57 protein-coding genes (1 of these 57 running past the window's edge) are annotated in these 57,152 nt (G+C 54.5%); 15 read left to right on the top strand and 42 right to left on the bottom strand.

Features of this window, described 5'->3' with window-relative positions; translation table 11 throughout:
• From AC07ED_RS02255 to AC07ED_RS02215, 9 genes are all read right to left on the bottom strand, one after another.
• Window positions 1-77, bottom strand: the 5' portion of a protein-coding gene (locus AC07ED_RS02255) for a multicopper oxidase family protein (RefSeq protein ID WP_105235903.1). Its footprint begins 1,219 nt before the window's first position; only the first 77 of its 1,296 coding nucleotides appear in the window; its start codon is at window positions 75-77; its stop codon lies off the left edge, out of view.
• An 8-nt stretch (window positions 78-85) separates the two neighbouring features.
• Complete coding sequence (locus AC07ED_RS02250) at window positions 86-523, bottom strand: c-type cytochrome (RefSeq protein ID WP_105235904.1); 438 nt, start codon at window positions 521-523, stop codon at window positions 86-88.
• Window positions 524-603: 80 nt separating this feature from the next.
• Entirely contained in the window at window positions 604-930 is a 327-nt protein-coding gene (locus tag AC07ED_RS02245) for a hypothetical protein (RefSeq protein ID WP_105235905.1), read from the bottom strand.
• Window positions 931-1,082: 152 nt separating this feature from the next.
• Window positions 1,083-1,715 carry a tyrosine-type recombinase/integrase gene (locus tag AC07ED_RS02240; RefSeq protein ID WP_105235906.1) on the bottom strand — a complete coding sequence of 211 codons (633 nt, stop codon included), beginning with the start codon at window positions 1,713-1,715 and terminating at the stop codon, window positions 1,083-1,085.
• Window positions 1,716-1,995: 280 nt separating this feature from the next.
• Window positions 1,996-3,501, bottom strand: coding sequence for a tripartite tricarboxylate transporter permease (locus tag AC07ED_RS02235; RefSeq protein ID WP_105235907.1), 1,506 nt, complete (start codon window positions 3,499-3,501; stop codon window positions 1,996-1,998).
• Window positions 3,502-3,504: 3 nt separating this feature from the next.
• Window positions 3,505-3,966 (bottom strand): tripartite tricarboxylate transporter TctB family protein, encoded by a 462-nt coding sequence (locus tag AC07ED_RS02230; protein WP_105235908.1) that lies wholly within the window; start codon window positions 3,964-3,966, stop codon window positions 3,505-3,507.
• Between the two features lie 59 nt (window positions 3,967-4,025).
• Window positions 4,026-4,979: a Bug family tripartite tricarboxylate transporter substrate binding protein gene (locus AC07ED_RS02225; RefSeq protein WP_105235909.1), complete on the bottom strand. Its 954-nt coding sequence runs from the start codon at window positions 4,977-4,979 to the stop codon at window positions 4,026-4,028.
• Window positions 4,980-5,007: 28 nt separating this feature from the next.
• A complete protein-coding gene (locus tag AC07ED_RS02220) occupies window positions 5,008-5,688 on the bottom strand; it encodes an RraA family protein (protein ID WP_105235910.1) in 681 nt (226 codons plus the stop codon).
• A gap of 1 nt (window position 5,689) precedes the next feature.
• Window positions 5,690-6,700, bottom strand: coding sequence for a hydroxyacid dehydrogenase (locus tag AC07ED_RS02215; protein WP_105235911.1), 1,011 nt, complete (start codon window positions 6,698-6,700; stop codon window positions 5,690-5,692).
• A 188-nt stretch (window positions 6,701-6,888) separates the two neighbouring features.
• Here AC07ED_RS02215 and AC07ED_RS02210 point away from each other — a divergent pair, with 188 nt between their 5' ends.
• Window positions 6,889-7,776, top strand: coding sequence for a LysR family transcriptional regulator (locus AC07ED_RS02210; protein ID WP_105235912.1), 888 nt, complete (start codon window positions 6,889-6,891; stop codon window positions 7,774-7,776).
• A 212-nt stretch (window positions 7,777-7,988) separates the two neighbouring features.
• Here AC07ED_RS02210 and pta read toward each other — a convergent pair whose 3' ends face one another.
• The 9 genes from pta to AC07ED_RS02165 form a co-directional block, all read right to left on the bottom strand.
• On the bottom strand, window positions 7,989-9,032 hold the full coding sequence (gene pta, locus AC07ED_RS02205; protein WP_067550850.1) for a phosphate acetyltransferase: 1,044 nt from the start codon (window positions 9,030-9,032) through the stop codon (window positions 7,989-7,991).
• Window positions 9,033-9,034: 2 nt separating this feature from the next.
• A complete protein-coding gene (locus AC07ED_RS02200) occupies window positions 9,035-10,045 on the bottom strand; it encodes a YeiH family protein (RefSeq protein WP_478241768.1) in 1,011 nt (336 codons plus the stop codon).
• An 83-nt stretch (window positions 10,046-10,128) separates the two neighbouring features.
• The gene (gene xsc / locus AC07ED_RS02195) at window positions 10,129-11,910 is read right to left on the bottom strand and encodes a sulfoacetaldehyde acetyltransferase (protein ID WP_067550852.1); all 1,782 of its coding nucleotides are present in this window, start codon (window positions 11,908-11,910) and stop codon (window positions 10,129-10,131) included.
• A 23-nt stretch (window positions 11,911-11,933) separates the two neighbouring features.
• Window positions 11,934-13,331: an NAD(P)/FAD-dependent oxidoreductase gene (locus AC07ED_RS02190; RefSeq protein ID WP_105235914.1), complete on the bottom strand. Its 1,398-nt coding sequence runs from the start codon at window positions 13,329-13,331 to the stop codon at window positions 11,934-11,936.
• Between the two features lie 26 nt (window positions 13,332-13,357).
• Complete coding sequence (locus tag AC07ED_RS02185) at window positions 13,358-13,747, bottom strand: nuclear transport factor 2 family protein (protein ID WP_105235915.1); 390 nt, start codon at window positions 13,745-13,747, stop codon at window positions 13,358-13,360.
• Window positions 13,748-13,765: 18 nt separating this feature from the next.
• A complete protein-coding gene (locus AC07ED_RS02180; protein WP_105235916.1) occupies window positions 13,766-14,257 on the bottom strand; it encodes a universal stress protein in 492 nt (163 codons plus the stop codon).
• A gap of 11 nt (window positions 14,258-14,268) precedes the next feature.
• Window positions 14,269-15,609, bottom strand: a complete 1,341-nt coding sequence (locus AC07ED_RS02175; RefSeq protein ID WP_067550856.1) for a TRAP transporter large permease — start codon at window positions 15,607-15,609, stop codon at window positions 14,269-14,271.
• Entirely contained in the window at window positions 15,609-16,145 is a 537-nt protein-coding gene (locus AC07ED_RS02170) for a TRAP transporter small permease (RefSeq protein WP_067550857.1), read from the bottom strand. Before AC07ED_RS02170 ends, AC07ED_RS02175 begins: the two co-directional genes overlap by 1 nt.
• Before the next feature lie 52 nt (window positions 16,146-16,197).
• Complete coding sequence (locus tag AC07ED_RS02165) at window positions 16,198-17,181, bottom strand: TRAP transporter substrate-binding protein (protein ID WP_245918174.1); 984 nt, start codon at window positions 17,179-17,181, stop codon at window positions 16,198-16,200.
• Between the two features lie 186 nt (window positions 17,182-17,367).
• Between AC07ED_RS02165 and AC07ED_RS02160 the strand changes: the two genes are divergently transcribed.
• From AC07ED_RS02160 to AC07ED_RS02150, 3 genes are all read left to right on the top strand, one after another.
• A complete protein-coding gene (locus AC07ED_RS02160; protein WP_105235918.1) occupies window positions 17,368-18,873 on the top strand; it encodes an aminotransferase-like domain-containing protein in 1,506 nt (501 codons plus the stop codon).
• Between the two features lie 327 nt (window positions 18,874-19,200).
• Complete coding sequence (locus AC07ED_RS02155; protein ID WP_158664553.1) at window positions 19,201-19,659, top strand: hypothetical protein; 459 nt, start codon at window positions 19,201-19,203, stop codon at window positions 19,657-19,659.
• A gap of 10 nt (window positions 19,660-19,669) precedes the next feature.
• On the top strand, window positions 19,670-20,662 hold the full coding sequence (locus AC07ED_RS02150) for a hypothetical protein (RefSeq protein WP_105235920.1): 993 nt from the start codon (window positions 19,670-19,672) through the stop codon (window positions 20,660-20,662).
• Here the strand turns inward: AC07ED_RS02150 and AC07ED_RS02145 are convergent.
• The 7 genes from AC07ED_RS02145 to AC07ED_RS02115 form a co-directional block, all read right to left on the bottom strand.
• A complete protein-coding gene (locus tag AC07ED_RS02145) occupies window positions 20,637-21,044 on the bottom strand; it encodes a hypothetical protein (RefSeq protein WP_105235921.1) in 408 nt (135 codons plus the stop codon). The genes AC07ED_RS02150 and AC07ED_RS02145 overlap by 26 nt on opposite strands.
• 169 nt (window positions 21,045-21,213) lie before the next feature.
• The gene (locus AC07ED_RS02140; protein WP_435404533.1) at window positions 21,214-21,378 is read right to left on the bottom strand and encodes a DUF2805 domain-containing protein; all 165 of its coding nucleotides are present in this window, start codon (window positions 21,376-21,378) and stop codon (window positions 21,214-21,216) included.
• A gap of 162 nt (window positions 21,379-21,540) precedes the next feature.
• Complete coding sequence (locus AC07ED_RS02135) at window positions 21,541-22,539, bottom strand: endonuclease/exonuclease/phosphatase family protein (protein ID WP_211096406.1); 999 nt, start codon at window positions 22,537-22,539, stop codon at window positions 21,541-21,543.
• Entirely contained in the window at window positions 22,536-23,573 is a 1,038-nt protein-coding gene (ugpC, locus tag AC07ED_RS02130; RefSeq protein ID WP_105235922.1) for a sn-glycerol-3-phosphate ABC transporter ATP-binding protein UgpC, read from the bottom strand. The genes AC07ED_RS02135 and ugpC overlap by 4 nt, the downstream gene beginning before the upstream one ends.
• 10 nt (window positions 23,574-23,583) lie before the next feature.
• A complete protein-coding gene (locus AC07ED_RS02125; RefSeq protein ID WP_105235923.1) occupies window positions 23,584-24,435 on the bottom strand; it encodes an ABC transporter permease subunit in 852 nt (283 codons plus the stop codon).
• Between the two features lie 8 nt (window positions 24,436-24,443).
• Window positions 24,444-25,325 (bottom strand): ABC transporter permease subunit, encoded by an 882-nt coding sequence (locus tag AC07ED_RS02120; protein ID WP_105235924.1) that lies wholly within the window; start codon window positions 25,323-25,325, stop codon window positions 24,444-24,446.
• A gap of 67 nt (window positions 25,326-25,392) precedes the next feature.
• Window positions 25,393-26,694 carry an extracellular solute-binding protein gene (locus AC07ED_RS02115; RefSeq protein WP_105235925.1) on the bottom strand — a complete coding sequence of 434 codons (1,302 nt, stop codon included), beginning with the start codon at window positions 26,692-26,694 and terminating at the stop codon, window positions 25,393-25,395.
• Between the two features lie 200 nt (window positions 26,695-26,894).
• Between AC07ED_RS02115 and AC07ED_RS02110 the strand changes: the two genes are divergently transcribed.
• Entirely contained in the window at window positions 26,895-27,887 is a 993-nt protein-coding gene (locus AC07ED_RS02110) for a LacI family DNA-binding transcriptional regulator (protein WP_105235926.1), read from the top strand.
• Between the two features lie 158 nt (window positions 27,888-28,045).
• Here the strand turns inward: AC07ED_RS02110 and glpK are convergent, their stop codons facing one another.
• From glpK to AC07ED_RS02060, 10 genes are all read right to left on the bottom strand, one after another.
• Window positions 28,046-29,557: a glycerol kinase GlpK gene (glpK, locus tag AC07ED_RS02105; RefSeq protein ID WP_105235927.1), complete on the bottom strand. Its 1,512-nt coding sequence runs from the start codon at window positions 29,555-29,557 to the stop codon at window positions 28,046-28,048.
• Between the two features lie 2 nt (window positions 29,558-29,559).
• The gene (gene glpD, locus AC07ED_RS02100; protein WP_105235928.1) at window positions 29,560-31,128 is read right to left on the bottom strand and encodes a glycerol-3-phosphate dehydrogenase; all 1,569 of its coding nucleotides are present in this window, start codon (window positions 31,126-31,128) and stop codon (window positions 29,560-29,562) included.
• A 15-nt stretch (window positions 31,129-31,143) separates the two neighbouring features.
• Entirely contained in the window at window positions 31,144-32,133 is a 990-nt protein-coding gene (locus AC07ED_RS02095; protein WP_105235929.1) for a YeiH family protein, read from the bottom strand.
• Entirely contained in the window at window positions 32,124-33,188 is a 1,065-nt protein-coding gene (locus AC07ED_RS02090; RefSeq protein WP_105235930.1) for an ABC transporter ATP-binding protein, read from the bottom strand. Before AC07ED_RS02090 ends, AC07ED_RS02095 begins: the two co-directional genes overlap by 10 nt.
• Complete coding sequence (locus tag AC07ED_RS02085) at window positions 33,188-34,624, bottom strand: carbohydrate ABC transporter permease (RefSeq protein WP_105235931.1); 1,437 nt, start codon at window positions 34,622-34,624, stop codon at window positions 33,188-33,190. Before AC07ED_RS02085 ends, AC07ED_RS02090 begins: the two co-directional genes overlap by 1 nt.
• The gene (locus AC07ED_RS02080; protein WP_105235932.1) at window positions 34,621-35,685 is read right to left on the bottom strand and encodes a carbohydrate ABC transporter permease; all 1,065 of its coding nucleotides are present in this window, start codon (window positions 35,683-35,685) and stop codon (window positions 34,621-34,623) included. Before AC07ED_RS02080 ends, AC07ED_RS02085 begins: the two co-directional genes overlap by 4 nt.
• An 18-nt stretch (window positions 35,686-35,703) precedes the next feature.
• Window positions 35,704-36,969, bottom strand: coding sequence for an ABC transporter substrate-binding protein (locus tag AC07ED_RS02075; RefSeq protein WP_211096407.1), 1,266 nt, complete (start codon window positions 36,967-36,969; stop codon window positions 35,704-35,706).
• A gap of 75 nt (window positions 36,970-37,044) precedes the next feature.
• Entirely contained in the window at window positions 37,045-37,566 is a 522-nt protein-coding gene (locus tag AC07ED_RS02070) for a flavin reductase family protein (RefSeq protein WP_105235933.1), read from the bottom strand.
• Entirely contained in the window at window positions 37,563-38,453 is an 891-nt protein-coding gene (locus tag AC07ED_RS02065) for an aldo/keto reductase (protein ID WP_105235934.1), read from the bottom strand. The genes AC07ED_RS02070 and AC07ED_RS02065 overlap by 4 nt, the downstream gene beginning before the upstream one ends.
• Before the next feature lie 2 nt (window positions 38,454-38,455).
• Window positions 38,456-39,610: an LLM class flavin-dependent oxidoreductase gene (locus AC07ED_RS02060; protein ID WP_105235935.1), complete on the bottom strand. Its 1,155-nt coding sequence runs from the start codon at window positions 39,608-39,610 to the stop codon at window positions 38,456-38,458.
• Between the two features lie 125 nt (window positions 39,611-39,735).
• Here AC07ED_RS02060 and AC07ED_RS02055 point away from each other — a divergent pair, with 125 nt between their 5' ends.
• Together AC07ED_RS02055 and AC07ED_RS02050 are read left to right on the top strand one after the other, a co-directional pair.
• On the top strand, window positions 39,736-40,458 hold the full coding sequence (locus AC07ED_RS02055; RefSeq protein ID WP_105235936.1) for a GntR family transcriptional regulator: 723 nt from the start codon (window positions 39,736-39,738) through the stop codon (window positions 40,456-40,458).
• A gap of 9 nt (window positions 40,459-40,467) precedes the next feature.
• Window positions 40,468-41,580: a Gfo/Idh/MocA family protein gene (locus tag AC07ED_RS02050; RefSeq protein ID WP_105235937.1), complete on the top strand. Its 1,113-nt coding sequence runs from the start codon at window positions 40,468-40,470 to the stop codon at window positions 41,578-41,580.
• Between the two features lie 94 nt (window positions 41,581-41,674).
• On the opposite strand, the gene AC07ED_RS02045 is transcribed toward AC07ED_RS02050, so the two are convergent.
• Window positions 41,675-42,031 carry a cupin domain-containing protein gene (locus tag AC07ED_RS02045; RefSeq protein WP_105235938.1) on the bottom strand — a complete coding sequence of 119 codons (357 nt, stop codon included), beginning with the start codon at window positions 42,029-42,031 and terminating at the stop codon, window positions 41,675-41,677.
• Window positions 42,032-42,051: 20 nt separating this feature from the next.
• Here AC07ED_RS02045 and AC07ED_RS02040 point away from each other — a divergent pair, with 20 nt between their 5' ends.
• From AC07ED_RS02040 to AC07ED_RS02030, 3 genes are all read left to right on the top strand, one after another.
• Complete coding sequence (locus AC07ED_RS02040) at window positions 42,052-42,972, top strand: AraC family transcriptional regulator (RefSeq protein WP_245918080.1); 921 nt, start codon at window positions 42,052-42,054, stop codon at window positions 42,970-42,972.
• 143 nt (window positions 42,973-43,115) lie between these two features.
• Entirely contained in the window at window positions 43,116-43,562 is a 447-nt protein-coding gene (locus tag AC07ED_RS02035) for a helix-turn-helix domain-containing protein (protein WP_245918081.1), read from the top strand.
• The gene (locus AC07ED_RS02030) at window positions 43,559-44,179 is read left to right on the top strand and encodes a cysteine hydrolase family protein (protein WP_105235939.1); all 621 of its coding nucleotides are present in this window, start codon (window positions 43,559-43,561) and stop codon (window positions 44,177-44,179) included. Before AC07ED_RS02035 ends, AC07ED_RS02030 begins: the two co-directional genes overlap by 4 nt.
• A gap of 220 nt (window positions 44,180-44,399) precedes the next feature.
• On the opposite strand, the gene AC07ED_RS02025 is transcribed toward AC07ED_RS02030, so the two are convergent.
• From AC07ED_RS02025 to AC07ED_RS02015, 3 genes are all read right to left on the bottom strand, one after another.
• The gene (locus AC07ED_RS02025) at window positions 44,400-45,413 is read right to left on the bottom strand and encodes a quaternary amine ABC transporter ATP-binding protein (RefSeq protein ID WP_105235940.1); all 1,014 of its coding nucleotides are present in this window, start codon (window positions 45,411-45,413) and stop codon (window positions 44,400-44,402) included.
• A complete protein-coding gene (locus AC07ED_RS02020; RefSeq protein ID WP_105235941.1) occupies window positions 45,406-46,296 on the bottom strand; it encodes an ABC transporter permease in 891 nt (296 codons plus the stop codon). The genes AC07ED_RS02025 and AC07ED_RS02020 overlap by 8 nt, the downstream gene beginning before the upstream one ends.
• A gap of 82 nt (window positions 46,297-46,378) precedes the next feature.
• Window positions 46,379-47,389, bottom strand: coding sequence for a glycine betaine ABC transporter substrate-binding protein (locus AC07ED_RS02015; protein ID WP_245918082.1), 1,011 nt, complete (start codon window positions 47,387-47,389; stop codon window positions 46,379-46,381).
• Window positions 47,390-47,789: 400 nt separating this feature from the next.
• Here AC07ED_RS02015 and AC07ED_RS02010 point away from each other — a divergent pair, with 400 nt between their 5' ends.
• Window positions 47,790-48,722, top strand: a complete 933-nt coding sequence (locus tag AC07ED_RS02010) for an MYG1 family protein (protein ID WP_105235942.1) — start codon at window positions 47,790-47,792, stop codon at window positions 48,720-48,722.
• Window positions 48,723-49,265: 543 nt separating this feature from the next.
• Here the strand turns inward: AC07ED_RS02010 and AC07ED_RS02005 are convergent.
• A complete protein-coding gene (locus tag AC07ED_RS02005; protein WP_105235943.1) occupies window positions 49,266-49,913 on the bottom strand; it encodes a GntR family transcriptional regulator in 648 nt (215 codons plus the stop codon).
• A 123-nt stretch (window positions 49,914-50,036) separates the two neighbouring features.
• On the opposite strand from AC07ED_RS02005, the gene AC07ED_RS02000 reads away from it, so the two are divergent.
• The 3 genes from AC07ED_RS02000 to AC07ED_RS01990 all read left to right on the top strand — a co-directional run bounded on the left by AC07ED_RS02000 (window position 50,037) and on the right by AC07ED_RS01990 (window position 51,987).
• Window positions 50,037-50,705 carry a GntR family transcriptional regulator gene (locus tag AC07ED_RS02000; RefSeq protein WP_105235944.1) on the top strand — a complete coding sequence of 223 codons (669 nt, stop codon included), beginning with the start codon at window positions 50,037-50,039 and terminating at the stop codon, window positions 50,703-50,705.
• Window positions 50,706-50,715: 10 nt separating this feature from the next.
• The gene (gene aroQ, locus AC07ED_RS01995) at window positions 50,716-51,150 is read left to right on the top strand and encodes a type II 3-dehydroquinate dehydratase (protein WP_105235945.1); all 435 of its coding nucleotides are present in this window, start codon (window positions 50,716-50,718) and stop codon (window positions 51,148-51,150) included.
• A 72-nt stretch (window positions 51,151-51,222) separates the two neighbouring features.
• Window positions 51,223-51,987, top strand: coding sequence for a Gfo/Idh/MocA family protein (locus tag AC07ED_RS01990; RefSeq protein WP_211096409.1), 765 nt, complete (start codon window positions 51,223-51,225; stop codon window positions 51,985-51,987).
• 277 nt (window positions 51,988-52,264) lie between these two features.
• Here AC07ED_RS01990 and AC07ED_RS01985 read toward each other — a convergent pair whose 3' ends face one another.
• Together AC07ED_RS01985 and AC07ED_RS01980 are read right to left on the bottom strand one after the other, a co-directional pair.
• Window positions 52,265-53,512: an HlyD family type I secretion periplasmic adaptor subunit gene (locus AC07ED_RS01985; RefSeq protein ID WP_105235946.1), complete on the bottom strand. Its 1,248-nt coding sequence runs from the start codon at window positions 53,510-53,512 to the stop codon at window positions 52,265-52,267.
• The gene (locus AC07ED_RS01980) at window positions 53,509-55,188 is read right to left on the bottom strand and encodes a type I secretion system permease/ATPase (RefSeq protein ID WP_105235947.1); all 1,680 of its coding nucleotides are present in this window, start codon (window positions 55,186-55,188) and stop codon (window positions 53,509-53,511) included. Before AC07ED_RS01980 ends, AC07ED_RS01985 begins: the two co-directional genes overlap by 4 nt.
• A gap of 171 nt (window positions 55,189-55,359) precedes the next feature.
• Between AC07ED_RS01980 and AC07ED_RS01975 the strand changes: the two genes are divergently transcribed.
• A complete protein-coding gene (locus tag AC07ED_RS01975) occupies window positions 55,360-57,018 on the top strand; it encodes an amidohydrolase (protein ID WP_105235948.1) in 1,659 nt (552 codons plus the stop codon).
• Window positions 57,019-57,152 lie beyond the last annotated feature (134 nt).

Raw genomic sequence — 57,152 nt, 5'->3', positions numbered from 1 at the left:
AACGGTCCAGCTGCAAAGGCGCGAAGAGGCAGGACAGCTGCGGTAGCTGTCGCCAAAAGGAACTCACGTCGTTTCATGCGAACCCTCAATTAATTCCGTTAGCGCGCTGAATTTCGCGAACATACGCAACGATGGCGTTCACATCTCCGCTCGTCACGCCAGCCTGCGGAGGCATGTTCCCGAACGGCCAATGGTGCGCTTGGACCCCATTCTGAGCCGCCATCTGAAACGCCATATCGCCATGGTGGTTCGGTTCATAAATAGGGTGGATCAAGGGCGGTCCAAACCCCATCTTGCCCGTCGCATTGCTACCGTGGCAGGTGGCGCAAACCGCATCAAAGGCGGTTTTGCCGAGCTGCGCCTGAGCCGACAATTGATCGGGCACCACAATATTGACAAGCGGAGCCCCCTCGGGAGGGAGCGCAGAGCCCGCGGCCGAAGGTGCAGGTGTTTCGGGAATTGCCAGATATGCAGCAACGGAAAGGGCAGCGATTGCAGCGCCCACAATGAGTAGTTTTTTCATGATCATGTCCTGAATGGCCCTGCAATGACACAGGGTTGAAAAGCCATGGAACCGCGAGGGCTCCGTTTGATTTCAAATGATCAGGCGCGTGGAGGTGGAAGATCTGATTGCGGACGCAAGCTCTGCCATGTGGGTCCCGCCTGCACTGGATGGGCAATCGCTATCGGCTCAGTCGGCCAAGTGTCCATATTTGGAACCATTGCATTGAACAGGCCACAATGACCTTTTGCACAAGACATCCCATGGTCCGCAGCTTCACCCATGTCATGCGCGCTATCAGGACAGGCATCGCAATCACTCATCGCCATGTCATGCCCAGAATACGCCTGCGTCATGCTCGGCAAAACAAGCATGGCCGACGTGAGCAGCAACAGAAGGGCAAAGATCAATCGCAAAACGAGTCCCATAGTTCAGGCCCCAAACTATGGCCCCGATCAACAACTGCGGTCAATGGGACGTGGCGTTGATCACGACATTGGGACGCTGATCGTCCTTCTGCTTATTTCGCAGATAGTCCTAAACGGTTGGGTTGGGCCGTCAGTCACGACGGCCTTTTTGGTCATATTTCTAAGGCCTCCGCGAGAGCCAATGCGTCTTCGAGTTCGACGCCAAGATACCTCACGGTGCTATCCATCTTAGTGTGCCCCAATAAGAGTTGAACGGCACGCAAGTTGCCGGTCTTTTTATAGATCTGGGTTACTTTAGTGCGGCGCATAGAATGTGTTCCATAGGCGCAAGCCTCCAGCCCGATTGATGTCACCCAGCTGCGGACGATCCGCGCGTATTGGCGCGTCGAAATATGTAACCGTTCATGAAATCGTCCAGGCCACAAGTATTCAGATCCGACCATTAAAGGCTCTCGCATCCATCTTTCCAAAGAGCTTCGGGTGCCTGCCGATATCTCAAACCGCACGGGCTTCTTTGTCTTGCTTTGCAGCACTGAAGCCCGTTCCTTGATCTGGCCCGACGCCATGATATCGACGACCTTCATCTTGACCAGGTCGCACCCGCGCAACTTGCTATCTATGGCGAGATTGAACAGCGCCAGATCACGATGGTTTTCGGCCAGCTCAAGCCTGACTCTGATTGCCCAAACATGTTTCGGCTTGAGCGGTCTCTTCTGGCCGACGATGCGGCCCTTGTTCCACGCGGGGCGACGTGCGCGAATGGCGGGTAAGTTTGGTGTGTCCATGACGGATCCTCCGATCCACCACTCCCCCCACATCGACAACACGATGCTGACACCGCATCTTACCATATAATGCCGCGCAGCTGCCGATAGTTGATTAAAGCCTAAAGCTGCCAGCTCCCGAGTGGGTCAGGAATGTCCGCTTTGGGCCGACCTCAACCCTAAGAACTAAACAGCGCACTCTTTTGGCTGCCAGCATGCCAATACAGAAAAAAACGCCGCCGCTTAGTGAAAGCGGCGGCGTCATTGCAGTTTCCTGCCCTACCAAGAAGCAAAGAAGAAATCAGATGCCATTCACTTTTCGACTGTCGTAATAGCGTTTCTTGATCATCGGACCGATAACCACGGCAACTATCAGAACTACCAAAATCAAGCTTGTAGAGTTTTGGAATAGGATAGCAGGATCTCCTCGACCAATACGTAGCGCGAGACGAAGGTTTTCTTCGGCGAAGCTACCCAAGATCAATCCGAGCACAACAGGAGGCAGTGGGAATTTCAACCGATCCATTACCCAGCCGATCGCACCAAATCCAAGCATAAGGTAAACATCAAACATGCGGCCATGGATTGAATAGACACCAATCAGCATGAGAACGATGATGACAGACCCCAAAAGTGGACGTGGAAGATTCAGCAATCGGGCAAAGGAGTTGGTTGCGAGAGAGCCGCCCAGCAAGACGAGAAGGATTGCTCCAAACAGGAACTGCCACATGAAGCCGAACACGATATCCGGATTGTCGCGGAACAGCATCGGGCCGGGCTGAAGGCCATGGACCAACAAGCCCCCAAGCATCACTGCTGCCACAGCGGTGCCAGGAATACCAAGCGTCAAAGCAGGGATAAGCGCAGAGGCCGTGTCGGCATTGTTCGCAACCTCAGCTGCAGCGACACCTTCGGGCTCCCCTTCACCCCAATTGTCCGGATTTTTGGACGCTCTTTTTGCCTCATTGTAGGACATGAACGCTGCCATTGACCCACCCGCGCCTGGCAAAATGCCAATCCAGATACCGATCAATGATCCTCGGAGCCACGTCAGACCAAAGCCCTTCATGCGCGGCAAGGCTTTCCAAATGGACTCCGTCCCGAGGTTCGAGCTTTTGACCCCGTCCGTTTTCAACGGCGATTCAAGGAGGTCAATTACAGGAGGCAATGCGTAAAGTCCGACTAACAGAATGACAATATTGATGCCATCCAACATTTCCAACTGACCAAATGTGAAACGATCGTTGCCAAAGATCGGGTCCGAGCCAATCACCGAAACGAACACACCGAAGCAGGCAGACATCAGACCTTTAACTGGATTGCCCCCTAGCAGGAAAATGATTGACGCGAGGCCGAAAACAGCGACCCAGAAAACCTCTGACGGACCGAAAAGGAGTGTGACCTTTGAGAGCGGTGGTGCAAGGAGCATCAATGCAAACGCTGAGGCGATACCGCCGAGAGCCGAAGAGACTACCGCGATCTGCAATGCAAATCCGCCCTCACCTTTTTGCGCCATTGGGTAACCATCAAATGTGGTTGCAACGGCGGCAGGTGTTCCAGGAATGCGAAGCAATACAGCAGGAATTGCCCCACCATACATTGCGCCATTGTAAATGCCCGCCATAAGGCCGAGAGCGACAAGCGGCTCCAAACCGAAAGTGAATGGGACAAGGACCGAGATTGCCATAGTGGCCGACAAGCCGGGCATAGCACCCACAACAATCCCTGCGATAACGCCAATGATGACCGCGGCAAAATTGGTGAGAGCAAAAACGTTTGGAAGTGCGTGAAGGAGATCAGAATACATTTATTAACGCCCCCAAAGACGACCATTTGGAAAGTCTTGTGACATTCCGAAATCGAAAATCAGCCAGATGGTCCCGACAACGATGACAGTGGCGAGCAGTAACCCCATTGGATTTCGATATCCAAAGAGCCACGCGACCAACGGAATGGTCACAGCAGTGCTGAAATAAAACCCGATAAAATCTGTAGCGAGTGCATAGGCAACGATCAGCAAAAATGCCTTGATCACGCGCTTTGGTGAATTGGTCATGGGTTGCGCGTTTTCGCCAGAGCTGGCCTTTCTTTGGTCCGTTAGGAGCAAGAAAACTGAAAGCACAATCAAACCGATCAGCATCGCAGCAGGCAAAAGTGCCGAAATAGCACGCATTTCAAACGTCGGAATGAGTAACGCGGCAGCGGCAACTATGACACCCACTGCAGTGAGGGTCTCAGGCCGTTTAAGGCGGGAATTTCCACTATCGGGCATGGTAGATCATTTCATAAAAACGGTGAGCGTGAGGGGAACATCCCCTCACGCCAATTACCTTAGTTCCAAGGCGTGGTTTCCCACACACCTTTGGCCAGATCATAAAGGTCGGACGTCAGCTGCTTAAACTCATCGCCGGTCACGACTTCAACGGGGTTTGCAGTTGCCGCCATCGCATCAAGAAACTCTTGATCCGTCTCCAGCTGAGCGAAAGCATCCATCAGCTTCGCTTGGACATCTTCTGGCAGTCCCGCAGGCGCAATGAAGCCGCGCATGGAACCATTGACCAGATCAAGGCCTTGCTCTTGGAAAGTAGGCAGTTCAGGCGCAAAGGGAGACCGCTCGGTTGTTGCAACGCCAAGGACATTTAGTTGGTCTTGGAACTCCGCAACTTCAGAGATGTTTAGGATGCCCATCGCAACGTGGCCGCCCAGAAGCGCGGTGCGCGCTGGAGCAGATCCTTTGAACGGTACGATTGTAAATTCAGTCTCGGTCGCGTTCTGAAGTTTGATCAGGGCAAAGTGGTCATCGCCACCAAGGCTGGACATGCCAACGGTGATCGCACCAGGATTAGCAGTGGCTTCAGCGAGCAATTTCTCGAGCGTATCGAGACCGCTATTCTTGGAGGTCACGATGACGTTCGGGTCATTTACGACGTTTGCGAGGTACGTGAAGCTTTCACGATCATAGTCGGCTTCGCGGTCAATCGTTCGCGCCATCATACCAGGCAGGTTAAATGTGCCCAGCGTATAGCCATCTGGATCTGCATTTGCAGCTTCGGTTACGCCGATTTGGCCAGACGCACCGGGAACGTTTTTCACGACGATGCTGACCCCCTCACCAAGGTATCTCTCAATGAATGGTGCCGCCGTGCGGGCCATCACGTCGGTACCACCGCCAGCGGCGTAACCGACAATCACCTCAATCGGTTTGTCAGGATATTCTGCCAGCGCCATACCGCCAGATAGGATCATCGCACTTGCGATAGCTGTTGTCTTGAAGATGTTGAGCATTTCACTCCTCCTTTGAATGCTAATTCGGTCAGTCTTCTGGCAGGGCACATCCACGCTCTTTTAGCGCACGATCTACCCAACTTCTGTCATTGGTGCCCGCTTCGATGGCAGCCATTTGTTTGATTTCCGCGTCAGACTTGGCCTGAGTGGCTTTTAAGACAGCCTCGGCCTCATCGATCGGGACACACAGAACCCCATCGCTGTCGCCAATGATGATGTCGCCTGGATTGATCACCATTCCATCGATCGAAATCGGGACGTTCACTTCGCCTGGGCCATCTTTGTAAGGACCGCGATGCGTCACACCTGCGGCCCATGTCGGCAGATTGGTTTCACGGAAATTGTCCAGATCACGGATTGCTCCGTTAATGACAAACCCCACAACGCCTTTCTTGATCGCGTAGGCCAACATCAACTCGCCCATCAATGCGTTGTCCAAGGCGCCGCCAGCATCCACAACGATCACATCGCCGGGAACCGCACGATCAATCGCTGCATGAAGCATAAGGTTATCCCCGGGACGTGCCTTTACCGTCAGTGCAACCCCAGCCATGCCACCAGAGCGATGCATGGGACGAAGTGTTGGACCGGCTGCCGTCATACGGGACATACAGTCCGAAACATTAGCGACCGGAAGTTGGGCAAAGGCAGATACGTGCTCAGTACATGCAACGCGGTCGCGCTTTAGAATTCGAAATCCAAGTGTCATGTTATTTCTCCACAGCCGCAAAAGCCGACTGAGCAGTTGCAAGCATTTTGCGATTGATGATGCGTTCAGGCGCAACAGGCTGGCCGTCTAGGACTTGGAAAATGCCTCTCACCGCATCGACGCCCACGCGCGCTCCGGCTTGACGGGTCACGCCGCCGATGTGTGGCGTTAAAACGATCTCTGGAACATTGAAAAAGGGGTGGGCATGCATAGGAGGTTCAACCGCAAACGTGTCGAGACCCGCGCCTGCGAGGTGACCAGATTGGATGGAGGCAACCAATGCTGCTTCATCAATCAAACCACCACGGGCAGTGTTAATGATGTATCCACCTTTAGGCATCTGTGCGATCGCTTCAGCGTTAACCATTCCGCGAGTTTGGTCAGTTAATGGGCAGTGCAGTGAAAGGATGTTTGAAACCGAAAGCAATTCATCCAAGGACGAACACCGCGTTACGTTCAGTTCCTCGAAAACAACATCCGATGCGTAGGGATCAAAGCCGACAAGCCGCAGACCGAGCCCTTTTGCGATACGACCCGTTGCTTGAGCGATGGCCCCCATACCCACAAGACCCATCGTAGAACCCGCGATCTCGCGTCCTGAAAATCCTGGCTTTTCCCATCTACCAGCGCGCAGTCCCTGATCGAGAGGAAGGATCCGCTTGGCCGACGCAAGCAGCAGCGCAATAGCATGCTCTGCAACCGAAACAGCGTTTGCCCCCGTCGCAACGAGAACCGGAATACCTCGCTGGGCTGCAGCCTGAATGTCGATATTGTCGACGCCTACACCGTGTTTTGAAATTACTTTTAGATTAGGTGCAGCGTCCATCACAGGAGCATCGATACGCCCCATTCGCGATACAATGCCCTGCGCCCCAGTCTTTTGAAGAAACTCCGAAATCACTGCGCTATCTGCATAGGCGGGCGTATGCACAGTCTTGAAGCCGTGGTCTTCCACCAAACGTGCCGCCGCTGGATCCAATTCAGGCCCTGTAACCAGGATAATATTGCTCATCGCGCAAGTCTCCGATGCGCCTCAATCGATCGAGGCGCGCCTTTTCATGTCTTAGTGTTTTGATTGACCCACAGTGCTCTCCCAAGCGCATCAGTGGGGGCCTCCTTGAAATACGAAGCTAAAGCAAAGAATACCTTCACAAAAGCGCGTAATTCTTGTTATTAAATTAAGAAAAACTGGAGTTACTAATGGATACGCGGCAACTTAAAACACTGATGGCAATCAAATCGCTCGGCACTTTTGCGCAGGCTGCCGATGTCGTCGGCTTGACGCCTTCAGCTGTGAGTCAGCAAATCCAAGCCCTGGAAGATGAGCTCCGCACAACAATATTTGATCGCAGCAGTCGCCCACCAAGAATCACACCCGAAGGGCTTCAAGTGATCGAAATGGCTCAAGACATCCTGAGGCGAGAAGAGGATACCAAAGCTAGTTTGCGAGGTGACCAAGTTGCGGGAACCTTGATGCTTGGCTCGGTTCGGTCGAGCGCACTTAACCTTCTGCCTCGGGCAATGGTGCAGATGCGCCAGCGCTACCCTGAACTCAAATCCAGCCTGAGAGTTTCACTGTCATCCAATTTGATTGCAGATGTTGCAGGTGGCCGAATTGACGCGGCCATTGTTGCTGAACACCTTGGAATGCCGAGTTCTCTCAGATGGAGTCCGTTTCTCCGAGAACCGCTTTGGCTTATCGCCCCAGAAGAAATGGAGTCGGACGACCCGATTGAGTTGCTCAACACCCGCCCCTACATTCGATTTCGCAGCCCCGTACCATTGGCCAATCTAATCGACACTGAACTCTCCCGCCTCGGAGTTGTCACGAACGACGTGGCTGAGATCGACACTATTGGAGCAATCGTAACCGGTGTTCGACAGGGCCTCGGCATCTCAGTTGTACCCCATGTGGCGCTACAGGAGCCCGAAGATATCAATATTAGAAAATTACCATTCGGCAGCCCTCAGGTGAATCGCCAAATCGGCATCGTCGAGAGAACGGCATCGCCTCGAGCCGAAATCATCTCGCTTCTACACGCCGTTCTTGCTGATCTTTGTGGAGTATATGGGTTACCACGATCGTAAACAATCTTTGATATTTTCAACTCTGACCCACATATCCTACGTCCACAGACCCAAGGGCATAGGCAAATAGTTGCCCCTGCAGAGAAGCGTCATCAATGGCCGCTTCGGGCCGGCTTTGACGACGAGCACAACAACATTGACCGTTAACAAAAACTGCAAAGGGACACGAGAAATTCCTTCGTCAATAAGGCGCCACCACGACCACCAAAGTTCTAAGTATATCCAGCCGCCCAATCGACAAAGCGGTTTACTCCAGAGGTTCCATTGATACCTTGGACCACCGTCACCGCTATTGTTGAAACAATATCATCGACAGAGCAGCCGCGGGACAGGTCGTTCGCTGGTCGTTTCAAGCCCTGAAGGATTGGCCCGATCGCCTGCATTCCGCCCATCCGTTCGGCAATCTTGTAACCGATGTTCCCTGCTGCAAGGTTTGGGAAAACGAAGACGTTAGGCATACCGTCAAGTTTGCTGCCTGGGGCTTTACGCGCTCTGATTTCTTGGTCCAAGGCGGCGTCAAACTGGATTTCACCGTCAATTTGAAGATCAGGCTCAGAGGCTCTGACCTCATTCAGTGCGAAATGAATTTTGTCGAGACTTTCGTGCTTTGCCGACCCCGCAGTCGAAAACGAAAGCAGAGCGACTTTTGGCTCTTGTCTTAACAACGAACGGCAGGAGTCCGCAGATGCTCTGGCGATGGATGCAAGCTCGGGGCCGGTCGGATCGACAACGAGACCGCAGTCTGAGAAAATCATTCCACCCCGCACTTTGGCCTCTGGCGCACAAGCAAGCATAAGGAAGAAACTGGAGACGGTCGTCATGCTTGGTTCTTTGCCGATGCATTGCAGGGCGACACGAACTGTATCCGCCGTGGTATGAACGGCACCGCCAACTGTTCCACCTGCTTCGGTATTACGAACCATCATGGCGGCGTGAACCAGGGGCGTTTTGACGGCTTCGAAGGCTTCTTGAGGCGTGACGCCTTTGTGCTGCCGCATCTGGAAATACTGATCCGCCATGTCTTTGAGGCGCGGATGTTCTGCGGGATCGCGGACATCTATGGTCCCTACCTTCGCACCAAACGCCTCTAGCGATGCCGTGATCGACGCCACATCCCCAAGTAGGATCGGACGTGCGATGCCCTTTTCGACCGCGATGATCGCGGCTTGTTGAATGCGAGGATCTTCGCCTTCGGACAGTACAATCGGACAGGCGTTCTGACGGGCTACTTCGTAAATATGATCGAGAGCTTTCATGATTATCCCAAGATGTAGATGCCACAGAGCACGAAGGCCCCGATGAAAAGGGTTTCAATGATGATCATCGCAATGGCAGGTCCGCCAACTGAGAGCATTTTGACGAGCGACGTTTTGATGCCGACCGCAGCGATCGAAATCAGAAGCGCCCAACGTGAAATCGACCCTGCCCAATGCGACACGGCCTGCGGGATCAAACCCAGCGAATTTGCAGCCGCGAGAATGATAAAGCCCACAACAAACGTAGGGAGGAGTGGCGGCTTTTTACCTTCGCCATTAGCAGCGCCAGACATTCGGATCGCAACAGAGGCAAAGAGGACAACAGGCGCCAGCATGGAAACGCGGATCAGTTTGACCAGCGTCGCGGTCTCGCCCGTTTCAGGGCTGATCGAAAAACCTGCGCCGACCACCTGAGCGACATCATGGATGGTCCCACCGAGGAATACACCGCCAGCCTTCGCATCAAAGCCGAAATATGTGGACAGTGCTGGGTAGATCACCATCGCGACTGTCGAGAGGAGTGTGACTGAAATCACCGTGAATGCGAGATCGCGTTCTGATTTCTCATGATTGGGGAGGATGGCCGCAATCGCCATCGCTGCAGAGGCACCGCAAATAGCGACCGACCCTGCGGTTAGGAAAGAGAACGACCGCGATTGGCCAAGGACGCGGGACAACACGAGACCAAAGAGGATGGTCGAGATCACACCACCAACGACAAGCGCAATCAGATCAAAGCCGAGATCCGACAACATATCGACCGAAATTCGCGCTCCAAGTAGGGCGACGCCAACGCGAAGGACGGTCTTGGAGGTGACTGCAATCCCTGCTGCGGTTTTCGTGCCTTCTTCGGACAAGAAGTTAAGCGCAAGCCCCAACAACAGAGCCAATAGCATCGCAGGGGCGCCGTAGTGTTCGGACAAGAATTGAGCCGTCGCAGCCACGAGGACCGAGACCATAAAACCGGGAAAAAGGGCGCGCAAATTCGGCCCTGCTAAAACAGCAGAGAGCATCATGTATCCAGACTTGAGTAAAATCCGCGGCTGCGGAGGGGTCCGCCAGCCAGAGGGTGGACTCTGGCTGGCGGTTTGATCGCTTAGAGGATTGCTTCTTGCGGACGCATATCTGCACGATCAATTCCGGCGACGACCACGGGCTTCTTCATAGCGTCGCGACGGAACGGCTCACCCAGCTCTTGGTTCAAGAGAACCTCGATAAAGGTGGTTTCTTTGTTCTCCATCTGACGTGCAACCGCCTTGCGGAGTTCCTCGGTCAGTTCCTCAGAGGAGGAGACGGTCACGCCATGCGCACCACATGCGCGGGCAATGCCTGCGTAAGAGGTGTCACGGTCCAGTTCGGTTCCAACAAAGTTGTTGTCGTACCACAGGGTCGTGTTGCGCTTTTCCGCACCCCACTGGTAGTTGCGGAAGATCACCATGGTGATGGCAGGCCAATCTTCTCGACCACATGCGGTCATCTCGTTCATTGAGATACCGAATGCGCCGTCACCTGCGAACCCGATCACCGGAGTATCAGGGCAACCGATTTTCGCGCCAAGGATCGACGGGAAACCGTATCCACAGGGCCCAAACAGACCCGGTGCGAGGTATTTGCGACCGGCCTCAAACGTTGGGTAGGCGTTACCGATAGCGCAGTTGTTGCCGATGTCGGACGAAATGATCGCCTCTTGCGGAACTGCAGCTTGGATTGCGCGCCATGCCTGACGCGGGCTCATCAGGTTTGCGTCACGCTCACGCGCTTCAGCATTCCAAACGGTGCCCGGATCGTCTTGTTCGTGATCGAGCGAGGACAGCTCTTGGGCCCAACGGGATTTGGTGAGGGCTACGAGGTCAAGACGGTCTTTGCGGCCTTCGTCGCCAGCAACATCCGAAAGTTGGGAGAGGATGCCGCGAGCAACTTTGCCAGCATCGCCTTCGATGCCGACGGAAACTTTTTTGGTCAAACCAATGCGGTCTGCGTTGATATCAACCTGAATGATTTTGGCGTCTTTGGGCCAATAATCGATACCATACCCCGGCAGGGTCGAGAACGGGTTCAAACGAGTGCCCAGCGCGAGGACAACGTCTGCCTTGGCGATGATTTCCATCGCTGCCTTAGACCCGTTGTAGCCCAACGGACCCATCGCCAGATAATGCGAACCAGGGAAGCTGTCGTTGTGCTGGTAGTTCGAGCACACAGGAGCATCCAGACGTTCTGCCAGTTTGATCAGATCACCAATCGCGCCCGAGAGAACAACGCCTGCACCCGACAGGATCACAGGGAATTTTGCCTCGGAAAGAAGACGCGCTGCCTCCGTCACGGCCTCTTCACCACCTGCGGGGCGTTCGAACTTAACGATCTGCGGCAGTTCAACATCGATCACTTGGGTCCACATATCACGCGGGATGTTGATCTGTGCAGGAGCCGACGAACGACGTGCTTTGAGGATCACGCGGTTCAGAACTTCTGGAATACGAGACGCGTCACGCACTTCTTCCTGATAGCAAACGCAATCTGCGAAGAGACGCATCTGTTCCATCTCTTGGAAGCCGCCCTGCCCGATTGTTTTGTTCGCTGCCTGCGGAGTAACGAGCAGCATCGGAGTGTGGTTCCAATAAGCGGTCTTTACTGCAGTTACAAAACCAGTCACGCCCGGGCCGTTTTGTGCGATAGCCATTGCCATCTTGCCAGTCGAACGGATGTAGCCGTCACACATCAGGCCACCATTGGTTTCATGGGCACAGTCCCAGAAGTTAATGCCAGCCTTGGGGAACAAGTCGGACACCGGCATCATCGCAGAGCCGATAATACCGAAAGCATGTTCGATACCATGCATCTGGAGGACTTTGACGAATGCTTCTTCGGTCGTCATTTTCATGAGTAAATCTCCTATTTGCGCGATTACGCGCGTTCATCCTGAAGGTGATAGAGTTGATAGAGACCCCACTGGCCGAGGCGCCGGAACGGCGTCTTCCAGCCTTCATGGGGGAGTTCATCGCGGAAGATGGGCAGCTGCGGGATATCCGCTTCGCGGCCAGCAACGAGCTGTGCCATTCGACGACCTGCTTGGGCCGAATACATGACGCCATTGCCGCCATAGCCGAGCGAATAGAACGCGTTCGGAACACCCGGCATTGATGTGATGCGCGGCATCATATCGTGGCTCACATCCACCCAACCCCACCAGCTGTAGTCGAGGTCAATTCCGCGCAGGGCTGGGAATTTGCGTGCCAGACCTTCGCGAAGCGCCGCGAGGTGTTTCGGGTTCGCCGCATCTTTACCCGTGATCGCTGCACGCGACCCAATCTGGACGCGGTTATCTGGCAACAAACGATAGTAATGACGCAATGTGCGTGTATCCGTGATCGGCGAACGGGTTTTGAAGCCGCAAGCCTCTAGTTCGGACTCTGTCAGCACACGTGTGGTGATAGAATTCGACATGATCGGCAACAAACGATCGCGCGTCCGTTTGTGCAGGCCACGCGGCGCATAAGCCGCAGTCGCCACTGCAACAGCGCGCGCCCGCACGGTGCCGCCCGGGGTGCGCAGATGATGCACGCCGTTCTTTGTCGTCCATTCGATAACAGGGCTATCGACGTGAACCTTTGCGCCGAGTTCACGAGCGATCTTTTGATAGCCGAACGCGAGTTTTGCAGCGTGGATGCCAACCCCATCAGGCTCCCACATAGCGCCTCGTGCTTCTTCATCACGAAGGACGTCTGCGTGGATTTCCGAGCGGCTCAGGATACGTGCGCCATACCCAAAGGTATCGCGCAACAACGCTGCCTCGGACTCGAGCTTTGGCATCATCCAATCGCGGTGCGCCACGTAGTAATGGCCACCATCCTGAGGATCGCAATCAATGTTGTGATCCTTGATCAGGGTACGGAAGAGATCAAAGGCTTCGACGACTTCGGCATGCATGCCCTTTGCGACGTCGAGGCCCCAACGTTCGATCCACTGAGAGCGCTTCAAGCGACCAGTCGAAATCTGTGCCTGACCACCGTTGCGAGTCGAACAACCATAGGCGACACCATGTGCTTCGAGAACGTGCGCTTTGATCCCGAACTCTTTTGCGAGGTGAAGCGCACAGGAAAGACCAGTGTAGCCAGACCCAATGACAACAACATCCACGTCCATGTCAGAGGTGACAGGGCCGTCGTCTGCAGGCGGCGTCCCAGCTGTACCGATCCAATAGGTCGGTGCATAGTCGGACCCACTGCCAATGGATTTATCAGCCACAGGGTCATAGTGCTGATTATATGGCGCACTAGCGCGCCGAGAGGTGACGTCTTGCATCGACTTATACCTTAAAATCAGGGGGATTATTTCGGTTCGATCACGGGGCGTTGTTTTCGAAACGCCTGTTTTTTCACGATCTTTCCGTCACGAATTGTGAAGAGATCGACACCTTGCGCCTCGATACGGCGACCTTCGCTATCGGTGCCTTTGAAGGTCCATTCCGACACAGCGCGATCACCAGACACAAAGTGTTTATGGTCAGCCCATTCAGCGTCAGGCATCGCGGTCCAGACGCCAGAAAACGCTTTCGCAATGGCCTCAGCGCCAACGATCAAGGTGCCAAACTCTTCGGCGCCGGCCACAGTGGTGAATTCGCAATCGTCTGCGAAATGGGTCATCACAGCATCGACGTCGTGGCGGTTAAACGCATCAAAGGTGGCTTTGAAATCTTCGGCGGTCAGCGTTTTTGTCATGGTATTTTTCCTTCTTATTCAGTCTTGAACGTAGGGAACGATCAGGGTCGGAATGCGCGACCGGCGCAGGACCCGCTTTGCAACCGTTCCTAAAAATGTGTGAGAGACGCCCTGCTCATGGCTGCCCATGAGGATCATTCCAGCCGACAAACTGTCCGCTTTCTTGAGGATCTCTTCGGCAGCGAAGCCTTCGACGATTTCAATGTCATCAACGCGGTCGCGCAGAGCTTGATCATCCTTGGGCAAATGCTGCCAGTAGACCGCCTGACGTTCCTCGAGCAGAGCCTTAACCGTTTCACGACGTTGGTTGATCGCCACATCACGTGCTTTGCGGTCTGCCACGAAGAGCTGAAGCGTCATCCGCATCTCTTCGGACACTGGCTCCACCACGTGCAGGAGGTGAAGACGGGCATCGAGGGCATTTGCGAGGCACAGAGCATAGCGAAATGCGTAGACAGAGGTGTTGCTCAGATCCGTCGCGTAGAGGATCGTTTTGATGTCTTTGATCATCCGACCTGCTCCTAGTAACCAACCATGCGTGGCAGCCAGAGCGCGATTTCGGGGAAGCACGCGATCAAGTAGATTGCGCAGGCACCGATGATGGCGAAAGGCAGAGCACGGAGTGAGATTTCTTCGATTGAGACGTTCGAGATGCCTGCAGCGATGAAGAGGTTTTCACCAAGAGGCGGCGTCTGAAACCCGATCGACAGAGTGCAGATCATCACGATACCAAAGTGGACCGGATCGATCCCCATCTGATAGGCAACGGGCAACATGACCGGAACAAGGATCATGATTGCGGCAAGCGTCTCCATGAACATCCCGACGATGAGCAGGAACCCGATGACCAGAACCCAGATGACATAGAGGTTGTCGGTCAGCGACAGCATGCCTTCGGCGATGACGGCAGGAACACCATTCTCAACAAGGATGCGACCAAAAATGGTTGCTGTGAAAAGAACCAGCAGCACGCGTCCAGCCAACCAAGTCGTCGTCTCTAGCGCCGAGGTCACAGCCGAAAAGTCGAGTTCACGATAGATCACACCACCCACGAAGAGAGTGTAGAAGATCGCGACAATTGCAGCTTCGGTCGGAGTGAAAAGGCCAGAATAGATGCCTCCAAGGATCACGACAGGCGCCATCAGTGCCCAGAAGCCGCTATAGCAGGCTTTTGCGATCTTGCGGATCGACAGTGGTTCGGACGACCCGTGGTATCCAGCCCGACGGCAACGGAACCAATTCGCAATCAGCAAGGAACCCGCCAGAACAACACCAGGGAAGAACCCAGCCACGAATAGCTTTGAAATTGATACGGTCTGAAAAGAGCCAAATTTTTCGATTGCCTCGACGGGCGGCTGCATACCCATGGCAGAGATGCCGAAGATAACCATCGGAATGGACGGCGGGATGATGATCCCCAATCCGCCAGCAGCGGCAGTAATCGAGGCGGCATAGCCGCGAGAATATCCAGCCCGCGCCATCGCGGGGATCATCAGCATACCAACTGCAGCCGTCGTTGCGGGCCCAGAACCAGAGATCGCGCCAAAGAACAGGCAAGCCATGACGGTTGCGGCAGATATGCCTCCCGTGAAGGAACCCGACAGGGCCTCCGCCACGTTGATTAGGCGGCGGGACAGGCCAGCGGCCTCCATCAGTGCGCCCGCAAGGATAAATGACGGCAGCGCCATGAGGGGGAATGATCCGACAGAAGACCACGCCATCTGCACCATCTTGATCGGGTTATCCCCAAGGTACCACATCGCAGCGAGAGCCGAACAACCGAGCGCAACAGAGATAGGCGCACCGATCAACATCAGGCCAAAGAAGCAGCCGAACAGAATTTCGATTAGCAAATTGTCCATTATGCCTGCCCACCTTCGGATTGCTGTTGAAGGTCTTCGACATCGACCTTGTCTGGGTCACGCGGATCACGTCCGAGAACCAGTTTGAGGTAATTGACCTGAAGAATGCGCAGCGACATCAGCGCAAAGGCGAGAGGTAGCACGAGGTAAACCCAACGCATTTGCCAACCCAAGGTTTGCGCCCGAACAAATGGTTTGAGCAGAGAGATGAAGGTGATCGACTGGTAGATAAAGACCGCGTTGAACCCGAGCCAAAACAGGTCGCCCAACGCTTCGATCCAACGTGCAGTCCGACGGTTCATTCGTTCGAGGTGGAACGAAATCCGGTTATGCGCAGCCATTCGTGCGGCGTAACTCGCCCCGAAATATGCGAACCAGACAAACAGGATCACAGACAGCTCTTCGATCCACGTGATCGATGTGCCGAATATTTGTCGTGCAATGATCTGCACGAACAACAGCACAACGAAAACTGCGAGCATCAAACGGCACGCATAGCTTTCGAACCTGTCCAGATGGTGCCAGATAAACCTCATGACCTCTCCCCTTGGTCAATGGTGGGGCAGGTAAACCCTGCCCCTACCTTGATCATTCAACAGTCGGACGACCCAGAGCGGTGAGAACCTCATTCAGGCTCTCTTTGCCGCCAATCATGTCGTAGAACTGCGGCCACACTGCGGTGGTAGCGAGGTCGATGAACTCTTGTTCACCGTTTTCAGGATCGACGATTGCCATGCCACGGGCAGCTAGCTCTTCGCGGATTTTGGCTTCTTCAGCGCGCAGGAACTGACCCGACGCGATTGTTGCATCATGTCCAGCGTCAAGGATTTGCTGCTGTTCGTCAGCCGATAGGGACTGGAACATCATTTCCGACACGATCAGCGGTTCGATTGAGAAGATGTATCGCAGGTTGGTGACGTGCTCTTGCACCTCATCAAACTTCATCGCGTAGACCGTCATGTAGGGGTTGTCCTGACCGTCCACCACTTTCTGCTGTAGCGCAGCAAAGGTTTCAGACCATGCCATCGGGGTCGGGTTGATGCCCCAAGACTTGTAAGTCTCGATCATGATTTCGTTGCGGGGAACGCGGATCACGAGGTCTTGCAGGTCAGCAACGCTGGTCACTGGGTGTTTAGAGTTGGTCAGTACGCGGAAACCCGAATAGGCCCAGCCGATGATACGAACGCCCGCATCTTCGATGGTCTGATCGACCATTGCCTGGCCGATCTCACCCTGGGTGATGGCTTCGGCGTCCTCAAGCGACAGGATCACGTAAGGCAGAGTCAATGTGCCCACAGTAGGCGAAAACGGTGTTACGTTGTTGATCGCGAGGATCGAGAAATCGAGCGTGCCAGTCGCCGCAGCGGTCACGGTGTCCTGTTCGTCGCCAAGCTGGCCATTCAGGAACAAAGACCCTGTATGTGCGCCGCCTGTACGGGCTTCGAGTGCTTCGATGAAGGCAAGGCCGAGTGCCTCTTGGGTGCCACCAGCGCCGTCGCCGACAGCAATGCGGAATTCTTTGGCCGATGCAGACATGGCAGTGGTCGCCAGAAGCACCGAGAATGCGGTCATTTTGATCGCTTTGAGTGTTTTGTTCATTTTACTTCCTCCCTTGTCCCGACTCTCCAATCGGGAACGTCCGGAGGTTCTGGCAGAAAATAACTCTGGTAATTATATCCAGTTTGGCATTCATTTAAGTCCAGTCTGGAGAGTGAGAACAACGTGCCGAAAAAGCCCCAAGGAAAACTCGTCCCTGAGATGTTCCACATCGACCGACGAGACCCACGGTCGTTGCAGATGCAGTTGACGAGTTCGATTATTTCCGTGTTGTTAGACACGCGGGCCGAACCCTGCACAAAGATGCCATCGACCCGTAAGATGGCTGAAACATTAGATATTTCCCGCCTCACTGTCACGATCGTGTATAACGAACTGGTGAGCCAAGGCTATCTTGATCCCCTCCCTCGATCTGGCTTTGTCGTGTCTGAGAAGATCCCACATCGAAGGATCGACACGATCAAAATTGACCGTGACGTGCATCCCGTTGACTGGGCCGAGGCGCTCCCGAACGATCTGACAAAGCGTCGACAAATCGAAAAGCCCCGAAACTGGCGCCACATGAAATACCCATTCATTTACGGCCAAATTGATCCGAAACTTTTCGATCATAACGCATGGCGCGACTGCGCGCGCCGTGCTCTTGGCGCTCGTGATTTTGCCGAACTCGCCGGCGACCAATTTGGGCAAGATGACCCAGTTCTCATCGACTACATCCGCAAGAACACGCTCCCCCGTCGTGGGATTAGAGCGGCCGAGGACGAAGTTCTGATCACGTTGGGTGGTCAAAATGCAATCTGGCTCTGCATCGCCCTCCTCAGTCAGCGGCCCATTAAAGCCGCAACCGAGGACCCCGGCTTTCCTGATTTTTCAGCAGCCCTTCGACAATTCAATATCCCAACGAGCTTTACGTCAGGCGATGAACACGGGCTTTTGCCAGAATCCGTCCCATCAGACACCGACATCATTTTTACCACGCCGAGCCATAGCATCCCCTCAGGCATAACCATGTCTCGCGACCGCAGAGAGGCGCTCTTGCGAAAAGCGGATAAGGACAACTTCCTGATCCTCGAAGACGATTACGAATATGAGATGAGCTTTCTCGAGAAACCGTCACCATCCCTGAAATCGATGGATGCTTCGGGACGGGTTATTTACGTCGGTAGCTTTTCCAAATCGCTCTTTCCGGGATTGCGGATTGGATACATGGTCGCGCATCGGGATTTCATCAGGCAGGCCCGGGCCTTACGTGCCATGATCCTGCGGCATCCGCCCGTGCACATGCAGCGCGTCACGGGGTATTTCCTCGCCCTTGGTCACTATGACGCTCACATTGTAAGGGTCCGAAGCGCGCTAAAAGAACGTCGTGAAATCCTTGTAGACGCCCTAAAGAACACCGATTTCACGATCAAAGGGGCTGCTCGACACGGTGGCTCAAGCCTTTGGGTTCAAAACGAATTTGGGATCGACAGCAAAGAGCTCCTTGATCGTCTGGTGGAGCGCAGCGTCTATGCGGAACCGGGGCATTGGTTTTTCGAAAAGCCCACATCTCCCTGCAGTTTCATGAGGCTGGGCTATTCATCCATCCGACCAGAGTTGATCCGAGAAGGGGTCCAAATTCTTCAAGAAGAACTGGTGGAACTAAACAAAGCACACGGCAATCGGAAAGCCATGGATATCGGCGCTTGGCGAAGCCAATTGTCATGATGTCGACCATTCTATTGTCCTACGCGGCCGTGAACGGGCGTTTACCGAGTTCTGGGAAAGCACACCACTTTCACAGCGCTAGCCTGTAACCCACTGCACACGACCTGACGAGATCACACCTGGTCAGTTTGTGGTGGAGCCGCGTCAGCGGGGATCAACACCTAACACGGCCGATTAGAACGGTGCGGGTAGTCCGTATGTCTGCAGTCAAGCACCGCACCGCAGGATAGAGGTTTGTTGCTAAATGTCCGCAAAGGGCCGCCGCCCCTGCCGCCGAGCAGTTCATTGCGTTTTGACAATCCACTTGAACATATCCAAGTTGGCATCATGAAGGTGTATGTTGCAGTTGCTCTTATGTTGTGTGTCTTGGTAGCTGCTCTGGCTGCTTTCGTCTGGTCAGGTTTGGCCCCTATCAGGCATTACACCTTCGATGACCTGTCAGAATTGACATGTGAGGAGCTTGGTGAACGCCACACTGAGGTCATCGATGCTTACCATGACGCAGAGATTGCTCATTACGGGCGGACCGCCGCGTTTCATGCGGACCTAGGGCTCCCATCCGAAGACGTTCTGCCATTTGCTGTTCTGATGATGGGATTTATGCGCGATAACAACATCAGTGAAAGCAAAGTGGTAACGCGGTCAACGCCTTGGCCTTTGCTCTATTCCGATTTCTACTACGAAATTTCGGGCACATGCGCTGCAAACCCGTCAATGCGAGCCGTTGAAGCGATGCGGGAGTCTGCATTGAAACTCGGTTTGATTGGCAAAGACGAAATGGATTAGGCTCGAGGGCATGAAACAGAACTTTGTCCCGTATCTCGCCTCTTGCTGCGCACTTATCGGTAACATGACGCAGGCTGGTTGTCCGGCAGGACAGGAAGCCTTTACATCGTGCCAGATCGAGGGCCGCAACACAGAGGTCTTTGTCTGTTTCGACGATCAGGTCGCAACCTACAGCTATGGGCCTGTCGGCGGCACACCTGATCTGTTCCTGTCAGAACCTGTTGAGCATGTTGACTATGAACCATGGTCGGGTCTGGGGAAAGCGATCAGCGAAAGCGTTACCTTTTACAACGGAGACTTTGCCTATGACGTTGGCGGCGGCTTTGACCGTCCATTTTCTGAAAAAGAGATTCAAAAGCCAATCAGGCGCTTTGGCTGGGTAGAGGTGACCCAGAGCGGTGAAATAGCCGCCAGTCTCGAATGCATCCCTCAAACGGTGAGCTACGGTTTTGGCGGCGGCATTCTTGACATCAAGGTAGCAGCTGGGCAGTCGTGGGACCCATCCTCCTTTACATGGGTATCGGACAGCATTGTACCGCCGGTCACGCCGCTTCTGTTGGAAAGCCACCTGTATCAGACCGTCGAAGATTGCCTGCCAGTCTCCGAGTTCAGCCTGAATGGCGTCAGCATGGGCAGTCCGCTGGATACGCTCGGCAAACTTGGATCACCCGAAACGGTCACAGACCCTTTCGGGAGCGGTGAGTTGATAGATCGGATGGTCCTTGTTGGCGCGAATATCGATATTTTTCAGGACAAGGTCTACGGAATGTCCACCACATCACCGGGTTGGGATACGCCCTCAGGGCTAAGGGTTGGCCTGACCCGCGGCGAAGTGATCCGTATTCTGGGGCGGGTGCCAAGCGGACATTCGGCCACCTCAGATCGGTATTATACCCACGTCTGCTCTGACGTACCCGATGCGGAGGACGAATGGGGTATCTTGATTGAATTCGGACAGGATAAACGCGTGAGCAGTATCAGCTTCGTAAGTCCTTCATACTAGCATCAGACCGCCGTTTGGGTCGCTTCCTGCGATAGTATTCCAACGCAGCCAAGGCCAGACACATTGAGATGGCACCAGCATACACGGCGAGGATCGGACGCTCGCCCTGATCTGGCAAAAACAGAAATGTCGGCACGGTAATGATGGTCACGAACATTGGGAGCGCATACCGAATTGGTGTCGTCTGAAAAACAAAGCCCATTGCAAGCCCATTGATGCTGAGGAAGACCCAGTGATAGTAGCCGAAGATGCCATAGGCGACACCTCTGGGACGGCCCCAATAGTCAACGGCCACCTCTCCAATAATGCCAATAACCAGCGAATAAAGCGCACCAAAGAGCAGAGCCGCTCTGAATGCACGTAGGGTAAAAAGACGTTTCATACCGCTGCTGTTTTCAATGTGTCGCCCTTGGAAAACGTATTTGGGAACCGCGTCTTAAGGCATTTAACTACCATACCACACGGGACAACAACTGCAGATCTTTGTGCAACCGCTGAGAAATGATCCTTTGTCCCGTGAACTGAAACCTGCTCTGACGGGGGCCTATTAGCTATTTATAGTGTTCGCGGCGGTCCGAAAAAACACGCACACGCTTTCTCCAGGACCTGTAGCTCCCGGGTTTAAGGGTGTCTCGCATAAGCGCTTTGACAGCCTTCTCGGACAGCCCATACTGGCGCTCAATGTCCGCGAATTGGATATCATCAGACAGCGCCATTTCGACAATCTCGCTCAGATGGTCTTCGGGGATATTTTCTCGTTTCGTCATCCTCATCGAGCTAGTCGGTTCTGGCTCTAAATCAAGCAGTCGACCATCGAACGTCTGTTGTGCCCAAAGCGATGCCCGCCGCATAGACGCTGAACGCAAGGTTCGTCCAAACTACTCGCTGATACACTCCATTACGATCAGATCATGATCTGAAAGCGGGACCTCGCCATTCATCGAAGACACGATACGCGGCGCCTGTGCGGTCAGACCTCTGCAAGCAAACCAATCGAGTTTCATCGTGCGGTCGGGGTGACGGGTGATTAGGCTGGGGCGGGTGGTCATACCCGCGGCAGTGCCATCCCAATGATAGCCACGGTTCCGCGCGTTCTCGAACAGCGTCTCGGACTGCCAATCGAAATCGGGGGGTATGTGGTTGCCTGTGTTCAGGTCCCCGCCGATCACCGCAGGTAGGTCGGGTGCGAAATCGTCGATGGCATCCATCAGGATATCAAACTGGGCCGCGCGGTGGGCTTCGTTTGAATTGCTCTCAAGGTGGGTGGAGACGACACAAATCGAACCATTTTCGGTTTCGACCTCCGCGAGGAGAGCCATCCGGCCCCCGATGCGTGGCTGACCTGGATCGGCGCCAAACTCGGTCGAGAACCAATGTCCGTGATCGTCGAGCCGCACGAGCGCGACACGATTGAACGGCACCGCAGACAGGATCGCGTTGCCATGCCAGCCACGAGCATTTTCGGTGTCCTCGCAGAATTCACGCTCGGCGGGACTGCCAAGGCCAAGCTCGAAAAACTCGACGCCGTAGATGTAGGCCATGCCGAGGTTCGCCGCGACCTCTTCGGTCGTGTGACGTTGATGCGTGCGCGCCATGCCGTGATCGACCTCGGACAGCAGAACAATATCAGCACCTTCGGCTCTTAGTTTATCGGCGGTTTCTTTGGGGAACAGACAGCGTTCTACATTCCATGCGGCGATCGTCAGCGGGCTTGGCAGAACGTCTCCGGATGCCTCGCCTCCCGACTGCACAAAATGAATCGCGTCTGTTTGTTCGAAGAGATCGCGGTGCGCCTCTGTGGTGCGTGGGGCAGAGAGGATTTTGGCCTTTAGCTCTGCCGATACGAGGGGCAGTTCGTTCAAAGTTTCGGTGATCATAGGCGGCGACCTGTCTGAGGATCAAAATACGAAAGCGCATCAGGTTTGATAGCGACGCGCAGCGGACCCGTTTCAGCGGCGACGTCTTTGGTAACGCTGACCATGATCGGTTGTCCTGACCAGACCGCGTGCAGAATACGGTGCGCGCCGAGTTCTTCGATAAGGGTGACGTCGATCTCAAAGGAACCGTTCGCGTCTGGCAGAATGTCTTCGGGACGGACACCCAAGGTCACAGAACCGCTGCCTGTGAATTCGGCAACCTGTTGCCCACCGACCATCACCACGCCGTTCTCGCGCGAGGCATCCAAAAGGTTCATCGGTGGCGCGCCCATAAAGGACGCAACAAATGTCGATGCGGGCGAATGATAGACCTCGGACGGGGTGCCGATCTGTTCAATCTCTCCGCCGTTCATCACGATGATACGGTCGGCCATGGTCATAGCTTCGACCTGATCATGGGTCACGTAGACGGAGGTCACGCCAAGTCGGCGTTGAAGGGCCTTAATCTCGATCCGCATCTGATTGCGCAGCTTTGCATCGAGGTTCGAAAGAGGCTCGTCGAACAAGAACAGCGATGGATCGCGGACAATCGCACGGCCCATCGCAACGCGCTGACGCTGGCCACCAGACAGCTGCGACGGTTTGCGATCAAGGTAGTCGTTGAGGTTCAAAAGGTTCGCGGCCTCTTCGACCTTTTGGTTGATCACATCCTTAGCGATTTTACGGTTTTTCAGCCCGTATCCGATGTTTTTACGAACGGTCATATGCGGGTAGAGCGCGTAGTTCTGGAACACCATCGCGATGTCGCGGTCGGCGGGATCGACGGCATTCACAACGCGGTCGCCGATATGCAGGTCGCCTTCAGTGATATCCTCAAGCCCCGCGATCATGCGCAGCATCGTAGACTTGCCACATCCAGACGGTCCGACGAGCACGACAAACTCGCCTTTTTCAATGGTGAAACTCGCGGGTTTCACGGCTTCGAAACCGTTGGGGTAAACCTTGCGGAGAGCGTTCAGAGTAACCTGAGCCATGGTAAATTCCTTACTTATCGGATTCCGTCAGGCCCTTTACGAACCAGCTCTGGAAGAAAATGACGATGAGGACGGGCGGAAGGATCGCAATGATCTGAAGGATGTTCGACTTGCCGTATTCGGGCAGGTTCGTGCCTTCGAGGGTTTGGGTGATCTGTTTGATCCCACGAACGAGGGTGAACATCCCCTCATCTGTCGTGATCATGGTGGGCCAGAGGTATTGGTTCCACCCGTAGACGAACATGATGATGAACATCGCGGCGATCATGGTGCGTGAGAGCGGCACCAGAATGTCGATGAAGAACTTGATCGGGCCAGCACCATCAATGCGGGCGGCTTCGATCAGTTCTTCGGGGACCGAACGGAAAAACTGTCGGAAAAAGAACGTGGCGGTGGCCGAGGCGATCAGGGGGATAATCAGGCCCTGATAAGTGTTCAGCATGCCGAGTTTTTGGACGATTTCGTAGGACGGCAGGATGCGCACTTCGAGCGGTAATAGAAGCGTCGTAAAGATAATCCAGAACGCCATGGTCGCGAACTTCAGGCGGAAATAGACGATGGCGTAGGCGGCCATCATGCCGATGACGATCTTACCAACGGCAAAGCCAAACCCGAGGATCAGCGAGTTGTAGAGCATACTCAGGCCCGTGTTTTCGCCGCTGAATCCAGAGGCTTCGAACATGGCTTTTTCAAAGTTGATCGGGATTTGATCCCCGAACACCAACCCGGGCCCATTGCGCATGGTCTCTAGGTCCGTGGTGGAGGCCATTTGCAGCAACATCACCACGGGGAGGATCATAATCAGAGATCCGATAATAAGGATCGAATGGTCCACAATGGTTTCAAACTTGATACGTTTCATCGTGATCCTCAGGTGTAATGGATGCGGCGTTCCACCATGCGGAACTGGAAAACGGTCAGCGCAAGCACGAGCACCATCAGGACGACCGATTGCGCCGACGATCCGCCAAGGTCATTGCCACGGAAACCGTCCACATAAACGCGGTATACGAGCGTCATGGGGTTGTTGCTGGGCTCCCCTTTGACCACCGTGTCGATGATGCCGAAGGTGTCAAAGAGCGCGTAAGTGATGTTGATGATCAGCAGGAAAAACGCGGTCGGAGCGAGCAGAGGGAAGGTCACATCCCAGAACCGTCCCGATGCCGAACGGTTGTCGATCAGCGCTGCCTCGCGGACGGATTTGGGAATGGATTGCAGGCCCGACAGAAAGAAGATGAAGTTCACGGGTAGCTGTTTCCAGACAGAGACAACGACCATCGCAAAGGCGGTATCGAAGTAATTCACGCCCAGACGGAAATCCCAGCCGAAGAGGCCAAAGAAGTCCTTGAGCGGTCCCCATGTTTGGTCAAACAGAACAAGGCCAATGACGCCCGCGACAGGTGGAGCGACAGCGTAGACCCACATCAAAAGGGTGCGGTAAGCCTTTGCCCCTTTGATCACTTTGTCGGCCTTCACCGCCAAGAGAAGCGCGAGAGACAGGGAAAGGACCGTCACGAGTAGGGTAAAGATGACAGTGAATTGCGCAGATCGCAGATAGGCGGAAGAGTTCAACAGCGAGGTATAGTTCTTCATCCCGACGAAGGTTTCGCCAAAGCCAAACGGGTCCTGAAGATAAAAGGACGACTTAACCGCGTGGGCGGCTGGCCAGTAAAAGAAAATGAGAATGATGGATAGCTGCGGAAGCAGTAATAGGATCGGCAACCACCGTGTCGAAAAACCTGCGCGTTTCATGAAACCCCCTAAAATATGGACTGGCGGCCGCATTTCTGCAGCCGCCAGCGGTGTCTGAGCTAAGCGATTAACCTTGGGTCATCGCAAAGCGCGACAGGAGCTCGTTTGCTTCGGTTTCGATGGTTGCAAATGCGTCATCAACCGAAGTCTCACCCGTCAGGATGCGGCCGAATTCACGGTTCATCACGTCGCGGATCTGAACGTAGAAGCCCATGCGGTAGCCTTTGGTGTTCTCACCAGAAGCGAGCGAAAGCTGCTGGATGCCAACTTCGGCAGCAGGGAAGCGATCGTAGTGACCGTCTGCTTTTGCCATTTCGTAAGCTGCAGTGGTGATCGGCACATAGCCGGTTTCACGGTGCCACATGTACTGGACTTCTGGCGAAGTCAGGTAGTCAAAGAACGCTGCAGTTGCTGCGTTTTCTTCGTCCGACTGACCAGCCATCGCAAAGAGCGATGCGCCACCGATAAAGGTCTGGGTCGGCTCTGTTGTGATCGATTCCCAATACGGCAGGTAAGTTGCCGAGAATTCAAACGGCAGGTCTTTCTGCATTAGGCCACCGAACGAACCCGAAGAGCCCATCCACAGTGCAACTTTGCCTTCTTCAAACGGTGCTTGGTTGTCGTCCCACGAAGCGCCGTACCAGCCAAAGTAGCCCTCATCGAGCCATTCTTTAACGTTGGTCCAATGCATTTTCAGTTCGTCAGAGTTGACGAGGATCTGGGTGTCAACGCCAGTGTAACCGTTGTCGTTCGTTGCGAACGGCAGGTTGTGGCGGGACATGAAATTCTCAACAAAAATCCACGGGGAGTGGGATTCTGCGAGCGGGATGTACCCAGCAGCAACCAGTGCAGGTGCGGTTACAGTTTCAAACTCTTCCCAAGTTTTCGGCGCTTCAACACCAGCAGCTGCCAGAGCGTCGACGTTGAAGTACATGATCGGCGAGGACGAGTTGAACGGCATGCCGATCATTTTGCCATCTGCGTCAGCGTAGAAGTAACGAACGCCAGAGATGTAGTCGTTGATGTCAAACTCAACGCCGTTTGCTTCGAGAAGGTCCTGAACCGGAACAGTTGCGCCTTTTGCGCCGATCACGGTTGCAGCGCCAGCGTCAAACACCTGCATGATGTTCGGCTGTTCGCCAGCGCGGAACGCCGCGATACCAGCGGTGAGGGTCTCTTCGTAAGAACCTTTGAACACTGGCGTGATGGTATATTCGTCTTGGCTCGCGTTAAAGTCAGCAGCGATCTGGTTGACGGTGTCACCCAGTTTGCCGCCCATTGCGTGCCACCAAGTAATTTCAGTTTCAGCGAAAGCAGTATTGGCAACCAGCGCGAGGGCGGCAGCCGAAACAAAAGACAGGTGTTTCATTCTCATTCTCCAATCAAAGCCGTCATGGCCTTGGGTTAGACAACGCCCTCAAATGTGGACGCGATGGCAGGTTCGGACCCAGCGCGGGTCAGAGTTTTGCCAGACAGCCGCAGCGCATTGATTCCGCTTGCACACCATCTGCACACGTGTTCACATACCGATGCTGTGTAACGCCAAAGTGACGCGGAGAGCATTTTTTCATGACTGGTCAAAAACGTCGGGCCACCGCGGCTGATGTGGCAAAGCTTGCGGATGTGTCTCGATCCGCTGTGTCCCGCGCCTTTACCGAGGGCGCCTATCTGGATGCCGATAAGAGAACCCGCATTCTAAAAGCTGCCGATGAACTGGGGTATCGTCCGAATGCCCTTGCGGCCAGTTTGCAGGGGGCAGGGTCAAACCTCGTCGCGATCTTTGTCGGCGAAATGCCAAACCACTACGACAAAGAAGTCGCGACCGCGTTGATCAACGGTCTCAACGCTGCGGGCAAATGGCCCATCGTTGTCGGCGGGTCTGGCGATGCGGCAAAAGCCGCCATTCAGAACGTCCTTCGTTATCCGCTCGAAGCGATGATCCTCCGGTCAGGGAGCCTCGGTGCGGATATCGTGTCATCCTGCCTAAAGCTCGGCATTCCAGTGATTTCATCAGGCCGCATCGTAGATGGGCCAAACGTCGATAACATCTGCGTCCGAAACCGCGAGGCCATGGCCGTGATGACGAAGCACCTAATTAAACAAGGTCGCCGGAAATTTGCCTATCTTTCAGGACCAGACGCATTTTGGTCCACGGGTGAACGCTACAGCGGGTTTGACGAGACACTGAAAGCGCATCACCTAGAACCTGTTTCACGGCTTTATGGCGATTACTCCGTCATGGGTGGGTTTAACGCCATGCAGGCATGTACCGATCTAGCGGACATTGATGCGTTGGTGTGCGCTAACGATGCGATGGCGCTGGGCGCTTTGATGTTTCTTAAGGAAAAAGGCACTTCTGTGCCTGAAAAGATCGCTGTGACAGGGTTCGACGATATCTCAATGGCGAAGTGGCCGAACATGGCGCTTACCACCCTACACAATCCAATCGAGCCGTTGGTGAAAGGGACGATAGACCTCCTTATGGCGCGTGAGGCCGATCCTGATCGCGTAGGCGAAACCAAGTGGCTCGATGCTGAACTCGTTCTCCGCGCAACGCATTGAACGGCTACTGATCAGCACACGACAAACCCAATACTTCGAATTCAGACACATTCGACGTCCAACAAAATTACGAGAACGTTCTAAAGCGCACCTAACACTGAGAGGTTACGGTAGATTGGGCGAATTGAAGTCATTCGCTGCAACGTAAGAAGTGTTCTCTATTGGTTGGATGACACCGCACTCATCGTCGCTGCGACCGCGCGCTTCCATGCTGCGTAACGTCGGTCTCTGACCGCGTCGTCCATTGTAGGTTCAAAACGTGTGTCGACCTTCCAGCGACGCGCGAAGGTGTGCTGTTCAGGATAGAAGCCGACGAATTGCCCCGCTAGCCATGCCGCCCCGAGCGCGGTGGTTTCAAGGACTTCGGGCCGATCGACGGGGGCACCAATAATGTCGGCAAGGAATTGCATCGTCCAATCAGAGGCCGTCATCCCGCCATCGACCCGCAAGGTGGCTGTGGCCTCATCCGTGCTCCAATCCGCTTTCATCGCCTCCAAAAGGTCGCGCGTCTGGAACCCCACACTTTCGAGCGCCGCCTTGGATAGTTCCGCAGGACCGGAATTGCGTGTCAGGCCAAAGATCGCGCCCCTGCAATCGGGGTTCCAATAGGGCGCACCCAACCCTGTGAAAGCGGGCACGAGGATGACGTCTTGGCCTGCGTCTGCACTCTGAGCGAGGGATTGCGTTTCTGACGCGTTGTCGATGATTTGCAGACCATCCCTCAACCATTGCACCACCGCGCCTGCGATAAAAATCGATCCTTCCAGGGCATAGGTCGGCTTGCCATTCAATTGATACGCAATCGTTGTGAGCAGGCGACTGTTCGACCGCACGGGCACGTCGCCGGTGTTCAACAGCGCAAAGCAGCCCGTGCCATAGGTCGATTTCATCATACCGGGTTCAAAGCACGCTTGGCCGACCGTCGCCGCCTGCTGATCCCCCGCGACGCCCGTGATCGGGATGGGCGCGCCGAACTGATCGGCCTGAGTTGTCCCAAACTCAGCAGCGCAGTCTTTGACCTCGGGCAGCATTGCCATCGGAATATCAAAGAGATCACAGATCGTCTGGCTCCACCGTCCTTTATGAATATCGTAGAGCATGGTGCGCGCCGCATTGGTCGCATCGGTCACATGAGACGCGCCACTGGTCAGCTTCCAGATCAGGTAGCTATCGACCGTGCCAAAGAGCAGATCACCGCGCCGCGCCTTGTCCCGCGCACCATCGACGTGATCCAAAATCCACTTCACCTTGGTCGCCGAAAAATACGGATCAACGAGCAGACCCGTCCGATCCGTGATCATCTCTGCGTGGCCCGCAGCGGTCAGGTCGCGGCAAAACTCTGCCGTGCGGCGATCCTGCCAAACAATCGCATTATAGACGGGATCGCCTGTGGTGCGGTCCCAAACCAAGGTCGTTTCGCGCTGATTGGTGATGCCGATTGCAGCCACATGGTCTGCTGACGCACTGGCCTGTTCCAACGCCCCACGCGCCGTGTCGACAACCGTTGTCCAGAGGTCGCTCGGATCATGTTCGATCCATCCCGACTGAGGGAAGTGTTGTGGGAATTCTTCTTGGGCGCGCGCCACGATGGTCATATCCGCATCAAAGAGGATGGCCCGCGATGAGGTCGTTCCTTGGTCAATCGCCAGAATATACTGTTTTGACGGCATCCTCAGCGCCTCCTCTTATCCCGCATCCACGCATCGAGCGCTTCCACCTCTGCGTCCTCGAACCTTAGGCCGAGCTTGGTCCGGCGCCAAAGGACATCCTCGGCCTCTCGCGCGAATTCGTGTTCCATCAACCAGTTTACTTCGGCCTCATAGAGCGTCTCGCCGAAATGCTGACCGAGCTCTTCAATCGATCTAGCCTGCCCAAGGATCGCCCAGAGATCGGTGCCATATCCACGCACCAATCGTCTAATCAAACGGTCATCGAGGAACGGAAACTGTATCTTCGCCTCGACGATCAAATGGTCCACCCCATCGACAGGGAAATCGCCACCTGGCAGCGGAACGCCAGCCGTCCAATCAGGTTGCAGGTCTGGGACATAGCCTTTGACCTTCGCCATAGCGGCCTCAGCTAGGCGCCTATAGGTCGTGATCTTACCCCCAAAAATATTGAGGATCGGAGCCCCGCCCGTATCATCGACCTTCAGCGTGTAATCCCGCGTCGCTGCCGTCGCCGAACTGGATCCATCATCGTAGAGCGGCCGAACGCCCGAGTAGGTCCAGACAACATCGTCGGCTGTAAGCTGGCTTTTGAAATAGCAGTTGGCAAAACGGATCAGATAATCGCGTTCTTCAACCGTGCAGAGCGGCTCTTCTGAAACATCGTGGTGTTCCGCGTCCGTGGTCCCGATCAGGGTAAAGTCCGTCTCATAGGGAATGGCAAAAATGATCCGCCCATCGGTCCCTTGGAAGAAATAGCATTTGTCGTGATCATAGAGACGCTTGGTCACGATATGGCTGCCGCGCACTAAACGCACCCCATCGCGAGAGTTGAGGCGCAGGGTATTTGCGATCACATTGCCAACCCATGGACCAGCCGCATTGATCAGCATCCGCGCCCGTTCGGTGCGGTGTTCGCCCGTCTCCACGTCCTCTAACGTGACGATCCAATGATCCGCCAATCGATCCGCAGCGATCACCTTTGTGCGGGTCAAAATGCGCGCCCCACGGTTCACCGCATCGCGTGCATTCAACGAGACAAGCCGCGCGTCCTCGACCCAGCAATCGGAATATTCGTAAGCCGTTTCGAATTTGGAGTGGAGCGGCTTCCCTTCCACAGCGGTCGTTAAATCAACCACCTGCGTGGGCGGCAAAATCTTACGTCCGCCCAGATGATCATAGAGGAAAAGCCCCAACCGAATGAGCCACGCGGGCCTACGTCCCTTCATCCACGGCATCACGATATTCAACAACCGCGAGGTCGGCGTCGCACCTTCGAACCGCATCGAGGCGTGATACGGCAACACAAACCGCATCGGCCATGAAATATGCGGCATCGCCTGCAAGAGCGTCTCGCGTTCGATCAGAGCCTCGTGCACCAACCGAAATTCAAAATACTCAAGATACCGCAGACCACCGTGGAACAGCTTGGTCGATGCAGAGGACGTGGCCGATGCCAGATCCCCCTGCTCTGCCAGAACAACCGACAGACCACGACCCGCGGCATCACGGGCAATCCCGCAGCCGTTGATCCCGCCGCCAATGATAAACAGGTCATGCATCTGATCAGTCATCCTTGCCCCCAAACGTCAGCCGAACGCCAACACCCCCAGCATCACGAATATTGCTAAGAACACTGTCAGTGACGCGACCAAACCAACGGCCCCACCGCCAACCTTCTGCAAATCCTGAAGCGATGTCTTCATCCCGACCGCAGCTACAGCCGTAATCAAACAAGCACGTGACAGCTGATTGGAATATTCAATCAAAGCTATAGGGAAAACGTGAAGGGAATTCAGCCCCGCCAGCGCAATAAACACGAGTACGAACATCGGTACGATCGGGGGAGCAGTTTCAGCGGACGCATTTTTCCGCAAGACGAGTGCCCCGACAAAGACGACAGGCGCCAACATCGTCACGCGGAACAGCTTGATCAGTGTGGCAACTTCGCCAGTTTCATCAGACATCGAAAATCCGGCGCCGACGACCTGAGCAACATCGTGGATCGTGCCGCCCAAGAATATTCCAGCCAATCTATCGTCAAAACCAACCAAGGATGCCGCGATAGGATAGACGATCATCGCGACGGTCGATGCGACGGTCACTGAAACCACGGTGAACGTCAGATTGGTTTCGCTTTTTTCATGTTTAGGCAGAAGGCTCGCCAATGCGAGGGCTGCAGATGCGCCACAAATAGCAACCGATCCTCCCGCCAGAAACCCGAACGCGTAATCTTTGCCAAAGATACTAGCTGTTAAGATGCCAATGGCGATTGTCAGTACAACACCGAATGCAATCAACACAGCAAAGGTCGGCCCGATTTGCCAAAGCAGTTCAACACTCACTCTGAGCCCCAAGAGGGCTACGCCGATCCGTAGAACAGACTTTGCCGCGAAATTGATACCCTCGCCCATACGAGGGTCGTTTGACAGAAACTGGAACGGTATCCCCAAAAGGATCGCCATCAACATGACAGGCGCGCCGTAATGATCGGACAAGAATTGCGCCGCCATCGCGACTAATAGGGCCATGAACAAACCCGGCGCGACGCCTTTGGCGCGAGCGGCTGTTAGTAACATGCGAGACCAGTGTCTTGTCGGAATATGTAAAGGGCCGAGGGTGATACAGACAGCTTAACAACATCTCCAATCTTGACCGATGTCTGTCCCGATTGATGAACCGTCACTGTTTGGCCCGTTGTCAGTTCGCCGAAAACATAGCTTTCCGATCCCAATTGTTCGACTTCGGTGACGGTCAGTGCGAGCGGTCCAGTATCGTCAATCGCCAGATCACGGGGCCTAAAGCCCACTTCGACAGCGTCACCAGTGGAAACACCGGCCCGGGTACGATCGATGTTCAGATGGGTTCCGTCGCTGAGTTTTACGCCACCGTCCGCAATCGTTGCGGTCACAAAGTTCATTGATGGTGAACCAATAAAACCTGCAACAAATCGGTTCTTTGGCGCATTGAACAGCTCAAGCGGCGTTCCGAATTGTTCAACCTTACCTGCACGAAGCACCGCAATCTTGTCGGCCATAGTCATAGCTTCGACCTGATCATGGGTGACGTAAATCATCGTGTTCCCCAACCGGCGGTGCAGATTGGCAATCTCGCGTCGCATATTCACACGCAGTTCTGCATCGAGGTTCGAGAGAGGCTCGTCAAACAAGAATACTTTGGGTTCACGAACCACCGCGCGCCCGATTGCAACGCGCTGACGCTGCCCTCCAGAAAGCTGGCCGGGTCGACGATCTAGGTAGTCTTCGATCTGCAGCATACGTGCTGCGTCCTCTACCCGCTTTGCGATCTCGGCCTTCGGCGTATTCAGGTTTTCGAGGCCAAAACTCAGGTTCTTTCTCACCGACATATGAGGATAGAGAGCATAGGATTGGAATACCATTGCCAGCCCTCGCTGCGACGCGGGCACATGGTTCACTACTTCCCCATCAATTCGAACTTCGCCGTCCGTGATGCTTTCAAGTCCAGAAATCATGCGCAAGAGCGTAGACTTACCGCAACCCGAGGGCCCGACGAAGACGCAAAACTCCCCCGAGGCGATTTCCATGTCGATGCCATGAATGACCTCAACCGCACCGTAGTGTTTCACAACTTTGGAAAGGACGAGATCAGTCATTATTTCAGCCCCGTATTGGCGATGCCTGTGGTGATGTATTTCTGGAGGAACACGAAAACGAGCGTGGAAGGCACGAGACTGACCATGGTCATGGCAAGTCGATAATGCTCTTGGCTCAGGTGTTCACCACGAAACTCCAGCAGGCAGAGTTGGATGGTGTAAGCCTCTTTGGTGGTCGCGATAGCCACAAGAGGAAGAATAAGGTCGTTCCACCGCCAAATGACGGACAGGATCGCGAGAGCAGCAATCGCAGGGAGTGCCAGAGGCAGAACAATACGCCAATAGACCTTCCACTCGGAAGCTGCATCCATACGCGCTGCCTCAATCAGCTCATCAGGGATCGACAGCATGTATTGGCGCAACAGGAACACACCGGTTGGTGTTGCAGCCCCCGGAATGATCACGCCCCAAATCGATCCCGACAACCCTGTCGCGTAGACCGCCTTGAACACCCCAACGAGCGTGATGGTCGGTGGCACCATAAGGGTTGCCAAGATCACGATAAAGAACGCGACCTGACCGCGGAATTTATATTTTGCCAATGCAAAGGCAGCCATCGAGTTGATCAACAACGTTAGAACAGTCGCAATCACAGTGACCAAGACGGAATTGGTGAAACAGGTGGCAAAGTTAACGTTCACACCAAACGCGCGCCCTGTAACCGGATCAGTGAAGTTTTCCCAACTCGGATCGAGTGTCCGCCGCATGGTGATGGACGCCGTATCCAAACGCACAACATCATCGGTGCGGTTGTCGACATACCGCGCAGGCGTGAAGTCTCGGGTCGCTTTGAAGTTGGAAATGCCAAACTCCGTTTCCACGCCTGTCACTGGGTCAGGTGCCGTGACCAAAACCTGCAACGCAAGCCGCGCTGGTTCGTATGGTTCGAGGTTCAGATATTCGGACAAGAGGCGGACGTCTTCGGTGCCGAGAGACGTCAACACACCATCCAGATCGTATTCGCCGCGCGCGCTGGCTGACATCGACGGGTAGCGAACTATCCATTCCGGCAAATTCTTCGCTTCGATCAAATCCCGAACGAGCGACGGAACCTGACCTAGGTGCGACCGTAGCGCATAGAGGTCACGACCTTCAAAACCGCTCAGGAATTCTGAGACATCCCGCGCAGCGCGTTCGTCGTCGGACAGGTCACCCCAATTCAATACCCACTGCGGCAAATCTGGGATGAAGAATATCTGGTTTCCGTCTGGGTAAGACACCGTTGCCCGTGCAACGGTTTCGAACGACGTCGGCAGCAGCGATAAATCCTGTTTTTCCAGCTGCGACGAGGACTTCAACGAATTGAGCGCCAGCCACGCCACCGGCAAGAGGATCAGCAACACCCCAGACAGCAGATATGCATAGATCAGATAATCGAGCCAATTCGCCCGCTGTCCGCCCGCTTTACGCGTTAGAAAAGTGGTTACTGCGTTCATGCTTTGCTCGATTTCGACGAAAGGTAAACTTGGAGAAGGGAGAGGAAGATCAAGACAATCGCGACCAAGAGCGATGCAATCGCCGCAATCCCCAATCCGTTGGCTGTTGGTTGTCCGCGAAGGCCTGATGCTTCGAAGATGTAACCCACGAGAGAGGTCCACCTAACCGACATGGCGTAAAGCTCTTCAAAGGCTTGGAAGGCTTTAATCAGTGAAAGAACCGTCACGACCAGTAGGGTCGGCGCAAGGAGCGGAATGGTGATCCGCGTCAACTGGCGCCACGCCGACGTTCCGTCCATCTCGGCCGCCTCATAGACATCACGGGGGATCGCCTGAAGCCCAGCAAGGAGGATCAGCATGTAGAACCCGAGGTGTGCCCACGTATAAACAAAGACGGACCAGAACATTGTCCAAGATGGATCTGTCAGCCATTGAATCGGTTCATCAATCCAGCCCCACATCATTAAGGTTTGCGACAGCACACCTTGCCGTTTCAGGATCAGAGACCACAAGAAGCCGACAACCACTGGCGACAGCATTACTGGGTAGAAAAAGACTGCTCGCCAGAACCCGCGGGCTACAATTTTGCGGTTCAGCGCCAAGGCAGAAATCAAAGCAACCGCGATCATGATTGGCACTTGGAACACGACAAATGTGGCTGTCGCGTAGACGGCGCCAAGGAATTTATCGTCTTCGAGGTTGGGTGCGCCCGTATCGATCTGTGTCTCAGCCAGCAAACGACGCAGGTTATCTAACCCCGCCCAATCGCGTTCTGAGAACAAGATTGACTGGCCTTCGGTGACCGAGAAGCCAAAGTTGATAAACATGGGCGCAAAGGTAAATGCCCCAAAGATCAACATATTAGGCAAGAGAAACAGGTATGGGAGCCCCGTCGCACCTGCCAGCTTCTGTGTCATCTCAATCGGCCAGCCAATCACGCTGACTGCACGGTCCCACAAGGGGCCAGTTGGGCGCAAGAGCGCCCAACCGATGAGTAAATAGACCAGCAGATAAAGTGGCCATGGGGCACCCGCAAAAGCGGCGTGAAGCGCCTCTGTCATACGAATGCCTCCGCTGGATTATTCTGCGATTTTCGCGGCAACATCCGCGTCGATGGCAGCCAGTGCTTCGTCCAAGGTCATCTCGCCTGTGATGGCTTTGGTGATATAATCAGGGATCACACCATAGATGACAAAGTTCTTAGCGTAGCCTTGGAAGGTATAGGCCTGCGGTGTGGTCTGAGCCGCCTTACCAGCGTTTGCCGCAAAGACCGACAAAGCCGCAGCGACTGCAGGGGACGCATCCGCATAATCAATACCAGTCTCCTGTAGACCCTGATGCGCAGTGATGTTCTTTGTCTGCGCAGCAAATGCCGCTGCGTTTTCTTCGGCAGCAAGGAAGTCGATCAATGCAGCAGCAGCCTCAGGCGACTTGGTCGATTTGAACGCTACAACAGCAGCACCACCGGGCATTGCGCCACAGCCACCATCACCACACGGCGCAGGGACAGCTTTCCAGTCGAAATCAGAGATGTTCTCAGCATAGCTGTTGATCATCCACGAACCCGACATATGCATAGCAACGTCGCCCGACTGGAACAGCGGAGCAGCGTTGCGATACTGAGTGCCCTCGCCTGCCGGCCAACCCTCTGCGGGCATAAGACCACTCTGGTGCCAGCCTACAAAGACCTCTGCGTATTTGCGGAAGCCGTCGTCGACGAGGATCGGGTTGCCGCTGTCATCAAAGAACTTTGCGCCATAGCTGAACGCTGGACCAGCCCAGCGGTGTGCCGTGCGGTCCATTGCAAGACCTGCAGTGATGCCAGTTGCCTCTTTGACCTCCAACAGAGCAGCCGCCCAGTCATCCCAGGTCGCGCCGTCACCCGGCATGTCGACGCCCGCATCCTCAAAGAGGGATACGTTCACGAACGGACCAGTCACGGTGAGCTGTGTCATCCAGCCGTAAATGCCTTGATCGGCACCGCCGGGTTGACGGAACCACGGCAGTGTTGCGCCATAGGATGCTTCCCATGCCGCGCCATCTACATAGGGTGCGAGATCAAGGTAGTACTGGTTCAAACCGCCAAGGTTCGTAACCCGTGCAACGTCAGGCGCCGCATCTGTTTGAAGCTGGTTTTCCAATTGGTCACGGATGACATCGTAACCAACCGTTTCCAGTTTCACGGTGTGGCCAGTCTGTTCGGTAAACGCAGGCAGCATGCCTGCAATCACGTCACATTCGTTGGCATCTTGGTAGCATAGAAAAGTAATCTCATCTGCCCACGCAGCGGATGCGCCAGCAAAAAGAGCAATCGACATAGCCGTCGAAGCTGTCAGTTTTTTCATAGTTTCCTCCCGTTTGGTTGCTCTGGACACTGCGCGCCCATCACTCTTTTGTCCGGATACCCGCCCCTCCTCGGGCTATTGGGTCACAATCCGGTTCATCTTCCCTTTGAAAAAGCCCAGCCCGTCACCTTCCTCCACAAAGGCCGCGCGCAGCACTCTTCCAACAATTATGTCATGATCTCCTCCGTCATGAACCGCGTATTGACTGCACTCGAACCGAGCAAGACAGCCATCGATCAAAGGCACACCTTCGGAGTTTTCGACCAAATCAAGTCCAGACAGCGCATGCATGTCTTTTGCGACGCGCCAGCACAGATCGTCCTGATCCGCGGCCAGAATGTGGATCGCGAAATACTTTGCATTCAAAAAGTACTGCGAGCGTTTCGACGACTTTTGTGGAGACCATAGTACCAATGGCGGCTCCATTGAGACCGAAGCGAAACTGTTCGCAGTGATCGCGATTGGTCCCTCATCAGTGCCGACTGTTACGACAGTCACACCCGTTGCGAACCGCCCAAAGGCATCGCGCAACGAACGCTGTGTTTGCTCACTTGGAACGAAATGCTGGATGTTTTTGGTCGGCAAAAGTTCGGTCATGGAACCTCCTGCCCCAACGCCGCCTCGTAGAGAGAGAACCAAGTCGGGCGATCCAAATCGACCCTCAGAGCTTCTGAAATCGTGGCAATCCGTCCCAGATTATTCGTGCCAAGGACTGGCAAAATGTTAGCGGGATGACGCAACAGGAACGCGATGGCGACCGCCGCGCGATCGACACCCTGTGCAGAAGCGATCGCATCGAGACGCTGCCCCAAAAGACCACCATCTGACATCAAAGCCCCGCCACCCAGAGGCGACCACGCCATGATCGGCTGACCGTGCTGTTGGTGGAACGCTACATCGCCGTTCGTAAAGGGCGAGATTGCAGACAGAGAAACCTCGATCTGGTTCGTCACCAACTGTGTCGTCATTCCAGATTGCAGTAACTGCCAATCCCAAGGGCGGAAATTCGACACGCCAACTGCGCGGACCTTTCCGCTCTTTACGACTTCATCCAGCGCCATGCCCGTTTCGTGATGATCCATCAGAGGATCAGGACGATGGATCAACAAGAGGTCGATATGATCGATCCCCATCGCTTTTAGCGACAGATCAACCGATTTCAGAATGTGAGAACGCGACGTATCATAGTATTTGACCGGAGCATTTGCGTAGCGACCAACGGGCGCCACGATATCGCATTTGGTGACAATCTCCATCTGATCACGTAGCGAAGGATTAGCGCGCAAGGCTGCGCCCAAGACGTCTTCGGCTGTGTAGCCACCGTAGATGTCGGCCTGATCAAACGTGGTGATCCCTTGCTCTAAGCACGACTGTATCTTGGCCTCGACGTGGCTCACCGACGTATCGGCATCATCAGCCAAACGCCACATGCCATAAATCAGGCGGCTAAACGTAAGGTCAGGGGCGATATCAACACGCGGCATCATCAGCGGCGTTCTCCAATTCCGAGTGGGGTTGCTGGGGTTGACGCTGGAACGCGGCCATAGGCGTGAGGAAGGGAACAGGTTTTCATCTGCGGTAGAACACGCGAGCCGAAGTGTTTGGCTTCGTCCAAATGCGGATAACCCGACAGAACAAACGCGCGGATGCCCATCTTTTGATAAGCTTCTAGCTTGCTCAGCACCTGATCGGTCGATCCGACAATCGCTGCCCCGCAGCCTGAGCGGGCACGACCAACACCCGTCCAGAGGTTCTGTTCGATGTAGCCATGATCGTCCGCGATTTCACGGTTCTTAGCCTGATGGCTCACACCTAGAGATTTCGCGTCCTGCGCACGATTGCGAATGGCTGTGCCCTGATCGTCATCCAGCTTTGACACGATGTAATCAGCATACTCGCGAGCCTCGGCTTCGGTGTCTCGCACGATGACATGCACCCGCAGACCGTAGTCGAGCGTCCGGCCGTAGCGGTCAGCCACCGCATGAACGGCTTTCATACGTCCTTCGAGTTCTTCCATTTTTTCGGGCCACATCAGATACACATCACAATGCTGTCCACATAGCTCGAGCGCATCAGGCGAGTAGCCCCCGAAGTACAAAAGCGGGCCACCGGTTTGATAAGGACGCACCGGATCGGTCGTCATGCCCGTGAAATTGTAAACGTTGCCCGCGTGATTGATTTCGTCTTGGGTCCAAGCCTGCTTGAGAATTTCAACGACTTCGCGGGACCGCTGATAGCGATAGCTGCTATCCGCAACTTCGCCAGGAAAGTCCGACGAAATGATGTTTACCGTCAAACGACCTTCGAGCATGTGATCAAGCGTCGCAATCGTGCGAGCGAGCATAATCGGTTGCATTTCCCCGCAGCGCACAGCGGCCAGCATATTGATCTTGGACGTGATCGGAGCACAGCCCGCAACAAAGCTCAGCGTGTCCTGTCCGACTTGATAGGAGGACGGACACAGGATGTTGCGGAACCCCTGCTCTTCGGCGGTTTTTACGATTTCAGAACAATGCGCCCACGAAGACCGAAGCGATCCATCCGGAACGCCAAGGAATTGATAATCATCCGAACACAGCGCCGCGAACCACGACACTTCGACTGCATCCAGATCTTCGGATGTAACGGGAACAACACCCATGACCAACTCCCCTGTTTTGGCGCTCCGGTCATGCGGCCCCTCTCCTCAGAAACCGCTTGACTTTCTTTATCGCTAACAGTGTCTTTGATCTGGATCAATGGTGTATCAATTTTTTATCGGACACAATGCCGCAGACCATCTACTCAAAGAGCGAGGCATCCAGCGGGCTGCCAATTTATGTCCAGATCAGCGAAGTGCTGATCCGCGAAATTGCGTCCGGACGCCTGATTGACGGCACCCGTTTGCCGCCCGAACGCGAGCTTGCCAAAGAGCATTTCACCACCGTCCGAACACTCCGCAAGGCATTGGATATATTAGAAAATAAGGGTCTGATCGAGCGCATCCAAGGTTCGGGAAACTATGTCAGATCGAGCCAGAATGTCGATAGCGTCTACTCTATGTTCCGGCTCGAATTGCGGACAGGTGGCGGCCTTCCTACTGCGCGGATTTTATCCGTAGATGACCTAAGGAAACCGAACGATCTACCAGAATTCGGCAAGTCCGATCGTGCCAATCGCATTCGGCGACTGAGGTATCTCAATCGTGTACCAATCGCTGTCGAAGAGATTTGGCTGGACGGCTCGGCGGGTCGAATCAAGGCCACTGAACTCTCTGACTCACTCTACCGCTACTATAAGATGCAGCTTGGGTTTTGGATTTCGAGAGCGGAAGACTCGGTCGGTGTGGATACAGTCCCCGATTGGTCTCCGAACGAATTTCCCAAGCCCATCGGCACCCCCATCGGATTTATCGAACGGTTTAGCCACTCCGAACAAGTCGGCACCGTCGAATTCTCACGCACTTGGTTTGACCACACAACGGCGCGCTACGTGCAGCGCCTGAAATAGGGAGAGGACATGTCCACCACCACGCAATACGGCATCATCGGCTGCGGCATGATGGGTCAGGAACACCTCCGTAATATCGCGCTTTTGCCCGATACGAAGGTGTCCGTAATCTTTGAGCCTGACACAGGCATGCAAGCAGAGGCCGCGAAATTCGCACCCGATGCCAAATTTGTTGATAGTATCGACGCGCTTTTGGAGGCCGAGCACCTCGATTGTATTCTGATTGCAAGCCCAAACTTCCGTCATATCGAGCAGCTCGAGATGATTGGCGCGAAACGGCCTGTACCAATCCTCGTGGAAAAGCCTCTCTTCACCGACCCAGACCACCTTGCGCGTCTCAATACGTTTATCGAAACCTATCCCGCACCAGTTTGGGTCGCGATGGAATATCGCTACATGCCACCAGTCGCTGCACTTCTGGAGTGCTTGGACGACGCGACTGGCGGAGTAAAAATGCTAACCATTCGCGAACACCGTTTTCCGTTCTTGGAAAAGGTGGGGGATTGGAACCGCTTTAACCGCTACACAGGCGGTACGTTCGTCGAAAAATGCTGCCACTTCTTTGACCTGATGCGCCTCGCGATACAGTCTGAACCGATCCGCGTGATGGCGTCAGGTGGTCAGGAAGTAAACCACCTTGAGGAATCCTATGCAGGTGAGACGCCTGATATCCTCGACAATGGCTATGTGATTGTCGATTTCGCCAACGGCGTGCGCGCAATGCTAGAACTCTGCATGTTCGCCGAAGGGGCGCGATATCAAGAAGAGATTTCCGCCGTCGGACCCGCTGGCAAAGTAGAGGCGCTGGTGCCGGGACCCGGACGGTTCTGGCCCGAGCATTTGGGCGAGCCGCCGATCCCCCAACTGATCGTCAGTCCTCGTGCACCAAAGGGTCCTGAATTGCGTGAAATACCTGTCGATCCGACGTTGCTAGAAGCTGGAGATCATAACGGATCGACCTTCTACCAGCATCAGAAATTCCTTGAACTCGTCCGTGGCGAACGGGACGCTCCGGAGGTGAGTTTGAACGACGGGAAAATGGCTGTCTTGATGGGAATGGCAGCACAAATTTCTATGCGTGAACATCGAACTGTTTCACTGACCGAAATCATGGGCACTTAACCTACACTTGGAGAATTGCGGTCAGGTCTATCACCTGACCGCATTTTCAGTATGCTGCGGCGGGAACGAACGTCGGCTATCCCGCCGCAACGTTTTAGATGCGAGTTTTTGGCGCAGCTTCACGATCTGAATCGCCTGAATTAGGTTCCCCTTTTGGTTCGATCAGAAGTACCTTCACCTCGGATTCTGCCCTCGGTCGATGAACCACGCCTTTCGGCACGACAAACAATTCACCCGCCTTTACAGTGCGCGACGGTTCCCCTTCGATATCCATCTGCATCTCACCTTCCAGAACATAGAAAAAGTCATCTGTGTTGTCGTGTTTGTGGAATGGATACTCACCCATGAGCTTTACGACCATGATCTCGTTTTCGTTATAGTCAGCGACAACATGCGGGTCCCAATGCGTTGAGAATTGAGATAACTTCTCTGCGAGATTTACTGATTTCATTGACGATTTCCTTCTAATTGGTGTTCCAATATACTTTCGAAGCTGGTGAGGGACTTTCCATCCAAAACGAACGACGATCCAAGGACATAACATCACAAGACTTGACGCCGGGTCTTGAACGATCGTGCGCGACGGATTGGGTCGCGACAGCTCCTTGGCAAACTGGCATCCAGAGGATCGAGGCTTATTTCTCTGGCGAGGCCTACGCCCCGCATCGCCATGATACCTATTCGATTGGCTACACAATCAAGGGCGTCCAAAGCTTTGACTATCGCGGTGCTCGTAGTGACAGTGTCGCGGGCCAAGTGATTGTTCTTCATCCCGACGAAATTCATACGGGCGAGGCGGGGACAGAAGCTGGCTTTCACTATCGAATGCTATACGTCGAACCTTCGTTGGTGCGCGACGCCTTGGCGGAGCGCGCAAGTGCACTTCCGTTTCTGCGTGACGCTGTTCTAACTGATCCGCTTTTGATGCGAGCTATCCATGCCGCGTTTACCGATATGGACAGGTCTCTTGAAACAGTCGCGATGGACGAATTGACAGTGTTACTGGCGGATGGGTTGCTTGCGAATGATGCATCCGCTCGTCGAACGACCCGGTCTTTGATCGACTTTAACGCCACCCGTCGCGCCAAAGAATACTTGGAAAGTAACCTCAGTGAGGCTGTTCAATCGGAGGAGCTAGAAAAAATCACTGGTTTGGACAGGTATGCGCTGTCGCGCCAGTTTCGGAGAGCCTATGGAACAAGTCCGTATCGGTATCTGACAATGCGCCGACTAGATCAGGCGCGTGGTGACATTGCAGCGGGTGTACCTCTGATCCAAGCGGCTCTGCGTGCAGGATTTTCTGATCAAGCGCACATGACGCGTCAATTCAAAGCAGGCTTTGGGATTTCACCGGGTCAGTGGCGACGATTGGTTCATAAAACCAATAATTGATCAAAGCCGACCTTCGTTTGATCGTCACAAAGGCCGCCGCATGACCGCCCTGTGCCTACGTTGTTCGATGCAATACGATACACCACGTCGGTCCTGCCCGATTTTGACATTGCACTTGTCAAAATGACATGCATAATGTCAATATGAAAGCAGAACAGCTCCACCAACTGATTTGGATGTCACGCCCCTTGATGCAAGCTGCGGAAGGCTGCGTTGAAAATGGCTTGACTGGCACCAACCTTACCGTCCGTATGCGCGCCGTTCTCGAAATACTGCACAAGTACGGAGAGCAGACCGTGCCGGAACTTGCGGCAAGGCTCGAGATCCAGCGGCAATACGTCCAAATCATGTGCAACGAAACGCTGGCATCGGGTTTCACTGAGCAACGTCCAAATCCCCGCCACAAGCGTTCGCCTATCCTGACGTTGACCAATCAGGGCAACGCGCTCATCGAAGATATCCTTTCTAAAGAGATGCAGATCATGCAGGAAATGAGCGAAGACCTCAGCACGGAAGATATTGCAACCGCACTTAAGGTTATACTTTCTGTGGTGGACGGTTTGAAAAAACGGACCGGAGAACGAAAATGACAGTTGGGTATATCATCGGTTTTGCGGTCCTTCTCCTCATACTTTGGCTCGGCAATGGCATAAGACGCATTGGCTCAGTCAGTGTCGGGGAACCCATAGGGCGACGTAGCGGATCAGCCCTTCTGCTTATTGATCTTCAATCCGTTTTCTGGGATCGCGGCCCCTATTCGGACACTTCAAAGCAATCTGCTGCCGCCGTCATTCTTGAGGAGGTCGCAGCGGCTCGGGCCCAGAACCATCCCGTTATTGCGGTCCGTCAGGAATGGTCGATCCCTTCAACAAAATTCTTGGCGAAGCTCACGATGAAAGGCGCGGCGCTAGAAGGCAGTTTAGGGACAGAACTCGCGAGGCCATTCGCGTCGTGTCCTGAACATGTGATTGTAAAACGTTTGCAGGATGCATTTGAAACAGGCGAACTTGATGCTCTTTTAGAGCGTCTTAACGTCGGCTCGCTGCGTCTCGTTGGTCTGGATTTAAACTATTGTGTGCAAAAAACAGCGCTGGCCGCCAGAAACAGAGGCTATGACGTCACCGTCATTAAGCATGGAACTCTAGCAGTTGGACCTACGGAAGTTTCAGAAAAGCGGATGTCGTCGGCCGGTGTCGTCTTTTCGTGAGCGGGCACTAGTTCTTAGAAGGTGGCCAGAAGGAACTGCCCGCTCTACTGACCCGCTCTGGAGAAGTGACCCCACAGTCAGTCCAACCCAGCGAATGGCCGCGAAGGGCCGGTTGCCATGTAGCGACAGATAGCACCCCCAGACTACTTGATAAATATCAATACAATCTGGGGTTTAGCGCTTTATCGGACCGCTGATGGGACCCCTTAGGGCCACTGAATTAACCGTGCAGCGCCTCAATTGCGTCAGTCAGTGTGACAGCGCCGAGCAATTCGCCAGCCCTGTTCACCACGCCAACCGTTTGATCTGGTGCTTGCGCAAGGGGGGATAGTGCTTCGTCCAACACCGTCGCGCCACGCAAGGTTGGCCCATCAAAGCTCGCCACTGGTTTCGCCAAGGCACGCAGTTGGATGACCTTTGCGCGGTTAATATCCTTGGTGAAGTCGGCGATGTAGTCGTCCGCAGGTTTGAGCACAATTTCCTGCGCGTCACCCTGCTGGATCATTGATCCGTCCCGAAGAATGGCAATGTTTTCACCAAGGCGGAGTGCCTCATCCAGATCGTGAGTGATGAAGATGATCGTCTTGTGCAGTTCTTCCTGAAGTTCGAGAAGGATCGACTGCATGTCAAAACGGATCAGTGGGTCGAGCGCGCTGAAGGCTTCGTCCATCAGGAGGATTTCTGCGTCCGTCGCCAATGCTCGGGCCAGACCTACACGCTGTTGCATGCCGCCTGATAGCTGCCCTGGGTAATGGTCCTCGTAGCCAGTCAATCCAACACGGTCGATCCAGTGACGGGCACGTTTGGTCGCTTCGTCTTCGGGGACGCCTTGAATGTTCAGACCATAGGCCACGTTTTCGCCAATTCGACGGTGCGGCAAAAGCCCAAATTTCTGGAAAACCATCGACGTCTTTTTCCGACGCAGGTCGCGCAGTTGGGTGTCGGACATCGCCAAAACGTCTTCGCCGTCGATCAGGATTTCCCCGCCCGTGGGTTCAATCAATCGATTGATGTGTCGGATCAGGGTGGATTTCCCCGATCCCGAAAGCCCCATCACCACCTGAATTTGCTTTTCAGGGATTTCGAGCGACACGTTGTCGATCCCAAGAACGTGGTTGTGCTGATCCAGAAGGTCCGATTTGGACAATCCTTTTTGGACCAGCGGCAACATTTTTTCGGGCGATTTGCCGAAGATTTTGTAAAGATTTTTAATGCTGACTTTGGTCTCAGTCATTGCCGTGCCCCTGTCGATATGCCTGTAGACGTTTGCCGTAGCTCTGCGTGACGCGGTCAAAGATGATAGCCAATGCAACGATGGCGAGGCCGTTCATCAGGCCCAGCGCGAGGTATTGGTTCGAGATTGCGCGCAGCACAGGCACGCCGAGGCCTTTGACACCAATCATCGAGGCAATCACAACCATCGACAGTGCCATCATGATGGTCTGGTTGATGCCAGCAAAAATGTTTGGCAGGGCCAGCGGGACTTGAACACCCAGCAGTTTTTGCCGCGGTGACGCGCCGAACGCATCGGCCGCTTCGAGCACGTCTTTGTCCACCAAACGAATTCCGAGATTTGTCAGGCGAACGATTGGCGGCAGTGCATAGATGCAGACAGCCAAAAGGCCAGGAACCTTGCCGATGCCCAAGAGCATCACGACGGGGATCAGATAAACGAATGACGGGATGGTCTGCATCACATCAAGGATGGGCGTGATGATGCCTTGTGTGCGGTCAGATCGGGACATTAGGACGCCCAGCGGAATCCCAACCACGATGCACACCAGCGTCGCGACCGAGATGATCGCGAGCGTGGCCATCGTGTCTTCCCACATGTCGAAAATGCCGATGACGACAAAGGCTGCGACGGCTCCGATCGTCACCTTCCACGACCGTGAACCCAGCCACGACAGGCCACCGACGATCAACAGAATGATCGGCCACGGTGCCGCCAAGAGCAGCTTTTCCAGCCAAATTAGAAATTGCAGAAGCGGGTCGAAAAAGTTTTCGAGTGCTTCGCCATACGCGCGAGAGAACGCTTTGAACGTCTCATCAACCGCCTGTTTCATGCCGCTCAATGTGCGGCGGCCAAGTGCGGGAAATTCCAGCAAGAATTCCATTCTGTGTCCTTAGTCCCAAATTATACCCATGAATGGGAAACGGGGGGCACAGGCCCCCCGCATGTTTTCGTCTATTCAGTGATCAAAGTTCAGACTTGATGCCTTCGGCAGCTTCGGCGCTGACCCAACCGCTCCACAGGTCTTCGTATTCTTCGAAGAAGTGGTAGGCCGCATCCTCGCCAGTGGCCTGATTTTCGGTCATGTAAACGAGCATGGCGTTCATGACCTCACCTGGGAACACCCGTGTGCCGAGGTAATCAACAGCCAAGCCGCCCTCTTTCATCAGGCGATCGGTGATGACCGAGTGCACTTCGGACTGGGTGTAGGACGTCGGCTGCGGATCGAGGCACTCCTGTTCGGGCTTCACGATACAGCCGTCCCAGTTTTCAGAACCACCCCACGGGGTTTCCCAGTCCAGCATCTGAAGCTGGTATTTGCCGATCACCGCAGTCGGCGCCCAGTAGTAGCCAAACCAATATTCACCGCGCTCAACCGCTTTGGCGATGGACCCGTCAAGGCCAGCTGCGGAACCCGGATCAACCAATGTCCAGCCTTTTTCTTCCATGTCAAAGGCGCGGAACAGGCTGGCGTTCGACAGCTGGCAACCCCAACCCGCAGGGCAACCCATGAACGCACCGAGCGATTCATCTTCGGCGTAAGGGAAGAACTCTGGGTGTTCGAGGAGTTGCTCGACAGTGGTAATTTCAGGGTGATCAGCTGCGAATTTAGGATCGACCCACCAACCTTCGCCGAGCCCGTCAATCGGGCCGCCATTGACGGAATGCAGACGCCCTTCTGCCATTGCAGCGGCCAGCGGATCCCGAACAGCATTGATCCAGAGTTCGCCAGCTACGTCAGGCTGACCCTTTTCATTCATAGATGCAAAAGTAGTCGTTGTTGCACCCGGGATGAGTTCGACATCGCAGCCGTAGCCCGCTTCGAGAACGATTTTATCGACGTTTGCCATGAACTCGGCCGAAGCCCAGTCCATTTCGGCCATAGTCAGCGAGCCACATTCTTCGGCCATTGCTGCATTTGCAAAGCCCGCGGTGAGTCCGATGGCAGCGATTGTGCTAAGTGTCTTGAATTTCAACGGTCCAGTCTCCCTGGTCATATTTCATTTTGAAGGGTCGCCGTTACGGCCCCTCTTGAGACGAAGTCGAAATGCTGCAGATGCAAAAATACGACCACGCATGTCGCAAACAGAACATACGCTGGACCGTATGTAAACTGGCATTCCCAAATGAACTTGTTCAGCCAACACTGGAGGGAGAGTGTTACCCAAATGCCCTCGAGCAGAATTGCCCCTTACTATAGCGATATTGGCAGGACAGCGGCTGCACCTTCTGCAGCTAAATACCCTCCATGGACCGACAGTTCATCGGCGTTTGGTTCGGGTGTTTTTTGCTTAGAACGCCGTCGCAGAAAATAGACCATGGAAGTGATGTCGTTTTTCGGTGTATCCGAGGGTTCCTTTGCAAGAGCCCATATCCATGACCATCACCCACCTCGTTACGCACTCCGGCGGCTTTCATGCCGACGAGCTTCTGTCGTCTGTCATCCTGACCCGCTTGTACCCACAAGCCGAACTGGTGCGGAGCCGTGATGAAACGTGGATCACCCCTGCCCCGTCGAAAATCATCTACGATGTGGGCCGCGACTATGACGCTGTCGCGCAGATCTTTGACCACCATCAGCGCCCGAACCCATTGCGCGACGACGGCCAGCCTTATAGCTCGTTCGGTCTGATTTGGGCACAGTATGGGCGCGACTACCTCGCGGCAATGAATGTTCCCGACACGATGATCGAGGACGTGTTCGCCAGCTTTGATAAGAATTTCGTCCTGCCCATCGACCTTTTGGACAACGGTGCCGTCGCGCCTTCGGTTGCGGGGCCGCTCTCGGGCCTTACGCTTCCTGTGCTCCTCGAAAGCCTGAAGCCCGTATTCGACGACCGATCCCCAACAGCAGACGATGATGCATTCCGATCGGCCCTTCCCATCGCACGCGCCTTTGTCGAAGCCCGCATCCAGAATGTCGTCGCAAAATACCGAGCCGAAGCGATGGTCCGTGACGCGATAGAAAAAGCGGGGACTTCAAAGGTGCTCGAACTGCCAATGGGGATGCCATATCGATCAGCCGTCGAGAAAGCGGGGGCTGATCACTTGCTCTTTGTGATCCATCCACGCGATGACGATTGGGCGATCAACGGGATCAAACTGTCGGGTGACACCTTTGACCAACGCGCCGACCTACCCGCCGCTTGGGCTGGATTGACGGATGAAGCGCTCGAACTCGCGTCAGGTGTCAAAGGCGCGAAGTTCTGCCACAACGCACGCTTTATCGCCGTGGCCAACAGTTATGAGGCCATTCAAAAAATGGCTGCCCTCGCAGTAGCAGAGGCCGAGAAGACAATCGGCCTCTAATCCGCCTCACACTTTGGGGATGTGAATATCGCGGGCGAGCCGTTTCAACGCGGCAGTCCGGTAGGATGCGTTTGGTGCGCCATAGCCCGCATAGTCACCAGTGCGCTGGATGATCTCAAAGAAGAACCCATTGCCGTAGGGTCGGCTATAGAGCTGATAGTAGGCCCCTTTTTCGTCCTCGTAATACAGGATGTTAGCTGTCTTGAAGCGAGTAATTTCCCCGTTTAGAGACCCACGTGCATTCTGATCGGCGAAATAGTTTTCAAAGATCGGAAGTGCCAGCGACAGCGCGCTGGTCGGCGACGGACATAACAGTCGAAAGACGCATCCGAACTTTGTCTTATGCGAGAGTAAGGGGCATAATATCTCCTCCGTTTATATGCCAGTGCTTCTATGTAGGCAGATGAAGCATCGGGAGGATGCTGACAGATAAAAAATCTAAATCAACAGGCGATATTCACTTTGTATGTAAATTCTTTATAAATCTTATTCTGACAAAATAATCGATTATCGAATCTCAAGCGCCGCACTAAAACCATCGGCTCACTTTGCGAAAATTTGGAGGCTATGCGCCACACCGCCGTTGATATGAGCGCGCAAAACGGATTCTGCCGTGTCGGCATCTCTATTCAGCGCGGCATCAAGCAAGGCCTTATGTTCAGCGCTCGCGACATCGCCACGGAATGTCAAAAGGCGCATTTGGTAGCGGAGGTATTTGTCGAAAACGATGCCGTGGACTTGCAGCAATTCGGTCGAACCACAGGCAGAAATCAGCGCCTGATGGAACTCCCAGTCGTATTGCTTCCATGCTTCCCGCGCACTGTCATCACCTGACTGCATACGCTTTTCCATCTGGGACAGCTTGTAATGCGCCGAAATAACATGCGCCTCCCAATCAGTAGTCCCTTCCGCCAGTGACTGCCGAAGAGCGTAGCACTCCAATAGAATGCGAAGGTCCGCGATTTCCTTGAGGCCCTCTTTGGAGATGGGCGCCACAATGTGACCGCGCTTTCCTTCGGCCACAACAAAGCCTTCAGACACAAGACGGTTCAGAATTTCGCGCAGCGTCGGGATCGACGCGCCATAAGTTGCCTTGAGGTGAGAAAGCCGAATTTTCGAATTAGCATCCAAGCGACCAAAAACGATGTCGTGACGCATTACGCGGTAAATATCGTCCCCAAGTTTGCTCATGATAACCCCCGACCTTAGGTCTCTCCTCAGACGAATGGAGGATAAACAGGTAATTGGGAAGTGCAACAGACTTGACCTAAATCGATTATATACCAATGATCAGGTCTAACTAAAGGCAAGAAAATGCTCCTCGATACGCTTCAAGACCCGTCCAAACTAACCCGTGCAAGCCGCGTCTCAAACGAGATACGCGACGCTATTATTGCGGGCAAAATGAGGCCCGGCGCGAAGGTGAACCTTGATCACCTCCGCGAAGAATACGGTGTATCTCTGTCACCGATCCGAGAAGCGATTTCCAGATTAGTTGCTGATCGGCTCGTTGAATTTGAAGACAAAAAGGGGTTCAGGATTGTCCCTCTTGGCATGGCTAACCTGCTGGAGATCACTCGTCTACGTGCGGACCTCGAAGCTCTCGCTCTTAAACATGCGATAGCGATAGGAACGCTTGAGTGGGAAAGTAAAATTCCAGCTGCGATCCACCACATGAATAATACCACGGGGACCAATCAGACGGCCGCACACGACCTGTTCCACGCAAGTTTGATTCGTGGATGTGCGATGCCGATGCTACGCGATTTGTGCGTCATGCTTGGCAATCTCCACAAACGATACGCAAACATCCTGAACTATGATGGAGCGGGACGGGACATGGCTGGCGAACACGCCGCGATTGCTGACGCAGCTCTCGCCCGAGATGCGGAACTCGGCCCAACCCTGCTCGCCCGACATATCGAACGCACGGGCAATGACCTAAGCGCTCTATTCGAAAAACGCGACAAAGATTTCAAGTGAGGAGAACACCATGTCCAAAACCGTCTACATTCTGAACGGTCCGAACCTAAACCTATTGGGCAAACGGCAGCCGGAAATTTACGGTCGCGACACCTTGGACGATGTCGAAGCAAACTGCTCTGCCGTGGCGACCGCTGCTGGCTTTGCCGTGAAGCTGCTGCAATCTAACTACGAAGGTCAGATCGTCGACTGGATCCACGAAGCCCGCGAACAAGCGGCAGCGATCATCATCAACCCAGGTGCGCTGACCCACTACTCCATCGCGGTTCTCGACGCGCTGAACACGTTCGAAGGTCCCGTCATCGAAGTCCACATTAGCCAAGTGCACAAACGCGAGTCCTTCCGCCACCATTCGTATGTCAGCATGCGCGCTGACGCTGTGATGGCTGGCTTCGGGATCAACGGCTACACACTTGCAACCAGCCATGTTGCAACACTGATCTAAAACAAAAAACGCGGCGCTAGAGGAAACCCAGCGCCGCGTTGTCATTGTAATTTGAGTAAATTAAAGGCCGCCATGACCAAAAGAATTGCAGTCGCCGGCGCAGGTTTGATCGGACGTCGCCATGCGGAAGCAGTGCAACTGTCCCCCGCTGCCACACTCTGCGCAATTGTGGACCCAACAGACGAAGGCAAAGCATTCGCCAGTAGCTTGGGCGTCAGGTGGCATCCCGATCTTGCGGCTCTTTTTGCAGCGGGCGAGGTTGATGGAGTTGTGCTAGCCGTTCCGAACACCGTTCATGGCGTCACTGCAATGCAATGCGTTGAGGCGGGCATTCCCGCTATTGTCGAAAAGCCCTTCACAACGGATTTAGTTGAAGGACGCAGGGTGCTTGCCGCCGCCAAAGCCGCAGGCGTTCCGCTTTTGACAGGCCATCATCGGCGCTATAACCCGTTGATACGAAAGGCTGTTGAAATCGTTCAAAGTGGCAAACTCGGTCACATCACCACCGTTCAAGCGCAAACGTGGTTCCTCAAACCTGATCACTATTTTGACGTCGATTGGCGCCGCAAGGCGGGCGCTGGCCCGGTTTACCTGAACCTGATCCACGACATTGATCTGCTTCACGCCCTAAGCGGTCCGATTACCTCTGTCCATGCGATGGAATCCAATGCGGTTCGTAGGAACGAGGTCGAAGAAACCGCTGTCGTTCTGCTGAAATTTGAAAGTGGCGTTTTAGGCACTGTCAACGTGAGCGACGCGACAACGGCACCGTGGAGTTGGGAACTCACCGCACGAGAGAATGCGCATTATCCCGCGACTAGTGAAAACTGCTATTAGCTCGGTGGAACTAAAGGGTCGCTTGCCCTTCCGAACCTCGCTGTTTGGACGCACGACGGGCCGAACGGCTGGTGGTCCCCCATTTCGGCGTCAAAACCGATCTTCGAATTTGATGACCCGCTAGTTCTGCAAATTTCCCATTTTTCTGAGGTTATCGCAGGCACCGCAGAACCCGTGGTTAGCGGCGCCGACGGTCTGGCGGCTGTTGAAGTGATCACGGCTATCAAAAGGTCCGCCGCAACTGGGGAAACAGTCGAAATCGCGAGCCTTTATAAGGCTATCGTTCTCGCAGAGCGAGTGCCCAATAGTCGGCAATTGGTTTAACTAAATAGGACGCCAAAGTGCGGGGCCCCGTCGACAGGAACACTTGGGCTGGCACTCCTGAAGGAAGCGGGAACAAGTCGTCGTCTATCGCCACCTCCAAGCGGTAGGTCGCCCTTCCTGACATTTGGTCGGTGACAGTATCAGGAGCAACCAACCGAACTGTGCCACTGACCTCTGGCGTGGCGACTGCAGCAACTGTCGGAAACCGAATTCGTACCGATTGCCCCAAATGGACGCGATCAATTTGGGTTGGATCAACCTCCGCCCCGATTATGCGCGGTTGGCCCATTGGAGAAATCGTCGCGATTTCCGCACCTGATCGAATTACTCCGCCGATTGTTTCGATTTGTAGGGCAGTGACAATACCGTCGATGGGCGCCCGAACGACGAGGCGATCCACGAGCGCCTCGATCAACGCTAAGCGCTCTTGCAGTTCCTCAACCCTCGACAAGGTCGTCGCTAATTCAGCCCATGCTGCATCTCTGGTCGCTGCTTCCAAACGAAGCCCTTCGGCAACATAGCCGTCGGCGGCACCTCGCGCTTCGGTTATCGCAATTTCTATTTCGGCAATTTGCGCTTCGAGCCGCGCCTTTTCACGTTGCAAAGCGGAGACCCGATTGGCCTGTGTCAGCCCAACAGTCAGCAAGGCGGCCTGCGCAACAAGTTCATCCTGAACGAGCGCGATCTGGGCGCGCACCGCCGTCAACTGCCTCTCCCGCCCCGCCGCAATTGCATTTGCTTTCGCTTGCTGTTGCGCGAGCTGCAAGTGTGCCTGCGCTTGAGCCGCTCGCCCCGCCGCAAAAATTGCGTCTTGCTCGGCATCGACAGGCAGACCGTCAAAATCAACTGCAGCCGCCCCCACTGCCTCTGCCCGCAATCGTGCCGCTTGGGCCAGCAATGTCGCCAATTGCGCCTGAATGACAGAGCGTTGGGCGACCAGTTCAATGCCATCGAGTGTCACAATCGGATCGCCCGCGCGCACTTCCAATCCATCTTGCACGTGGATTTGAGAAACAACACCTCCATCAGGATGCTGCACGACCTGTCGCCCAAGGGAGTACTCCACATGGCCAGATGCAATCACTGCGCCGTCGATTTTGACAGAAACGGCCCAGACTAAAAAACCGACTAGCCCAATCAGGATGACCTGAATGCCGCGTTTCATCGACCTGTCAGAAGAGAAATCAGCAATCATAGTCATGCGGGAATACCCTGCGGCTGGACGAATTTCTGAAGCACCGCATCACGTGGCCCAAAGGCGCGCATTTGACCGTCGCGCAAAATCATCACCTTATTACATTCCACCAAGGCAGAGGGGCGATGGGCCATGACGACCACAACCTTTCCCGCGTCCCGCGCATTCGAAATTGCATCGTTCAAAGCCTGAACCCCAACATCGTCCAGATGTGCGTTCGGTTCATCCAAAACGAGCGCAACTGGATCACCAAAGAGCGCACGAGCGAGACCAATCCGCTGTTTCTGTCCTCCAGAGAGTTCAGTCGCGCCGCGGTCGACGACCGTGTCATAGCCATCGGGCAGCCCAAGGATCACATCGTGCGCCGACGCAGCCTTGGCCGCTGCTATGATCGCTTGTGGGTCGGCATCTGGCGTAAATCGTGCGATGTTCTGTGAGATGGTGCCGTTGAAAAGTGCGACGTCTTGGGGAAGGTAACCGAAATAGCGCCCCAATTGGTCTGGATCATACTGGCTCAAGGCAGCACCTCCCAGTCGCACATCTCCGATGGCGATAGGCAATATCCCCACGATCGCCTTGGCAAAGGTTGATTTCCCTGCGGCTGATGGGCCAATCACTGCGATCGCATCTCCAGCGTTGGCCTTAAACGATATACCTTGGAGCGTTGGCCGTTTCTGGCGTCCTACGACAACCGCCAGATTGGCCACTTCGAGCTGTGCTGCTGGGCGAGGCAAGGGCAATCTCATTGTGCGCTGCGTGGTCATCGACAACGTCTGATCCAAAGATTTCCACGCCGAAATAGCGCGCTGCAAATGGGGCCAATGAGCGACAACCTGCTCTACAGGCGAAAGCGCTCGACCAAGCAGGATAGAACCCGCAACCATCACTCCGCCCGAAATATGGCCCTGAATGACCAGAAGGGCCCCGAGGCAAAGCATACCAGACTGCATCATCATACGCGCTGAACGACTGAGCGAGATGACCGCCCCGCCAGCGTCCGAAACCTTCAGCGAGGCACCAAGCGCCCGCATCCGGAAATCCTGCCAAATATCGCCCAACACTGACGCCATCCCCAACCCACGAACGGTCTCATTATGCGCGCTAATTGCGAAGGCATGAGCGTCAGCGCGCGATGTCTCAGCAGCCTCTCGAGATTGGGGGGAGGCAGTCAGGCTGTGGTTAACCAGCGCAAAAACGAACACAACGCCAACCCCAAATATAGCGAAGCCGCCCATCACAGGGTGGAACACGAACAAGACGCCGATAAAGATCGGCACCCAAGGCAGATCAAAAATTGCACCCGTTCCGGCTGAGGCCAGTGCCGCACGGACGACCGTCACAGAACGGAGCTCTTCGCTCGGTTGGTTCTGCATCAACACCGCATCGTAAACACGGCGATCCAAAGAAGCCTGAAATTTCGCCCCAATGCGGGCGAGCACGCGACCACGATAGATATCCAGCAGCCCCATCAGCACATAGCAATACACGACAATTGCAAACAAAACGCCCAAGGTCGCCGTCGATCGACTGATCAATACTCGGTCATAGACCTGAAGCATGAACAGCGGGCCCGTGAGCATCAAGAGATTGATGACCGCACTAAAAAGCCCAACGACAGCGAATGCACGCCAAGAAAGAGAAAGCGGACTTAGAAGGTTATTGGGGGATTTCGAAACGTGCATAGAGCACTCCGCGATTGGACTGGCTTGGCCCAATCAAATATCGATTTGGTTCAAATCTGATTAATTACGATGCCGAAAAGTAGGGCGCCCAATTCACTTCGCTCTAGCCGTATTGACAGGAAACCACGTCTCACTGAGTGTTTGATCGACCCCTTAGCAACAGGTTTCCAAATGCCGATTGCAGATTTGATTATCGAAAACGCATCCATTCTCACAATGGATCCAGAAAATCCCCGAGCAGAGGCACTGGCAGTTCAAGGCAATCGTATCATCGCCGTCGGCAACGCCACGTCGATTGTGCCATTGGCGGACCACACAACCAAGCGGATCGACGCACAAGGTTGCACTGTTCTGCCTGGACTGGTTGAGGCACACATGCACCTTTTTTGGGGCGGATATGGCTTGAAACTCCTCCAACTGACGGGCGTGAAGGGGCTGGATCAGCTAGCCCCTCGGCTGCGAGCCTATGCAGATGCTAACCCGACTGAAGGTCTACTGATCTGCAAGGCTGCGGACTACAACCTGTTCGGTGACGGGAAACATACTACGCGACAGGATTTGGACGCGGCTCTCTCTGACCGACCCGTTATTCTACTGTCCAGCGACCATCATACGGCTTGGGCAAACACAATCGCATTGGAAAAGGCTGGGATCCTATATGGCGCCAAAATGCCCGTAGGATGTGAAGTCGTCATGGCCGACGATGGCACGGCAAGCGGCGAGTTGCGAGAACAATTCGCCTATGCGCCCGTCCTAGCCTTGCGAACCTCTGGCGGACGCGAGGATTTGGGCTTCGCTGGCTTAGAACCCTCCACACCGCCGACTGCGGAAGAAAGAGAGGAAGACCTCGACACCCTACGCAAAGGCCTCGAATACTGCGCCTCGTTTGGCTTTACCTCGCTCCACAATATGGACGGGAACTTCTATCAATTAGAATTGCTAAGGGAATTGGAGAGGCGCGGGGAACTCATCTGCCGCACCGAAGTCCCATTTCACCTCACCCCTGAAAAACCAGTTTCATCGATTAGCGACGCGCTCGAGATGCGCGAACGATATTCCACGGACCGCCTCCGTTCGGGACGCATCAAAATGTTTATGGATGGCGTGATCGATAGTGGCACTGCCTTCATGTTTGAACCGTTCACTGACGGTAGCACATGCGAACCCCTGCACACTGCTGAGAGGTTTAACGAAATCTGTATTGAGGCGGACAAACAAGGACTGCAAATTTCCGTGCACTCCATAGGTGATGCAGCCGTCAAGCGGACGTTAGATGGGTATGAAGCAGCTCGAAAAGCCAACGGCCCGCGCGATAGTCGCCACCGTGTAGAGCATATCGAAGTGATGCATCCTGACGAACTTCACCGTTTTGCCGAACTTGGCGTGATCGCATCCGTCCAACCTTCACATCCTCCCCTAGCGATGGACTTTCCACGCGACCCGTGGGCCGCAATGGTCGGTGAAGCTCGCTTGAAACATGCTTTCCCGGACAAGGCCCTGCGTGCAGCGAACGTACCAATCGCCTTCTCCTCAGATTGGCCAATCACCGATATTAACCCTATGCGCAGCGTAAAAGCGGCCATGACGCGCCCAAAGCTGTCAGATGATTGCCCCGACAATACTTGCACGCTCCACGAAGCCTTGCATGCCTATACGGCAGGAGGCGCGTATGCGGGTTTCGACGAGGATCGACTAGGGATGCTGAAGGCTGGCATGCTTGCAGATCTCGTGATTATGGACAGCAATCTTGAAAAGTTACCAATCGACGTGCTCGATCAAGCCAAAGCACGAACCACGATTGTTGACGGCCAGATTGTTTGGGGCGTTTAGACTATTGCCAAACGCCGACAGCCCCTTTTTGGGGTCTACAAGGTACTGATATTGTAAATGAATTAGTTTTGGTTGCGGGGGTAGGATTTGAACCTACGACCTTCAGGTTATGAGCCTGACGAGCTACCGGGCTG

Source organism: Aestuarium zhoushanense, from assembly GCF_056431045.1.
The sequence above is the reverse complement of the archived record's forward strand: the minus strand, read 5'-3'. Positions and strand labels throughout refer to the sequence as shown.

Bases quoted from the DNA above. Each gene is read 5' to 3' on its own strand.
- AC07ED_RS02220 (WP_105235910.1), bottom strand. From the start codon at position 5,688: ATGACACTTGGATTTCGAATTCTAAAGCGCGACCGCGTTGCATGTACT.
- glpK (WP_105235927.1), bottom strand. From the start codon at position 29,557: ATGCCGTCAAAACAGTATATTCTGGCGATTGACCAAGGAACGACCTCA.
- glpD (WP_105235928.1), bottom strand. From the start codon at position 31,128: ATGACTGATCAGATGCATGACCTGTTTATCATTGGCGGCGGGATCAAC.
- AC07ED_RS02065 (WP_105235934.1), bottom strand. From the start codon at position 38,453: ATGCCGCGTGTTGATATCGCCCCTGACCTTACGTTTAGCCGCCTGATT.
- AC07ED_RS02165 (WP_245918174.1), bottom strand. From the start codon at position 17,181: ATGACCGCATTCTCGGTGCTTCTGGCGACCACTGCCATGTCTGCATCG.
- AC07ED_RS02250 (WP_105235904.1), bottom strand. From the start codon at position 523: ATGAAAAAACTACTCATTGTGGGCGCTGCAATCGCTGCCCTTTCCGTT.
- AC07ED_RS02020 (WP_105235941.1), bottom strand. From the start codon at position 46,296: ATGGAATTCTTGCTGGAATTTCCCGCACTTGGCCGCCGCACATTGAGC.
- ugpC (WP_105235922.1), bottom strand. From the start codon at position 23,573: ATGGCTCAGGTTACTCTGAACGCTCTCCGCAAGGTTTACCCCAACGGT.
- AC07ED_RS02090 (WP_105235930.1), bottom strand. From the start codon at position 33,188: ATGACTGATCTCGTCCTTTCCAAAGTTGTGAAACACTACGGTGCGGTT.
- AC07ED_RS02070 (WP_105235933.1), bottom strand. From the start codon at position 37,566: ATGACCGAACTTTTGCCGACCAAAAACATCCAGCATTTCGTTCCAAGT.
- AC07ED_RS02120 (WP_105235924.1), bottom strand. From the start codon at position 25,325: ATGAAACGCGCAGGTTTTTCGACACGGTGGTTGCCGATCCTATTACTG.
- AC07ED_RS02055 (WP_105235936.1), top strand. From the start codon at position 39,736: ATGCCGCAGACCATCTACTCAAAGAGCGAGGCATCCAGCGGGCTGCCA.
- AC07ED_RS02215 (WP_105235911.1), bottom strand. From the start codon at position 6,700: ATGAGCAATATTATCCTGGTTACAGGGCCTGAATTGGATCCAGCGGCG.
- AC07ED_RS02245 (WP_105235905.1), bottom strand. From the start codon at position 930: ATGGGACTCGTTTTGCGATTGATCTTTGCCCTTCTGTTGCTGCTCACG.
- AC07ED_RS02175 (WP_067550856.1), bottom strand. From the start codon at position 15,609: ATGGACAATTTGCTAATCGAAATTCTGTTCGGCTGCTTCTTTGGCCTG.
- AC07ED_RS02030 (WP_105235939.1), top strand. From the start codon at position 43,559: ATGACAGTTGGGTATATCATCGGTTTTGCGGTCCTTCTCCTCATACTT.
- AC07ED_RS01990 (WP_211096409.1), top strand. From the start codon at position 51,223: ATGACCAAAAGAATTGCAGTCGCCGGCGCAGGTTTGATCGGACGTCGC.
- AC07ED_RS02010 (WP_105235942.1), top strand. From the start codon at position 47,790: ATGACCATCACCCACCTCGTTACGCACTCCGGCGGCTTTCATGCCGAC.
- pta (WP_067550850.1), bottom strand. From the start codon at position 9,032: ATGAAAGCTCTCGATCATATTTACGAAGTAGCCCGTCAGAACGCCTGT.
- AC07ED_RS02235 (WP_105235907.1), bottom strand. From the start codon at position 3,501: ATGTATTCTGATCTCCTTCACGCACTTCCAAACGTTTTTGCTCTCACC.
- AC07ED_RS02230 (WP_105235908.1), bottom strand. From the start codon at position 3,966: ATGCCCGATAGTGGAAATTCCCGCCTTAAACGGCCTGAGACCCTCACT.
- AC07ED_RS02145 (WP_105235921.1), bottom strand. From the start codon at position 21,044: ATGAAACGTCTTTTTACCCTACGTGCATTCAGAGCGGCTCTGCTCTTT.
- AC07ED_RS02200 (WP_478241768.1), bottom strand. From the start codon at position 10,045: ATGCTCTCTGCTGTTTTAGCAGGGCCGAATTTGCGCGCCCTTTTTCCC.
- AC07ED_RS02150 (WP_105235920.1), top strand. From the start codon at position 19,670: ATGAAACAGAACTTTGTCCCGTATCTCGCCTCTTGCTGCGCACTTATC.
- AC07ED_RS02005 (WP_105235943.1), bottom strand. From the start codon at position 49,913: ATGAGCAAACTTGGGGACGATATTTACCGCGTAATGCGTCACGACATC.
- AC07ED_RS02045 (WP_105235938.1), bottom strand. From the start codon at position 42,031: ATGAAATCAGTAAATCTCGCAGAGAAGTTATCTCAATTCTCAACGCAT.
- AC07ED_RS02140 (WP_435404533.1), bottom strand. From the start codon at position 21,378: ATGGCGCTGTCTGATGATATCCAATTCGCGGACATTGAGCGCCAGTAT.
- AC07ED_RS02155 (WP_158664553.1), top strand. From the start codon at position 19,201: ATGAAGGTGTATGTTGCAGTTGCTCTTATGTTGTGTGTCTTGGTAGCT.
- AC07ED_RS02035 (WP_245918081.1), top strand. From the start codon at position 43,116: ATGAAAGCAGAACAGCTCCACCAACTGATTTGGATGTCACGCCCCTTG.
- AC07ED_RS02135 (WP_211096406.1), bottom strand. From the start codon at position 22,539: ATGATCACCGAAACTTTGAACGAACTGCCCCTCGTATCGGCAGAGCTA.
- AC07ED_RS02240 (WP_105235906.1), bottom strand. From the start codon at position 1,715: ATGGACACACCAAACTTACCCGCCATTCGCGCACGTCGCCCCGCGTGG.
- AC07ED_RS02080 (WP_105235932.1), bottom strand. From the start codon at position 35,685: ATGACAGAGGCGCTTCACGCCGCTTTTGCGGGTGCCCCATGGCCACTT.
- AC07ED_RS02025 (WP_105235940.1), bottom strand. From the start codon at position 45,413: ATGACTGAGACCAAAGTCAGCATTAAAAATCTTTACAAAATCTTCGGC.
- AC07ED_RS01980 (WP_105235947.1), bottom strand. From the start codon at position 55,188: ATGCACGTTTCGAAATCCCCCAATAACCTTCTAAGTCCGCTTTCTCTT.
- AC07ED_RS02115 (WP_105235925.1), bottom strand. From the start codon at position 26,694: ATGAAACACCTGTCTTTTGTTTCGGCTGCCGCCCTCGCGCTGGTTGCC.
- aroQ (WP_105235945.1), top strand. From the start codon at position 50,716: ATGTCCAAAACCGTCTACATTCTGAACGGTCCGAACCTAAACCTATTG.
- AC07ED_RS01975 (WP_105235948.1), top strand. From the start codon at position 55,360: ATGCCGATTGCAGATTTGATTATCGAAAACGCATCCATTCTCACAATG.
- AC07ED_RS02085 (WP_105235931.1), bottom strand. From the start codon at position 34,624: ATGAACGCAGTAACCACTTTTCTAACGCGTAAAGCGGGCGGACAGCGG.
- AC07ED_RS02050 (WP_105235937.1), top strand. From the start codon at position 40,468: ATGTCCACCACCACGCAATACGGCATCATCGGCTGCGGCATGATGGGT.
- AC07ED_RS02125 (WP_105235923.1), bottom strand. From the start codon at position 24,435: ATGAAACGTATCAAGTTTGAAACCATTGTGGACCATTCGATCCTTATT.
- AC07ED_RS02095 (WP_105235929.1), bottom strand. From the start codon at position 32,133: ATGTTACTAACAGCCGCTCGCGCCAAAGGCGTCGCGCCGGGTTTGTTC.
- AC07ED_RS02160 (WP_105235918.1), top strand. From the start codon at position 17,368: ATGTTCCACATCGACCGACGAGACCCACGGTCGTTGCAGATGCAGTTG.
- AC07ED_RS01985 (WP_105235946.1), bottom strand. From the start codon at position 53,512: ATGACTATGATTGCTGATTTCTCTTCTGACAGGTCGATGAAACGCGGC.
- AC07ED_RS02110 (WP_105235926.1), top strand. From the start codon at position 26,895: ATGACTGGTCAAAAACGTCGGGCCACCGCGGCTGATGTGGCAAAGCTT.
- AC07ED_RS02000 (WP_105235944.1), top strand. From the start codon at position 50,037: ATGCTCCTCGATACGCTTCAAGACCCGTCCAAACTAACCCGTGCAAGC.
- AC07ED_RS02060 (WP_105235935.1), bottom strand. From the start codon at position 39,610: ATGGGTGTTGTTCCCGTTACATCCGAAGATCTGGATGCAGTCGAAGTG.
- AC07ED_RS02210 (WP_105235912.1), top strand. From the start codon at position 6,889: ATGGATACGCGGCAACTTAAAACACTGATGGCAATCAAATCGCTCGGC.
- AC07ED_RS02170 (WP_067550857.1), bottom strand. From the start codon at position 16,145: ATGAGGTTTATCTGGCACCATCTGGACAGGTTCGAAAGCTATGCGTGC.
- xsc (WP_067550852.1), bottom strand. From the start codon at position 11,910: ATGAAAATGACGACCGAAGAAGCATTCGTCAAAGTCCTCCAGATGCAT.
- AC07ED_RS02185 (WP_105235915.1), bottom strand. From the start codon at position 13,747: ATGACAAAAACGCTGACCGCCGAAGATTTCAAAGCCACCTTTGATGCG.
- AC07ED_RS02075 (WP_211096407.1), bottom strand. From the start codon at position 36,969: ATGAAAAAACTGACAGCTTCGACGGCTATGTCGATTGCTCTTTTTGCT.
- AC07ED_RS02225 (WP_105235909.1), bottom strand. From the start codon at position 4,979: ATGCTCAACATCTTCAAGACAACAGCTATCGCAAGTGCGATGATCCTA.
- AC07ED_RS02180 (WP_105235916.1), bottom strand. From the start codon at position 14,257: ATGATCAAAGACATCAAAACGATCCTCTACGCGACGGATCTGAGCAAC.
- AC07ED_RS02190 (WP_105235914.1), bottom strand. From the start codon at position 13,331: ATGCAAGACGTCACCTCTCGGCGCGCTAGTGCGCCATATAATCAGCAC.